General features: G+C 63.7%; 54 protein-coding genes and 1 tRNA gene (2 of these 55 only partly in view). 36 read left to right on the plus strand and 19 right to left on the minus strand.

Annotated features, from left to right (window positions below; genetic code table 11):
• From RP6297_RS04835 to ftsB, 10 genes are all read left to right on the plus strand, one after another.
• Nucleotides 1-1,257: the 3' portion of a circularly permuted type 2 ATP-grasp protein gene (locus RP6297_RS04835; RefSeq protein ID WP_009238491.1), read on the plus strand. 228 nt of this gene lie to the left of the window's left edge; 1,257 of the gene's 1,485 nt are visible here — the last part of the coding sequence; its start codon lies off the left edge, out of view; its stop codon occupies nt 1,255-1,257.
• A 74-nt stretch (nt 1,258-1,331) separates the two neighbouring features.
• Nucleotides 1,332-2,282 carry an alpha-E domain-containing protein gene (locus RP6297_RS04840; RefSeq protein WP_009238490.1) on the plus strand — a complete coding sequence of 317 codons (951 nt, stop codon included), beginning with the start codon at nt 1,332-1,334 and terminating at the stop codon, nt 2,280-2,282.
• A 58-nt stretch (nt 2,283-2,340) separates the two neighbouring features.
• Nucleotides 2,341-3,186, plus strand: coding sequence for a transglutaminase family protein (locus RP6297_RS04845; RefSeq protein ID WP_009238489.1), 846 nt, complete (start codon nt 2,341-2,343; stop codon nt 3,184-3,186).
• A gap of 82 nt (nt 3,187-3,268) precedes the next feature.
• A complete protein-coding gene (locus RP6297_RS04850) occupies nt 3,269-4,171 on the plus strand; it encodes a hypothetical protein (RefSeq protein WP_009238488.1) in 903 nt (300 codons plus the stop codon).
• Between the two features lie 17 nt (nt 4,172-4,188).
• Nucleotides 4,189-5,010 carry an alpha/beta fold hydrolase gene (locus RP6297_RS04855; RefSeq protein WP_009238487.1) on the plus strand — a complete coding sequence of 274 codons (822 nt, stop codon included), beginning with the start codon at nt 4,189-4,191 and terminating at the stop codon, nt 5,008-5,010.
• A gap of 90 nt (nt 5,011-5,100) precedes the next feature.
• On the plus strand, nt 5,101-6,762 hold the full coding sequence (locus tag RP6297_RS04860; RefSeq protein ID WP_009238486.1) for a CTP synthase: 1,662 nt from the start codon (nt 5,101-5,103) through the stop codon (nt 6,760-6,762).
• 21 nt (nt 6,763-6,783) lie between these two features.
• On the plus strand, nt 6,784-7,638 hold the full coding sequence (gene kdsA, locus RP6297_RS04865; RefSeq protein ID WP_009238485.1) for a 3-deoxy-8-phosphooctulonate synthase: 855 nt from the start codon (nt 6,784-6,786) through the stop codon (nt 7,636-7,638).
• Nucleotides 7,639-7,728: 90 nt separating this feature from the next.
• The gene (locus RP6297_RS04870; RefSeq protein ID WP_009238484.1) at nt 7,729-8,019 is read left to right on the plus strand and encodes a DUF1330 domain-containing protein; all 291 of its coding nucleotides are present in this window, start codon (nt 7,729-7,731) and stop codon (nt 8,017-8,019) included.
• A gap of 54 nt (nt 8,020-8,073) precedes the next feature.
• Nucleotides 8,074-9,357 carry a phosphopyruvate hydratase gene (eno, locus tag RP6297_RS04875; RefSeq protein ID WP_009238483.1) on the plus strand — a complete coding sequence of 428 codons (1,284 nt, stop codon included), beginning with the start codon at nt 8,074-8,076 and terminating at the stop codon, nt 9,355-9,357.
• 91 nt (nt 9,358-9,448) lie between these two features.
• Complete coding sequence (gene ftsB, locus RP6297_RS04880) at nt 9,449-9,784, plus strand: cell division protein FtsB (protein ID WP_009238482.1); 336 nt, start codon at nt 9,449-9,451, stop codon at nt 9,782-9,784.
• A gap of 57 nt (nt 9,785-9,841) precedes the next feature.
• Here the strand turns inward: ftsB and RP6297_RS04885 are convergent, their stop codons facing one another.
• The 3 genes from RP6297_RS04885 to RP6297_RS04895 all read right to left on the minus strand — a co-directional run bounded on the left by RP6297_RS04885 (nt 9,842) and on the right by RP6297_RS04895 (nt 11,898).
• A complete protein-coding gene (locus tag RP6297_RS04885; RefSeq protein WP_009238481.1) occupies nt 9,842-10,255 on the minus strand; it encodes a hypothetical protein in 414 nt (137 codons plus the stop codon).
• 105 nt (nt 10,256-10,360) lie between these two features.
• A complete protein-coding gene (gene hslO / locus RP6297_RS04890; RefSeq protein WP_009238480.1) occupies nt 10,361-11,374 on the minus strand; it encodes an Hsp33 family molecular chaperone HslO in 1,014 nt (337 codons plus the stop codon).
• A complete protein-coding gene (locus tag RP6297_RS04895; protein ID WP_009238479.1) occupies nt 11,371-11,898 on the minus strand; it encodes a gamma carbonic anhydrase family protein in 528 nt (175 codons plus the stop codon). Before RP6297_RS04895 ends, hslO begins: the two co-directional genes overlap by 4 nt.
• A gap of 88 nt (nt 11,899-11,986) precedes the next feature.
• On the opposite strand from RP6297_RS04895, the gene RP6297_RS04900 reads away from it, so the two are divergent.
• Nucleotides 11,987-12,856, plus strand: a complete 870-nt coding sequence (locus RP6297_RS04900) for a ferritin-like domain-containing protein (protein WP_009277367.1) — start codon at nt 11,987-11,989, stop codon at nt 12,854-12,856.
• Between the two features lie 79 nt (nt 12,857-12,935).
• Nucleotides 12,936-13,853 carry an alpha/beta fold hydrolase gene (locus tag RP6297_RS04905; protein ID WP_009238477.1) on the plus strand — a complete coding sequence of 306 codons (918 nt, stop codon included), beginning with the start codon at nt 12,936-12,938 and terminating at the stop codon, nt 13,851-13,853.
• An 8-nt stretch (nt 13,854-13,861) separates the two neighbouring features.
• Here RP6297_RS04905 and RP6297_RS04910 read toward each other — a convergent pair whose 3' ends face one another.
• Genes RP6297_RS04910 through RP6297_RS04920 form a run of 3 tightly spaced genes read right to left on the minus strand, consistent with a single transcriptional unit; the run spans nt 13,862 to nt 15,880 of the window.
• Nucleotides 13,862-14,251 (minus strand): thiol-disulfide oxidoreductase DCC family protein, encoded by a 390-nt coding sequence (locus RP6297_RS04910; RefSeq protein WP_009238476.1) that lies wholly within the window; start codon nt 14,249-14,251, stop codon nt 13,862-13,864.
• Entirely contained in the window at nt 14,248-14,793 is a 546-nt protein-coding gene (locus RP6297_RS04915; protein ID WP_009238475.1) for a DUF4166 domain-containing protein, read from the minus strand. The genes RP6297_RS04910 and RP6297_RS04915 overlap by 4 nt, the downstream gene beginning before the upstream one ends.
• A gap of 7 nt (nt 14,794-14,800) precedes the next feature.
• Nucleotides 14,801-15,880: an NAD(P)/FAD-dependent oxidoreductase gene (locus RP6297_RS04920; RefSeq protein WP_009277369.1), complete on the minus strand. Its 1,080-nt coding sequence runs from the start codon at nt 15,878-15,880 to the stop codon at nt 14,801-14,803.
• A 151-nt stretch (nt 15,881-16,031) separates the two neighbouring features.
• Between RP6297_RS04920 and RP6297_RS04925 the strand changes: the two genes are divergently transcribed.
• From RP6297_RS04925 to RP6297_RS04960, 8 genes are all read left to right on the plus strand, one after another.
• Nucleotides 16,032-16,892 carry a 3',5'-nucleoside bisphosphate phosphatase gene (locus RP6297_RS04925; protein ID WP_009238473.1) on the plus strand — a complete coding sequence of 287 codons (861 nt, stop codon included), beginning with the start codon at nt 16,032-16,034 and terminating at the stop codon, nt 16,890-16,892.
• Nucleotides 16,893-16,905: 13 nt separating this feature from the next.
• Entirely contained in the window at nt 16,906-17,529 is a 624-nt protein-coding gene (locus RP6297_RS04930) for an L-threonylcarbamoyladenylate synthase (protein WP_009238472.1), read from the plus strand.
• 66 nt (nt 17,530-17,595) lie between these two features.
• Nucleotides 17,596-18,261: a site-2 protease family protein gene (locus RP6297_RS04935; RefSeq protein WP_009238471.1), complete on the plus strand. Its 666-nt coding sequence runs from the start codon at nt 17,596-17,598 to the stop codon at nt 18,259-18,261.
• Nucleotides 18,262-18,282: 21 nt separating this feature from the next.
• The gene (locus RP6297_RS04940) at nt 18,283-19,485 is read left to right on the plus strand and encodes a tryptophan--tRNA ligase (protein ID WP_004626154.1); all 1,203 of its coding nucleotides are present in this window, start codon (nt 18,283-18,285) and stop codon (nt 19,483-19,485) included.
• Nucleotides 19,486-19,495: 10 nt separating this feature from the next.
• On the plus strand, nt 19,496-20,062 hold the full coding sequence (locus RP6297_RS04945; RefSeq protein ID WP_009277370.1) for a class I SAM-dependent methyltransferase: 567 nt from the start codon (nt 19,496-19,498) through the stop codon (nt 20,060-20,062).
• A gap of 118 nt (nt 20,063-20,180) precedes the next feature.
• The gene (gene dapA, locus RP6297_RS04950; protein ID WP_009238469.1) at nt 20,181-21,065 is read left to right on the plus strand and encodes a 4-hydroxy-tetrahydrodipicolinate synthase; all 885 of its coding nucleotides are present in this window, start codon (nt 20,181-20,183) and stop codon (nt 21,063-21,065) included.
• A 61-nt stretch (nt 21,066-21,126) separates the two neighbouring features.
• Nucleotides 21,127-22,323, plus strand: coding sequence for an outer membrane protein assembly factor BamC (gene bamC, locus RP6297_RS04955; RefSeq protein ID WP_009238468.1), 1,197 nt, complete (start codon nt 21,127-21,129; stop codon nt 22,321-22,323).
• 34 nt (nt 22,324-22,357) lie between these two features.
• Nucleotides 22,358-23,143 carry an MBL fold metallo-hydrolase gene (locus RP6297_RS04960; protein WP_009238467.1) on the plus strand — a complete coding sequence of 262 codons (786 nt, stop codon included), beginning with the start codon at nt 22,358-22,360 and terminating at the stop codon, nt 23,141-23,143.
• Between the two features lie 156 nt (nt 23,144-23,299).
• Here RP6297_RS04960 and RP6297_RS04965 read toward each other — a convergent pair whose 3' ends face one another.
• Nucleotides 23,300-23,506: a hypothetical protein gene (locus RP6297_RS04965; RefSeq protein ID WP_199517404.1), complete on the minus strand. Its 207-nt coding sequence runs from the start codon at nt 23,504-23,506 to the stop codon at nt 23,300-23,302.
• Between the two features lie 240 nt (nt 23,507-23,746).
• Nucleotides 23,747-24,976, minus strand: coding sequence for a ribosomal protein uL16 3-hydroxylase (locus RP6297_RS04970; RefSeq protein ID WP_009238466.1), 1,230 nt, complete (start codon nt 24,974-24,976; stop codon nt 23,747-23,749).
• 11 nt (nt 24,977-24,987) lie between these two features.
• Here RP6297_RS04970 and RP6297_RS04975 point away from each other — a divergent pair, with 11 nt between their 5' ends.
• Nucleotides 24,988-25,515, plus strand: coding sequence for an FKBP-type peptidyl-prolyl cis-trans isomerase (locus tag RP6297_RS04975; protein WP_009238465.1), 528 nt, complete (start codon nt 24,988-24,990; stop codon nt 25,513-25,515).
• Nucleotides 25,516-25,562: 47 nt separating this feature from the next.
• Here RP6297_RS04975 and RP6297_RS04980 read toward each other — a convergent pair whose 3' ends face one another.
• The 3 genes from RP6297_RS04980 to RP6297_RS04990 all read right to left on the minus strand — a co-directional run bounded on the left by RP6297_RS04980 (nt 25,563) and on the right by RP6297_RS04990 (nt 30,284).
• Nucleotides 25,563-26,639 (minus strand): metallophosphoesterase, encoded by a 1,077-nt coding sequence (locus RP6297_RS04980; protein ID WP_009277374.1) that lies wholly within the window; start codon nt 26,637-26,639, stop codon nt 25,563-25,565.
• 5 nt (nt 26,640-26,644) lie between these two features.
• Entirely contained in the window at nt 26,645-29,290 is a 2,646-nt protein-coding gene (gene mutS, locus RP6297_RS04985) for a DNA mismatch repair protein MutS (protein ID WP_009238463.1), read from the minus strand.
• A 97-nt stretch (nt 29,291-29,387) separates the two neighbouring features.
• A complete protein-coding gene (locus RP6297_RS04990; protein ID WP_009238462.1) occupies nt 29,388-30,284 on the minus strand; it encodes a LysR family transcriptional regulator in 897 nt (298 codons plus the stop codon).
• A gap of 244 nt (nt 30,285-30,528) precedes the next feature.
• Here RP6297_RS04990 and RP6297_RS04995 point away from each other — a divergent pair, with 244 nt between their 5' ends.
• Both RP6297_RS04995 and RP6297_RS05000 read left to right on the plus strand, forming a co-directional pair.
• A complete protein-coding gene (locus RP6297_RS04995) occupies nt 30,529-32,385 on the plus strand; it encodes a methyl-accepting chemotaxis protein (RefSeq protein ID WP_009238461.1) in 1,857 nt (618 codons plus the stop codon).
• Between the two features lie 75 nt (nt 32,386-32,460).
• Entirely contained in the window at nt 32,461-34,278 is a 1,818-nt protein-coding gene (locus tag RP6297_RS05000) for a methyl-accepting chemotaxis protein (protein ID WP_009238460.1), read from the plus strand.
• Between the two features lie 12 nt (nt 34,279-34,290).
• On the opposite strand, the gene RP6297_RS05005 is transcribed toward RP6297_RS05000, so the two are convergent.
• The 3 genes from RP6297_RS05005 to RP6297_RS05015 all read right to left on the minus strand — a co-directional run bounded on the left by RP6297_RS05005 (nt 34,291) and on the right by RP6297_RS05015 (nt 36,825).
• A complete protein-coding gene (locus RP6297_RS05005) occupies nt 34,291-34,995 on the minus strand; it encodes an MOSC domain-containing protein (protein WP_009238459.1) in 705 nt (234 codons plus the stop codon).
• Nucleotides 34,992-35,696, minus strand: coding sequence for a glutamine amidotransferase (locus RP6297_RS05010; RefSeq protein ID WP_009238458.1), 705 nt, complete (start codon nt 35,694-35,696; stop codon nt 34,992-34,994). Before RP6297_RS05010 ends, RP6297_RS05005 begins: the two co-directional genes overlap by 4 nt.
• A gap of 316 nt (nt 35,697-36,012) precedes the next feature.
• Nucleotides 36,013-36,825 (minus strand): inositol monophosphatase family protein, encoded by an 813-nt coding sequence (locus RP6297_RS05015; RefSeq protein WP_009238457.1) that lies wholly within the window; start codon nt 36,823-36,825, stop codon nt 36,013-36,015.
• Nucleotides 36,826-36,958: 133 nt separating this feature from the next.
• Between RP6297_RS05015 and RP6297_RS05020 the strand changes: the two genes are divergently transcribed.
• Together RP6297_RS05020 and cysE are read left to right on the plus strand one after the other, a co-directional pair.
• Entirely contained in the window at nt 36,959-37,843 is an 885-nt protein-coding gene (locus tag RP6297_RS05020; RefSeq protein ID WP_009238456.1) for an RNA methyltransferase, read from the plus strand.
• A gap of 147 nt (nt 37,844-37,990) precedes the next feature.
• Nucleotides 37,991-38,737 (plus strand): serine O-acetyltransferase, encoded by a 747-nt coding sequence (cysE, locus tag RP6297_RS05025; RefSeq protein ID WP_009238455.1) that lies wholly within the window; start codon nt 37,991-37,993, stop codon nt 38,735-38,737.
• Nucleotides 38,738-38,759: 22 nt separating this feature from the next.
• On the opposite strand, the gene RP6297_RS05030 is transcribed toward cysE, so the two are convergent.
• The 4 genes from RP6297_RS05030 to RP6297_RS05045 are packed head-to-tail and all read right to left on the minus strand — an operon-like array spanning nt 38,760 to nt 41,396.
• Entirely contained in the window at nt 38,760-39,578 is an 819-nt protein-coding gene (locus RP6297_RS05030; RefSeq protein WP_009238454.1) for a UDP-2,3-diacylglucosamine diphosphatase, read from the minus strand.
• A complete protein-coding gene (locus RP6297_RS05035) occupies nt 39,575-40,081 on the minus strand; it encodes a peptidylprolyl isomerase (RefSeq protein ID WP_009238453.1) in 507 nt (168 codons plus the stop codon). Before RP6297_RS05035 ends, RP6297_RS05030 begins: the two co-directional genes overlap by 4 nt.
• Before the next feature lie 30 nt (nt 40,082-40,111).
• Nucleotides 40,112-40,693 carry a peptidylprolyl isomerase gene (locus tag RP6297_RS05040; protein WP_009238452.1) on the minus strand — a complete coding sequence of 194 codons (582 nt, stop codon included), beginning with the start codon at nt 40,691-40,693 and terminating at the stop codon, nt 40,112-40,114.
• Between the two features lie 52 nt (nt 40,694-40,745).
• On the minus strand, nt 40,746-41,396 hold the full coding sequence (locus RP6297_RS05045; RefSeq protein WP_009238451.1) for a tetratricopeptide repeat protein: 651 nt from the start codon (nt 41,394-41,396) through the stop codon (nt 40,746-40,748).
• Nucleotides 41,397-41,649: 253 nt separating this feature from the next.
• Between RP6297_RS05045 and cysS the strand changes: the two genes are divergently transcribed.
• The 6 genes from cysS to RP6297_RS05075 all read left to right on the plus strand — a co-directional run bounded on the left by cysS (nt 41,650) and on the right by RP6297_RS05075 (nt 47,938).
• Nucleotides 41,650-43,041, plus strand: a complete 1,392-nt coding sequence (gene cysS, locus RP6297_RS05050; RefSeq protein WP_009238450.1) for a cysteine--tRNA ligase — start codon at nt 41,650-41,652, stop codon at nt 43,039-43,041.
• Entirely contained in the window at nt 43,026-43,910 is an 885-nt protein-coding gene (locus RP6297_RS05055; RefSeq protein ID WP_009277377.1) for a DNA-3-methyladenine glycosylase family protein, read from the plus strand. The genes cysS and RP6297_RS05055 overlap by 16 nt, the downstream gene beginning before the upstream one ends.
• Before the next feature lie 86 nt (nt 43,911-43,996).
• Nucleotides 43,997-44,965, plus strand: a complete 969-nt coding sequence (locus RP6297_RS05060; protein ID WP_009238448.1) for an acetyl-CoA carboxylase carboxyltransferase subunit alpha — start codon at nt 43,997-43,999, stop codon at nt 44,963-44,965.
• Nucleotides 44,934-46,352, plus strand: coding sequence for a tRNA lysidine(34) synthetase TilS (gene tilS / locus RP6297_RS05065; protein ID WP_009277378.1), 1,419 nt, complete (start codon nt 44,934-44,936; stop codon nt 46,350-46,352). Before RP6297_RS05060 ends, tilS begins: the two co-directional genes overlap by 32 nt.
• A 96-nt stretch (nt 46,353-46,448) precedes the next feature.
• Nucleotides 46,449-47,699 (plus strand): aspartate kinase, encoded by a 1,251-nt coding sequence (locus RP6297_RS05070; RefSeq protein ID WP_009238446.1) that lies wholly within the window; start codon nt 46,449-46,451, stop codon nt 47,697-47,699.
• Between the two features lie 145 nt (nt 47,700-47,844).
• Nucleotides 47,845-47,938 (plus strand) — tRNA-Ser (locus RP6297_RS05075).
• Nucleotides 47,939-48,133: 195 nt separating this feature from the next.
• Here RP6297_RS05075 and fabI read toward each other — a convergent pair.
• Entirely contained in the window at nt 48,134-48,928 is a 795-nt protein-coding gene (fabI, locus tag RP6297_RS05080; RefSeq protein ID WP_009238445.1) for an enoyl-ACP reductase FabI, read from the minus strand.
• 309 nt (nt 48,929-49,237) lie between these two features.
• On the opposite strand from fabI, the gene RP6297_RS05085 reads away from it, so the two are divergent.
• The 5 genes from RP6297_RS05085 to RP6297_RS05105 form a co-directional block, all read left to right on the plus strand.
• Nucleotides 49,238-51,121 carry an extracellular solute-binding protein gene (locus RP6297_RS05085; protein WP_009238444.1) on the plus strand — a complete coding sequence of 628 codons (1,884 nt, stop codon included), beginning with the start codon at nt 49,238-49,240 and terminating at the stop codon, nt 51,119-51,121.
• Between the two features lie 20 nt (nt 51,122-51,141).
• Nucleotides 51,142-52,194, plus strand: a complete 1,053-nt coding sequence (locus RP6297_RS05090) for a microcin C ABC transporter permease YejB (RefSeq protein WP_009238443.1) — start codon at nt 51,142-51,144, stop codon at nt 52,192-52,194.
• 14 nt (nt 52,195-52,208) lie between these two features.
• The gene (locus RP6297_RS05095; protein WP_009238442.1) at nt 52,209-53,333 is read left to right on the plus strand and encodes an ABC transporter permease; all 1,125 of its coding nucleotides are present in this window, start codon (nt 52,209-52,211) and stop codon (nt 53,331-53,333) included.
• Nucleotides 53,330-54,985 carry an ABC transporter ATP-binding protein gene (locus RP6297_RS05100; protein WP_009238441.1) on the plus strand — a complete coding sequence of 552 codons (1,656 nt, stop codon included), beginning with the start codon at nt 53,330-53,332 and terminating at the stop codon, nt 54,983-54,985. Before RP6297_RS05095 ends, RP6297_RS05100 begins: the two co-directional genes overlap by 4 nt.
• Nucleotides 54,986-55,226: 241 nt before the next feature.
• Nucleotides 55,227-55,579 carry the 5' portion of a C40 family peptidase gene (locus RP6297_RS05105; protein WP_009238440.1) on the plus strand. The gene runs 295 nt beyond the window's last position, so only the first 353 of its 648 coding nucleotides appear in the window; it begins with the start codon at nt 55,227-55,229; its stop codon lies beyond the right edge, outside the window.

Genomic DNA, 55,579 nt, shown 5'->3' on the forward strand with positions numbered 1-55,579 from the left:
GACAAGGACGAATCGAACAGCGGCACCGAACGCACGATCCCGTTCGACATCATTCCGCGCATCTTCCCCGCAAGCGAATGGGCCACGCTCGAGCGCGGCCTGCGGCAGCGCGTTGATGCGCTGAACCGCTTCCTGCACGACATCTACCACGAGCAGAACATCCTGCGCGCGGGCGTCATACCGCCCGATCAGATCTACAACAACGCGCAATACCGCCCGGACATGCTGGGCGTCAACGTGCCGCGCGACATCTACGCGCACGTGGCCGGCATCGACATCGTGCGCGCCGGCGAGGGCGAGTTCTACGTGCTGGAAGACAACCTGCGCGTGCCTTCCGGTGTGTCGTACATGCTGGAAAACCGCAAGATGATGATGCGGTTGTTTCCGGAGTTGTTCGCACGCAATCGTGTGGCGCCGGTCGCGCATTACCCCGACATGCTGCTCGACATGCTGCGCAGCGTCTCGCCCCAGAACATTGCCGACCCGACCGTGGTGGTGCTCACGCCCGGCATGTACAACTCCGCGTATTTCGAACACGCGTTCCTGGCGCAGCAGATGGGCGTTGAACTCGTGGAGGGGCACGACCTGTTCGTGCAGGACGACCATCTCTACATGCGCACGACGCAGGGCCCGCAGCGTATCGATGTGATTTACCGCCGTGTGGACGATGACTTCCTCGATCCGCTCGTCTTCCGGCCGGATTCTTCGCTCGGCGCAGCGGGGCTGCTGTCGGTCTATCGCGCGGGCAACGTGACGATCTGTAATGCCATCGGCACCGGCGTGGCAGACGACAAGTCTATCTACCCGTATGTGCCGGACATGATCCGCTTCTACCTGGGCGAGGAGCCGATCTTGAATAACGTGCCGACGTACATGTGCCGCCGGCCGGATGACCTGCAATACGTCCTGGACCACATGGGCGAACTGGTGGTCAAGGAGACGCACGGGGCAGGCGGCTACGGCATGCTGGTCGGTCCGGCTGCCACGCAGGAAGAGATTGCCGCTTTCCGTGAGGTGGTAAAGGCGCGCCCTGATCAATACATCGCCCAGCCCACCCTGGCGCTGTCGACTTGCCCAACCTATGTGGAGGCTGGTATTGCACCGCGCCACATCGATCTGCGGCCCTTTGTGCTGTCCGGCAAGGACGTGCGCATGGTGCCGGGCGGCCTCACGCGTGTGGCCTTGCGGGCCGGCTCGCTGGTGGTCAACTCGTCGCAGGGCGGGGGCACGAAGGACACGTGGGTGCTGGAGCGCTGAACGCACGCGCAGCGACGCAACCTGGCAATCGATTGATCGATCCACCGCATATCGGATACGTAGAAGGGAACGCCATGCTCAGCCGCACCGCAGACCACCTTTTCTGGATGGCGCGCTACACCGAACGCGCCGAGAACACCGCCCGCATGCTCGACGTGAACTACCAGACCTCGCTGATGCCGCAATCGGCGGAAGTGGCGGAGCAGGGCTGGTGGGCGATGCTCGATATATCCGAACTCACGCAGGTTTTTGCCGACCGCTATGGCTTGCTTTCGCGCGACGACGTGATTGACTTCATGGTGCGCGACATGACCAACCCGTCGTCGATCATGAGCTGCCTGCGCGGCGCGCGTGAGAACGCCCGCGCAGTGCGCGGCTCCCTCACAACGGAAGTGTGGGAAACCATCAACACCACGTGGCTCGACGTGCAGCGCCTGATTGCCGAAGGCATGCTGCGCGAGGATCCGTCGCAGTTCTTTGAGTGGGTGAAGTTCCGCTCGCATCTGTCGCGCGGCGTGCAGGTCGGCACCATGCTGACGGACGACGCATTCCACTTCATGCGGCTCGGGACCTTCCTGGAGCGTGCGGACAACACGGCGCGGCTGCTCGACGTGAAGTTCCAGTCCACGCCCACACGCGATGAATCGGCCGCCGAGCAGGGCGACTTCTATCACTGGGCCGCCACGCTGCGCTCCGTGTCGGGCTTCGAGGTGTATCGCAAGATCTATCGCAACGTCATCACGCCGACGCGCGTGGCGGAACTGCTGATCCTGCGCAGCGACATGCCGCGTTCGCTGCTGGCCAGCATGGACGAGGTGGTTGCGATTCTTTCGACCGTGCGCAACAGTCAATCGGCGGAGACGGAGCGTCGCGCTGGTAAACTGCACGCCGACCTGCGGTACGCCCGCATCGAAGATATCTTTTCGGTCGGCCTGCATGCCTGGCTGACCAACTTCCTGGAGCGGATCGGCGACCTGGGCAACGGCATCAGCCAGGATTTCCTGGTGCCGCTCGAGGTCGCATGACCCTGCAGGGCATTGTGCATAAATCGGGGCGCCGCTTTCGGGCGGCGCCCGTGTCATCGTGAAATACCAAATTCGACATACGACGGTCTACCGTTATGCCGAGCCGCTACGCCACAGCGTGCATGAGCTGCGGCTGACGCCTCGCAGCGGCGAGCTGCAGCAGGTGGAGAGCTGGCAGGTCCACGCGCCTGGCAACCTCACGCGCGCCACCGACGGTTTTGGCAACATCGTCCACCACTTCACTCTCGGCAACCGTACGGAAGACGTCATCATCGACGCGCGCGGTATTGTCGAAGCGTTTCCTGCGGGCTCGCCTGGCAGCCAACGGTTTGTCGACGCCCCCGAGCAGGGGCGCTATCGCGTTTCGCCGCTGTATTTTCTGAGCCCCACGCCGCTGACTTCCGCGCCCGCCGAGATGATCGACTTTGCGCGCGAGCATGCACTGGTGCACGGCGACGCAGAATCTGCCGTGCGCCTGGCGCAAGCCATTGCCACGCGTGTGCGCTACAAGCCGAACACCACGCACGTCGGCACGGCTGCTGCGGAGGCGTTTGGCCTGGGCACGGGCGTATGCCAGGACCAGGCGCAGGTGATGGTCGCGTGCTGCCGGGCACTGGGCGTGCCGGCGCGCTATGTCAGCGGCTATTTCCAGGCCGTGGGCGAAGAAGACCTTGCCAGTCACGCCTGGGCCGACGTCTGCCTCGATGCCGAATCCCACACGTGGTGCAGCATCGACGTCACCCACCAATGCTTTACCGATGCGCGCCATATCCGGTTGGCGGTCGGGCGTGATTACCAGTCGGCTGCGCCGGTTCGCGGCGTGCGGCAGGGCGGGGGTGCTGAGACACTGGATGTCAGCATCTCCATCGAGCCGCTGCCCGCCGAGGCTGCGCAAGTGAATTGAGCATCTCTTCCAAGCGCGCGGATGGGTTCTGATCGCCGCGCTAGAATGCCCTCAACCACCGTTTCCGTTTGTTGTTTCGCCGATGACTTATTGCGTCGCCATGCGCCTGGACGCAGGCCTTGTGTTCCTGTCTGACTCCCGTACCAACGCGGGCGTGGACGCCATTTCCACCTTCCGCAAGATGACCGTCTTCGAGCGCGAAGGCGATCGCGTCATGGTGCTGCTGACGGCCGGCAATCTCGCCATCAGCCAGGCTGTGCGCCAGGTGTTGACCGAAGCGCGCGGCAAGCCGCGCTCGCTGTGGACGGCGCGTGACATGTTCGAGGCGGCCACGATCGTGGGCGAGGCGGTGCGCGACGTTTATGACCGCGACGCCGCGGCGCTGGCCAAGGCCAAGATCGATTTCAACGTCAGCATCATCTTTGGTGGGCAGATTGGCGAAGAGCGGCCGCGCCTGTTCAACGTCTACGCGGCGGGCAACTTCATTGAAGCGACGCCCGAGAACTGCTATTTCCAGATTGGCGAAGCCAAGTACGGCAAGCCGATCATCGATCGCGTGGTCAGCCCCGGGCTGCCGCTGGACGAAGCTGCAAAATGCGCGCTCATCTCGATGGATTCGACGCTGAAGTCCAATATTTCCGTGGGCTTGCCGCTGGATCTGCTGGTCTACGAGGCCGACTCCCTGCAGGTGACGCGCTTTGTCGCCATTGACGAAGACAACCCCTATTTCGCGATGATCCGCGGCACGTGGGGCAAGCGTCTGCGCCAGGTGTTTGCTGAAATCGACGATCCGGATTGGGAAACCGGCACTTCGCCGGCGCACCCGTTGCGCCGCGAGGGGCACCCCTCGGCAGAGGTGGGGCCCGTCCGCATTGCGCCGCCCGCCGCCGAAGCCCCCGCCACACCGGACCGCGCCCCCGGCCCGGCGTTGGAGCAGGTGTCCACGATCCAGCGCGTGGCCGGCGGGTCGCAGAAGTCGCGCTGAACGGCACAGGATCCGAGATGCGCGACGTGATGCTCTTTTCGCATGCCAACGGCTTTCCGGTCGGAACGTATCGCAAGATGCTCGGCGTGCTCGGTGACGAATTCGACATTCGTGCAGTGGAGCGCTTTGGGCACGATCCACGTTTCCCGGTAACGCGGTCATGGCCGGGGCTCGTGAAAGAACTGCTTGCAGAAATCGACGCGCAGGCTGAGCCGGTTTGGCTGGTGGGCCATTCGCTTGGCGGCTTCCTCAGCCTGATGGCGGCGCTGCGCCGGCCCGAGCGGGTGCGGGGCGTCGTGATGCTCGATTCGCCGATCATCGCGGGATGGCGCGCCAAGCTGCTGCGCGTGGCGCAATGGCTCGACATCGACGAGAGCCAATCACCTGCCGCGGCAACAAAGAACCGGCGCCACCTATGGCCCGATCTCGACGCCGTCTGGAGCCACTTCAAGGCCAAACGCAAATTCGATCGGTGGGACGAAGAGGTGCTGCGCGACTATGTTGAGCATGGCACCGAGCCCACCGGCCGTGACCGCGAGCGCACACTGCGCTTCTCCCGCGAAATCGAATACCAGATCTACCGCACGTTGCCGACCAACATGGGGCGCAAGGTCGCGGGCGGGACGGCATTCCCGGTCAGCTTTGTGGCAGGCACCCGCTCGCGCGAGATTCGCCAGGTCGGACTGGGCGCCACTCGGCGCATCGTCGGCGGCAGGCTGCGCTGGATCGAGGGCAGCCATCTTTATCCGATGGAAAAGCCGCTCGAAACGGCCGCGTTGATCCGCGAGTTGATCGATGAAATGCGCGCCAACGCAGGCGCCATGCGGCACGCCGCATAGGCGAGACTGCGCTTGGGCAAATTCCACCGTTCTGTCACGGAACGGAGGGGGACCTTTGCTATAATCCGGCTTTCCCCGGCAAGCTAGGTCATGACCAAGTTCGTATTCGTTACCGGTGGCGTAGTGTCCTCACTCGGCAAGGGCATCGCCGCCGCCTCGCTCGCGGCCATTCTCGAGTCGCGCGGCCTCAAAGTCACCCTCCTCAAACTCGATCCCTACATCAACGTCGACCCGGGCACCATGAGCCCGTTCCAGCACGGCGAAGTGTTTGTGACCGAGGACGGCGCAGAAACCGACCTCGATCTTGGCCATTACGAGCGTTTCGTCTCGGCCAAGATGCGCAAGGCGAACAATTTCACCACCGGCCAGATCTACGAATCCGTGATCCGCAAGGAGCGTCGCGGCGAGTATCTCGGCAAGACGGTGCAAGTCATTCCGCATATCACCAACGAAATCCAGGCGTTCATCGAGCGCGGCGCCGCGGCATCGCACGACGGCAAGGCCGATGTGGCGATCGTGGAAATCGGCGGTACGGTGGGCGATATCGAATCGCTGCCGTTCCTCGAGGCCGCACGCCAGATGAGCCTGCGCCTCGGTCGCAACCAGGTGGCGTTCGCGCACCTGACGCTGGTGCCGTTCATCGCCAGCGCCGGCGAACTGAAGACCAAGCCGACCCAGCACTCGGTGCAGAAGCTGCGCGAAATCGGTGTCCAGCCGACCGCGCTGCTGTGCCGCGCTGACCGCCCGATTCCCGACGATGAACGCGCGAAGATTTCGCTCTTCGCCAACATGCCGCAGGACGCGGTCATCTCGGTGTGGGACGTCGACACCATCTACAAGATCCCGCAGATGCTCAACGAGCAGGGGCTGGATCGCATCATCTGCGAAGAGCTGCGCATCGAAGCTCCGCCGGCGGATCTGTCGGTGTGGGCGCACATGGTGCACACGCTGGAAAACCCGCAGCACGAGATCACCATCGGCATGGTCGGCAAGTACGTTGACCTGACCGAGTCGTACAAGTCCCTGATCGAAGCGCTGCGCCACGCCGGCCTGCACACTTCGACGCGCGTCAATATCGAGTACATCGATTCCGAAGAACTGGAATCGGGCCATACGCAGGTGCTGGATACGCTGGATGCGATTCTGGTGCCGGGCGGCTTCGGCAAGCGTGGTACGGAAGGCAAGATCCGCGCAATCCAATACGCTCGTGAAAAGGGTGTGCCGTACCTGGGCATCTGCCTGGGGATGCAGTTGGCCGTGATCGAGTTTGCACGCCATCTGGCCGGCATGAAGGACGCCAACAGCACCGAATTCAACGACGAGACCGAGCACCCGGTGGTCGCACTCATCACCGAATGGCTGGATCGCGATGGCCGCGTCGAAAAGCGCTCGGCCGACTCCGACCTGGGCGGCACCATGCGCCTGGGCTCGCAGCGCGTACCCGTTCAGCCGGGCACCAAGGCAGCGGCGATCTACGGCGCGGAAGTCAACGAACGCCATCGTCACCGCTACGAGGTGAACAACCACTACGTGCCGCAGCTGGAAAAGGCCGGGATGATCATCTCCGCGCGTACGCCGTCTGAAAACCTGCCGGAAATGATGGAACTGCCGGCGTCGATGCACCCGTGGTTCGTCGGCGTGCAGTTCCACCCGGAATTCACCTCGACGCCGCGTGACGGCCACCCGCTTTTCAAGGCCTACGTGGAAGCCGCGCTGGCACATCAGCAGAACACGCAACGCGCTGTCGCCTGAGTGCCGGCGCACGGGAACATCATGAAACTCTGCGATTTCGAAGTCGGCCTCGACAAACCGTTCTTCCTGATTGCCGGCACCTGCGTGATCGAATCCGAGCAGATGGCGATCGACACCGCCGGCACGCTCAAGGAGATCACGGGTGCGTTGGGCATTCCGTTCATCTACAAGTCGTCGTTCGACAAGGCGAACCGCTCGTCGGACGCTTCGTTCCGCGGTCTGGGCATGGAAGAGGGGCTGCGCATTCTGTCGGAAGTCCGTCGCCAGGTGGGCGTGCCGGTGCTGACCGACATCCATGAGATCGACGAGATCAAGCCGGTGGCCGAAGTCGTGGACGTGCTTCAGACGCCGGCGTTCCTGTGCCGCCAGACCGATTTCATCCGCGCCTGCGCGCAGAGCGGCAAGCCCGTCAACATCAAGAAGGGCCAGTTCCTCGCACCGCACGACATGAAGAATGTCATCGACAAGGCGCGTCACGCTGCCCGCGATGCCGGTCTGCCGGAAGACAACTTCATGGCCTGCGAGCGCGGCGCCTCGTTCGGTTACAACAACCTCGTGTCGGACATGCGCTCGCTGGCGATCATGCGCGAGACGGGGGCGCCGGTGGTGTTCGACGCCACGCATTCGGTGCAACTGCCGGGCGGCCAGGGCACCAGTTCGGGCGGCCAGCGGGAGTTCGTGCCGGTGCTGGCGCGTGCCGCGATCGCTGTGGGGATTGCAGGTGTCTTCATGGAAACGCACCCCGATCCCGCATGCGCAAAATCAGATGGCCCGAATGCTGTGCCGCTGCGGCGCATGAAAGACTTGCTGTCAGTACTGAAAGAACTGGATGCGCTCACCAAGCGCAGCGGTTTCCTGGAAAATCAGTTCGACTGATTTCCCCCGATGACCGGCGGCTCTACCAGCCGCCGCTGTCGTTTTCGGTTCAGCCCAGTTCAGTTTTCGTTTTGGCATCCGGAGAGACACATGGCCGCTGGCTACATCCTCGCGTACGTGGACGTGACAGACCCCGTGCAGTACGAGCAATACAAGACGCTGTCGACCAAGGCCATGCAAGCGCATGGCGCCGAGCCGCTGGTGCGCGGCGGCAAGACCGAGCCACTGGAAGGCGAGTGGAACCCTACCCGCATCGTTGTGCTCAAGTTCCCGAGCTACGATGCCGCCAAGACGTTCTACAACAGCGAGGAATATCGCGCTGCGCGTAATGCGCGCGCCAAGGCTGCCAACATGAACATGATCGTGGTCGAAGGCATTTAACCTGCCTGTCGATCTCGTAGCGTTACCTGCCTTAAGACACCAAGAGGGATTTTCATGAGTGCCATCGTAGATATCATCGGTCGCGAAGTGCTGGACTCGCGCGGCAACCCCACCGTCGAATGCGACGTGCTGTTGGAATCGGGCGTGATGGGCCGTGCCGCGGTGCCGTCGGGCGCATCCACCGGCTCGCGCGAAGCCATCGAACTGCGTGACGGCGACAAGTCGCGCTACCTGGGCAAGGGCGTGCTCAAGGCCGTCGAGCACATCAACACCGAAATCTCCGAGGCCATCATGGGCCTGGACGCGTCGGAACAGGCGTTCCTGGACCGCACCCTGATCGATCTGGACGGTACCGAGAACAAGAGCCGCCTGGGCGCGAACGCCATGCTGGCGGTGTCGATGGCGGTTGCCAAGGCTGCCGCTGAAGAAGCCGGCCTGCCGCTGTACCGCTACTTTGGCGGTTCGGGCGCCATGCAGATGCCGGTGCCGATGATGAACATCGTCAACGGCGGCGCGCACGCCAACAACAGCCTGGACATCCAGGAATTCATGGTGATGCCGGTCGGCCAGTCGAGCTTCCGTGAAGCTCTGCGCTGCGGCGCCGAGATCTTCCACGCGCTGAAGAAGATCCTGGCTGACAAGGGCATGAGCACGGCTGTGGGCGACGAAGGCGGCTTCGCACCGAACTTCGCCAGCAACGAAGAGTGCCTGAACACCATCCTGTCGGCGATTGAGCAGGCTGGCTACAAGGCGGGTGAAGACGTGCTGCTGGCGCTGGATTGCGCCGCGTCCGAGTTCTACAAGGACGGCAAATACCACCTCGAAGGCGAGGGCCTGCAACTGTCGTCAGAAGACTTCGCCAACTATCTGGCGAACCTGGCTGACAAGTTCCCCATCGTGTCGATCGAAGACGGCATGCACGAGAGCGACTGGGCCGGTTGGAAGGCACTGACCGAGAAGCTCGGTAAGAAGGTGCAGCTGGTGGGTGACGATCTGTTCGTCACGAATACCAAGATCCTGAAGGAAGGCATTGAGAAGGGCATCGCCAACTCGATCCTGATCAAGATCAACCAGATCGGTACGCTGACCGAGACGTTCGCAGCCATCGAGATGGCCAAGCGCGCTGGCTACACCGCCGTGATCTCGCACCGCTCGGGCGAAACCGAAGACAGCACGATTGCCGACATCGCCGTTGGCACGAACGCCGGCCAGATCAAGACGGGCTCGCTGTCGCGGTCGGACCGCATGGCCAAGTACAACCAGCTGCTGCGTATCGAAGAAGACCTCGGTGATATCGCCAGCTATCCGGGCAAGTCGGCGTTCTATAACCTGCGATAATCCCTCGCAGTTTTGCTCCGCATGACTGTGCGACCGCCGCTCTGGCGGTCGCATGGTATTTGGAGCCCGAGTACCGCCAACGCTTGTCCCTATGCGCCTGATTACGCTGTTCCTGCTGCTGTTGCTGCTTGCTATCCAGTACCCGCTTTGGCTGGGAAAGGGCGGCTGGCTGCGCGTGTGGGACATGCAAAAGCAGGTGACGGCCCAGAATCAGCGCAACGCTGAACTGAAGCTGCGCAACACCAAGCTAGAAGGCGAAGTGAAGGATTTGAAAGAAGGCACGGGCGCCATTGAAGAGCGCGCGCGCTATGAGCTGGGGATGGTGAAGGACGACGAGGGCTTCGTGCAGTTCGTCGCCCCGGCGCCGAAAACCAGCGAAACTCCGCCGCCTCCGCCGCCTCCGGCGGGGCAGCAGGCGCATCATTAAGTCCGCTACGCGAACGCGTCCTGTCGACGCGCTCGTCCTGAAGCCAAGGGCCGGGATCTACCAGTAATACGGATAGCCCCAAACGGGTGCGCCGTAACTGACGCCCCACCCGCCGCGGTGGCGCCAGCCGCTGCCGTAATACACCGAATAGCCTCCGTAATACGGATACGGCGCGTAGTACGGCGCGGCCGCGTAAGCGCGCGCTTGCGCATCACGCTGGATAGCTTGATCCGATTCGCGCAGCGCCTTGGCATTCAGCGCATCCAGCTTCTTGCGCTCTTCTGCCGACAGCGTTGCCGGCGCCGCAGCCTGCGTATCGCCCGACAGCCGGGCAGTGTAGGGCGTGCCGCCCGGACCACGGGGTACGGCAACGCAGGCCGACGCCAGTAGCGCCACGCCAATCGGCAACGCCAGCGTAGCAGCGCGAGTGAGACTCAACGATCGCAATGACGAGGAAGTGGACTCAGACATGATGCGTTCCGCAGCAGGCGGCAGATGAGGAAACTGCCGACTTAGAGCGTGGGCGGCCCCGATAAGTGCCGCGCGCCACGCGTACTTCATACTATGTCGCCTTGTTCAGTGGCGCTGGTCAGATGCGCCCTGTATGCCCTGCGCGACGGTCTCCTGTGCGAAGAGCTGTGCACAATCCACGGCGTCGAAGCTGTAGTGCTGGCCGCAGAATTCGCAGTCGATTTCCACCTTGCCGCGTTCTTCCAGAATGCTGTCGACCTCGGGTTGGCCGAGCGAACGCAGCATGGATCCTACGCGCAGACGCGAGCACGAGCAGCGGAAACGCGGGCTCTGCGGCTCGAACATGCGGATGCCGGCGGCTTCCATTTCTTCCCAGTACAGGCGCTTGATGAGCGTGTCGATGGGCTGCCCGAGCAGTTCGTCGCGGCGCAGCGTCTTGCCGAGCTGGCAAACGCGTTCCCACGTGTCGAGGTCTTGCTCCTGCACGTCCTTGTGCAGAGGCTGGCCGGTCTCGCCCACCTGTGCGAACGCATGGCCCGTGCGGTCTTCCATCGCACCGCCATACGAAGGCAAGCGTTGCAGCAGCATGCCCGACGCGACCTTGCCGTCGGCAGCCAGCCACAGACGCGTGTCGAGCTGCTCGGAGCTTTGCATGTAGTGCTCAAGCACTTCGGTGATGCTGGCGAGCGGCCCGTTCTCGTCGGACAGCGGCACGATGCCCTGATATGGCTGCTGGCCGGGCAGCTTGTCTTGCGGATCGAGCGTGATGGCGAAGCGCCCGTTGCCGTGCACGTTGACCATGGTGGCCAGCGTGGCGTCGTCCGCAATCTCGGCACCTTCGGCAATCTTGGCAGTGGCCCGCATCGACAGGTCGGAGTTGCACTCCACGACCAGCATGCGCACCGGGCCGTCGCCGTGCAGTTGCATGACCAGTGCGCCGTTGAACTTGAGGTTGGCCGACAGCAGCGCAGCAGCGGCCATCATCTCGCCCAGCAGCGTGCTGACCGGGGCGGGGTAGCGGCGGCGGTTCAGCACTTCTTGCCACGTGCCTTCCAGGCGCACCAGTTCACCGCGCACGGGCGCAGCGTCAAACACAAATTTCTTCAGCTCGTCAGTCATCCATCAATCCGTTTCAGTTGCTGCTTGTACATCGCCTGACGCACTGCATACGTTTCGGTGTTCAGGTGCATCTTGGCAATGTCGTCTTCCGTCAGTTTGCGCACGGCCTTCGCGGGGGCACCCAGAATGAGCGTGCCGTCTTCGAAGACCTTGCCTTCGGTGACGATCGCTCCAGCGCCCACCAGGCAGTTCTTGCCGATCACGGCGCGATTGAGCACCACCGCCTGGATGCCGATCAGCGAGCCCTCGCCGATGGTGCAGCCGTGCAGCATGGCCTGGTGGCCGATCGTCACGCGGTCGCCGATGTTCAGCGGGCAGCCCGGGTCGGTGTGCAGCACCGAGCCTTCCTGCACGTTGCTGGCCTCGCCCACGGTAATCGGCTCGTTGTCGCCGCGGATGACGGCGCCGGGCCACACGCTTGCGCGTGCTTTCAACTCCACGCGGCCGATAACGGTCGCTTCCGGGGCCACATAGGCGTTTGCGTCAATGTTCGGGGCAACGTCGCCGAGTTGGTAGAGGGCCATGCGATCGGTCTCCAGGATCTGCGTAGGTGAGGAAAAAGGGCGCGTCTTCAAGCTTGCCGGGCAAGGCAGGCCGATGCGTCGAATTAAAATGGCGGAAAGTCCAAATTGTACGCTGATGACCGCTTCGCAACCTCGCCACCAAACGCCCGCTGACACACTGCGCCATGCTGCCCTGGCCGCGCTGTGTCTCACCGATCCGGCCAGCAAGGCGGACGCCACGCTGCGTCTGGGCGAGCGCGCCAAGAACGCCGACGACGCGAGCTGGGGCATTGACGAGGCCATTGCGGCACCAGCAAACGGTGTCCCCGGCCGCCCTGACGTACCGGTGCTCGTGCCGCCGTCCGAAGTTCCACGCCGCCGTGCGATCGATACGCCACGCGGCCGCGGCGCGCTGCTGCACGCGCTCGCGCACATTGAATTCAACGCCATCAATCTTGCGCTCGATGCCGTGTGGCGTTTTGCCGGAATGCCCGCGGCGTTCTACCAGGACTGGACGCGCGTGGCGGCGGAGGAAGCGACGCACTTTTCGCTGCTTTCCGCGCATCTGGCCACGCTAGATTGCCGCTACGGTGATCACCCCGCCCACGACGGCTTGTGGCAGATGACGGAGAAAACCGCCGCCGATCCGCTCGCGCGCATGGCGCTGGTGCCGCGCACGCTGGAGGCACGTGGACTCGACGCCTCGCCGCCGATTCGGGCCAAGCTGGCCCAGGCCGGTGATATGGCGGCTGCAGGCATTCTCGACATCATCCTGCGCGACGAGATTGGCCACGTGGCGGTCGGCAACCGCTGGTACCGCTGGCTCTGCGAGCGCGCCGGCCTGGACCCCGTGCCGACCTATCGCAAGCTGGCTGAGCAATACGGTGCGCCGCGATTGCGCGGGCCATTCAACCTGGAAGCGCGCCGCCAGGCCGGTTTCGACGACGACGAAATCGCCGCGCTGGAAGCCTCGTTCTGAGCGCCACGGCGCAGCTCATCCGCCGCTATAATCCCGAGAAAAAGAACGATCGTTCGATTTATATTCGGTGACGGAAACCATGGACTCCACCACGCAGCCGGCCGCCCGCCAGGCCTCCCGCTCGACCTACCTGCCCGTGCGCGGCCTGCGCTACCACATCCGTGAATGGGGCGAGCCCGGTGCGCCCATCCTGTTCCTGTTTCACGGGTGGATGGATGTGTCGGCATCGTTCCAGTTTCTGGTCGATGCACTGCGCGAGCGCTGGCATATCGTGGCGCCGGATTGGCGCGGCTACGGCCAGACCGCCCGGCCTACCGATGCCCCCGGCGTGGAGAGCTACTGGTTTGCCGATTACGTGGCCGACCTCGAAGCGATCATCGATCACTACCAGCCGGAAGGGCAGGTGACGCTGGTCGGTCACAGCCTGGGCGCCAACGTGGTGTGCCTGTACGCAGGCATCCGGCCCGAACGCGTGCGACGCGTGGTGGATCTGGAGGGCTTTGGCATGTCGGCGTCGAAGGCATCGCAGGCGCCGCGCCGCTATGCGCGATGGCTCGACGAGCTGAAGGACAAGCCGCGCCTGAACACCTACGCGACCGTCGAGGACGTCGCCGCGCGCCTGCAGAAGACCAACCCACGCCTGCCCGCCGACAAGGCCGCATTCCTGGCGCAGCACTGGTCGAGCCAGAATGCTGACGGCCGCTGGGAGATCCTCGGTGACCCCGCGCACAAGATCATCAATCCGCAGCTTTATCGGCTGGATGAGGTAATGGAAATCTGGCGCCGTGTTACCGCCCCCGTGCTGCACGTCGAGGCAGTCGATTCGCCCACATTAAAAGCCATTGCAGGCGACGTGCCGCTGGCTGAATTCAAAACCCGCTTTGCGGCGTTTCCTGATTTCCGGGAAGTGCTGATTGCGGATGCGGGCCACATGCTGCATCACGATCAGCCGGAGCAGGTGGCCGCGCTGATCGAAGAGTTCTGTTTGCAGCGCTAGGCGGCAGGTCAATCAAGAAACCGCTGTGCCGCGCCGGGCGGCGGCAGGATGCAGGTGTCTGACCGCCCAAACCATCGATAGCGATTGCGTGCAACGCGGCGATACAACGCGTCGCGCAGCGTTGCAGGGATCAACCAGCCGATCCAGGCCAAGCGCCACGGCCAGCCAAGCGCATGCAGGATGCGCAGGATGGCGGCGCTTTCACGCCACGCACGGCCGTCTCGCACGAAGAGCACGGTATCCACGTCATCCGGATTCACGCCGGCCTGCGCGAGCAGCTGCCGCCCGGTTTGACCCTGCATGGACGCGAAGCGCAGCAAGCCTTGTCGGTCAGGCCGCAGCAGAAACTGGATGGAGCCGCTGCACAGCAGGCAGTGCGCATCGTATACGACGATCATTCGCGCTCCATCGTCGTCAGGTCGAGATAACCTCGATACGCCGCAACCACGCCAAGCAACGGCAGGCTGGCGCGCACGTTGAAGTGGAAGCGGTCACCGTCGCCGGATTCCTCGGCCAACACGGCGGGCCGCAGCCAGGCAGGGCAAGGGATGCCGAGGAAGCGCAAACCTTCCAGACGCATGCGCAATACGGCGTGATTCGCCTCCAGCGAAAAGAACAGGCGCACCGCGCCGAGCCGCTCTGTGAGGTACCCCCGGTGCAGCGACAAGGTCGAGCGCATCGTGTGGCGGGGAAATTGGCGCGTCCAGATTTCTTCCGTGCCGGCGGTGTTGAGCGTGATTCGGATCGGGCCACGCGTCGGTGCCCGCGGCGTGCGAATACACCATGCAAGCACGCGTGCGAGGTGCGTGGCTGGCGGTTCCGTTTCGACTTCGCCGTGCAGCGTCACCGCGCCGGTCAGGCAGTGGAAGGTTTGCACGGCCGGCGCCAGTTCCGCATATCGCGCGCCAAGCACAGTTTCGTAGAGCGACGGTGGGCGCATGCGAGACTTATTCCGCCGTTACATGCAGTTTCGTCTGCAGCCCGGCGTCGTTGCTCGAATGCGTATGCACCAGCGTCTTGTCCGGATTCGCATACCGGTAGGCGCGCCGCAGCGCCATCGCCACTTCATGAAAGCCCGACAGAATCAGCTTCTGCTTGTTTGGATACAGCGCGATATCGCCCGCCGCGAACACGCCCGGGCGCGAGGTCTCGTACGCCGTTGTTTCCACCGTAATACGGCCCGCGCGCATCTCCACGCCCCAGTTGACAATCGGGCCCGGCTCGGAAATCAGACCATACAGGGCGATCAGTTCATCGCAGGGCAGAACGGTTTCGCCGTCGCGCCCGCGGATGGCTGCGCCGGTGAGCGTGCCGTCGGGCGTGCTGTCCAGGCGCGAAAGCATGCCGAGCACGAAATCCATTTCGCCGGCGGCGACGGCGGCGCGCATTTCAGCAACGCTCGCATCGGCCGCTCGGAAGCCCTCTCGCCGATGGACCAGTGTCACGCGTGCGGCGACTTTGCACAGCGCGAGCGCCCAGTCGAGCGCGGAATCCCCGCCGCCGGCGATGACGACGCGCTTGCCCGCAAAGCGCGCGGTGTCGCGCACGGCATAGTGCAGATGGCGACCTTCCAGAGCGGCCGCTTCAGGCAAAGCCACACGTTGTGGGGTGAACGCACCGTTGCCTGCCGTAATGAGTACGGCGGCGCAGTCGAACACGTCGCCGGCGCTGGTGGTGACCCGAAAGCGCCGGCCCTGCTCGCTTTCCAGTGTCTCCACGGTTTCGGCCCTGCGACCACACAGGATGGGGTAGTTGAACGGCGCGCATTGGGCCATCAGCCGGTCGACGAGTTCCTGCGCCGTGCACGAGACCAGCGCCGGGATGTCATAGATCGGCTTTTCCGGGTACAGCTCCGTGCATTGGCCGCCCGGGCGGTCCAAGGCATCCACCAGCACGCAAGACAAGCCGAGCACGCCTGCCTGGAACGCCGCAAACAGCCCGACTGGCCCGGCGCCCACGACGAGCACGTCGATAGTTTGCTCCACGGGCTGGGGGGAATTGGCGACGAGTGTGGTTGCGGAAGTCATGGCAAAGCGAATGGGACAAAACAATGCGGCCACTATAGCCTGCAGCAAGCGGCCCGCCGCGAACACCGCCACGGGCAGTCGGGTCTTCCGGATGCCGATCCGTGGGGGGCAGGGCTCCCCCGGTTGCGCGCCGCAGCAGTAAAATGGCGAAATGCCAAATCTCTCCGCCGCCTCCGCCCGAAATGCCGATCTGCACTGCCACTCCACGGTGTCGGACGGCATGCTCGCGCCGCACGAAGTGGCCGCGCGTGCTGCCGCCCACGGTGTGACGCTCTGGGCGTTGACTGACCACGACGAAGTGGGTGGACAGGCCGCCGCGCGCGAAGCCGCAACGGTCCTGGGCATGGATTACCTCTCGGGTGTGGAGATTTCCGTGACGTGGGCGGGGCGCACGCTGCACATCGTCGGCCTGGGCATCGATCCGGATAACGCCGATCTGGCGCAGGGCCTGGAACGCACGCGCTCCGGCCGCTGCGCGCGCGCCGAAGACATCAGCGCCGCGCTTGCCAAGCTCGGCATCGAAGGCGCCTACGAAGGTGCTTTGCGGTACGCCGGCAACCCGGACATGGTCTCGCGCACCCATTTCGCACGCTTCCTCGTCGAGCACGGTCACTGCCGCGACATCCACGAGGTGTTCGACCGCTATCTGGGCGACGGCAAGCCGGGCTACGTGCCGCATCGCTGGGCGCGCCTGGCCGATGCGATCAACTGGATCAAGGGCGCGGGCGGCGTCGCGGTGATGGCGCATCCGGGGCGCTACACGCTGTCGCTGGTCGAGCACGGCGCGTTGTTTGACGAATTCAAGGCGCTGGGCGGCGAGGGCGTCGAAGTCGTCACTGGCAGTCATACGCCCGACCAATATGCGCTGTATGCCGACGTAGCCCGCCGCTACGGCCTGCTGGCGTCGCGCGGTTCAGACTTCCATGGCCCGGGCGAGGGCCGCGTCGAACTCGGCACGCTGCCGCCGCTGCCCGATAACCTGACGCCGGTGTGGAGCCGGTGGATGTCCTGACCGCGCGGCTGCCATGTCCCAGTTCTTCCAGATCCACCCGACTACGCCGCAAGGGCGCTTGATCCGCCAGGCCGTGGAGATCATCCGCGGCGGGGGCCTGGTCGCGCTGCCCACCGATTCCTGCTACGCGCTCGCCTGCCATCTGGACGACAAATCGGCCGTCGAGCGCCTGCGCCGCGTGCGCAGCATCGACGAAAAGCATCACCTGACATTGATGTGCCGGGACCTTTCCGAGCTGGCCACGTTCGCGCGTGTCGACAACAAGCAATATCGCGTGCTGAAGGCGGCCACACCGGGGCCGTTCGTCTTCCTGCTGGAGGCGACCAAGGAGGTGCCGCGCCGGCTTTCGCACCCGTCGCGCAAGACGATCGGCCTGCGCGTACCGGAACACGCGATTCCCCTGGCGCTGATGGCCGAGCTGGGTGAGCCGCTGCTCTCCGCCACGCTGCAACTGCCCGGCGATGACGAACCGCTCAACGAGGCCGAGACCATTCGGGATCGGCTTGAAAAGCAGCTTGAACTCGTCATCGACGGTGGCCCGGCCCCGGCCGAACCCACCACCGTCATCGACCTGACAGGCGGCGAGCCCGAGCTTGTGCGCCAAGGCCGGGGTGATCCGGCTCGCGTGGGCCTGTAGGCCAGCCCTTGGCGCTTGCTTCGGTGGCGTCGTGCTGCGGCGCGCGCTTGCTACAATAGCGCGCCTATGGACCCCACACTGATCCAGAACATCGCGGTTTACGCGATTCCCGTCCTGTTTGCCATCACGCTGCATGAGGCGGCGCACGGTTACGTCGCCAAGCATTTCGGCGACGATACAGCCTATGTCATGGGCCGCATCAGCATCAATCCCCTGCGCCACATCGATCCCATCGGCACGATTGCGATGCCGTTGCTGCTGTATTTTGCGACCCATGGTGCCTTCGTGTTTGGCTATGCCAAGCCGGTGCCGGTGCGCTTCGACCGTCTGCGGGACCCGCGCTGGCATGGCATGTGGGTGGCGCTGGCGGGGCCCGTTACCAACTTTGGCCAGGCGATCTTCTGGGGCGTGCTGGCGGTGGTGTTCGCGGTGGGCGGCGTGAACGAGCCGTTCCTGATCGGCATGGCGCGCGCGGGCATTCTGGTCAATATGGTGATGGCGGCGTTCAACATGTTTCCGCTGCCGCCGCTCGATGGCGGGCGCGTGCTGGCAGCACTCCTGCCACCCCGGATGGCGCTCGGTCTATCGCGCATCGAACCGTTCGGCTTCTTTATCGTGATGGCGTTGATTATTTCCAACGTCATCACCAACGTCTGGATGCGCCCGATCATGGCGCTGCTGTTTCAACTGCTGCAGTGGATTCTGAGTCCGCTGCAGATGCTGTTTTCCTGAGTCTTCAACTCCATTTCCCACATGTTTCCTGACCGCGTTCTCTCTGGCATGCGTCCGACCGGTGCGCTGCACCTGGGGCATTACCACGGCGTCCTGAAAAACTGGGTCCGGCTGCAAGCCGAGTATCCGTGCTTCTTCTTCGTCGCCGACTGGCATGCGCTGACCACGCACTACGAGTCGCCCGAGGTGATCGAGGAATCGGTGTGGGAAATGCTGATCGACTGGCTCGCTGCGGGTGTCGATCCGACGCAGTCCACACTGTTCATCCAGAGCCGTGTGCCCGAGCACGCGGAGCTGTTCCTGCTGCTCTCGATGGGCACGCCGCTCGGCTGGCTCGAACGTGTGCCGACCTACAAGGACCAGATCGAAAAGCTGAAGGAGAAGGACCTCTCCACCTACGGCTTCCTCGGCTATCCGCTGTTGCAAGCCGCTGACATCCTGATCTACCGCGCTGGCTTCGTGCCGGTGGGCGAAGACCAGGTGCCGCACGTCGAGATGACACGCGAAGTCGCCCGCCGGTTCAATTACCTCTATGGCCGTGAACCGGGCTTCGAAGAGAAGGCGCTGGAGGCGGCAAAGAAACTGGGCGGCAAGCGCGCCAAGCTGTATTTGGAACTGCGCACAGCCTACCAGGAGCGCGGTGAAGACGAGGCCCTGGAGCAGGCCCGCGCACTGCTGGCCGAATCGCAGAGCCTGTCCATGGGCGACCGCGAACGCCTGTTCGGCTATCTGGAAGGCGCCCGCAAGATCATCCTGCCCGAGCCGCAGGTGCTGCTGACCGAGGCTTCGCGCATGCCGGGTCTCGACGGCCAGAAGATGTCCAAGTCGTACGGCAACACGATCCGCATGCGCGAGGACAAGGAAACCGTCGAGAAAAAGGTTCGCACCATGCCGACCGATCCGGCTCGCGTGCGCCGCACCGATCCGGGCGACCCGGACAAGTGTCCGGTCTGGCAGTTGCATCAGGTCTACTCTGATGCCGACACGAAAGAGTGGGTGCAAAAGGGTTGCCGCAGCGCCGGCATTGGCTGCCTGGAGTGCAAGCAGCCCGTGATCGAGGGCATCCTGCGGGAGCAGCAGCCGATGCTTGAGCGCGCCCAGAAATACATCGACGATCCGTCACTGCTGCGCGCCATCATTGCCGATGGCTGCGACAACGCCCGCAAGGTTACGCAGGAGACCATGCGCGAGGTGCGCGAGGCGATGGGTCTGTCGTACAGCTGATGGGCTGTTGATGTCTGCTGTCGCGTCTGATTCACACACGTTCGCTGCGCCCTCGCCGTGGGTGGTGCGTTGGGCTGCTGGACTGCCGGCTGGCGCCTCCGTGCTGGACGTGGCTTGCGGCAGTGGACGCCACGTGCGCTGGCTGGCCGCACGCGGTCTACGCCTGACTGGCATCGACCGCGATGCGGCCGCGCTGTCGGGCCTCGCCGGCATCGCCGAAACCATCGTCGCTGACATCGAAGGCGGCCCCTGGCCGTTGCCTGCCGGCGCCACTTTCGATGCCGTTGTCGTCACGAACTATCTGCACCGACCGCTTTGGCCGCACTTGCTGGCGGCCGTCGCGCCGGGCGGCCGGCTGATCTACGAAACTTTCGCCGACGGAAACGAAACCGTAGGGAAGCCGTCGAACTCGGCATTCCTGCTGACACCAGGCGAACTGCTCGATGCCGTGCGAGGCCCGATGCGGGTGATCGGCTACGAAGACGGTTTTCTCGCATCGCCCCGAGACGCTTACTTGCAGCGGATTTGCGCGGTTCGCGAGCCCTCAGGGGCGGTTGCGCCGCGCTACGCACTTTGAAGTTGCTGAGGACGGCGGCTTACCCGTCTCTTGGCGGGTCTCAGATGTGGCGAATCCGTTCTGACGATCCGGTACAATCCGACTGTTTACGTTCACGCTTTTGTCTGCTTTCGAAACCATGATCCAGATTTCCGGCAGTCTCGTCGCCATCGTCACGCCCATGCACGAGGACGGCAGCCTTGATTTCCCGTCCCTGCGCAAGCTCATCGACTGGCACATCGCCGAAGGCACCGACGGCATCGTGATCGTCGGAACGAGTGGCGAATCGCCCACCGTGTCGGTGGAAGAGCACCGTGAACTGATCAGGGTGGCGGTCGAGCAAGCTAACAAGCGCGTTCCCATCATCGCCGGCACGGGCGGCAACTCCACCACCGAGGCGATCGAGCTCACGGCGTATGCCAAGCAAGTGGGCGCTGACGCTTCGCTTCAGGTCGTGCCGTACTACAACAAGCCGGCGCAGGAAGGCATGTATCTGCACTTCCGCAAGGTGGCCGAGTCGGTGGATCTGCCGGTTATTCTGTACAACGTGCCGGGCCGCACCGTGGCCGATATGACGGTCGAAACCATGCTGCGTCTGGCTGAAGTGCCGGGCATCATCGGCGTGAAGGAAGCCACGGGCAACATTGACCGCGCTGCGCAACTCATCAAGGGCGCGCCGGGCTCGTTCAAGATTTACAGCGGGGATGACCCGACCGCCATCGCGCTGATGCTGCTGGGTGGGCACGGCAATATCTCCGTGACGGCCAACGTTGCGCCGCGCGCCATGCACGAACTGTGCGCAGCAGCCATGCGCGGCGACGTGGAAACGGCTCGCCGCATCCACATGCAACTGCTGTCGGTGCACAAGAATCTGTTCGTCGAGTCGAATCCGATTCCCGTCAAGTGGGCTCTCCAGGCCATGGGCAAGATGGAAGGCGGCATCCGCCTGCCGTTGACGCCGCTGGCCCCCCAGTATCACGAGGTCGTGCGCGCATCCCTGAAGGATGCCGGGCTGCTCTCCTGATTGTTTCAAGGCGCTTCTCAGGCCCTTAAGCCATCGTTCTCATCTGAAGGATCGCAAGTCAATGAAACTGCACCAAACCCGTCGCGGGGCTATGGCGACGTCCGCTCAACTGTTGCTGGCCGCGTTGTCGGTTGCCCTGATTTCCGGTTGCGATACCGTCAATGAGGTGATGCAGCCGGACCGCATCGATTACAAATCGCAGGCCAAGAAGGGCCCGACGCTTGAGGTCCCGCCCGACCTGACCGGCATCCAGGCGGATCGCCGCTATGCCGCACCGGACACGGGCACGACCACGCTGTCGGCCTACACGTCGACGGCGCCCAAGGTCACGACGCCGGGCTCGGGCACCGAGAACGTGCTGCCCGCCGTGTCCGACATGCGCATCGAGCGCGATGGCAATCAGCGCTGGCTGGTTGTGAAGACCACGCCGGATGCCCTGTGGCCACAATTGCGCACGTTCTGGCAAGAGCTGGGCTTCCTGCTGGTGATCGACTCGCCCGAGACCGGCATCATGGAAACCGACTGGGCCGAGAATCGCGCGAAGATTCCGCAGGACATCATCCGCCGCACCGTCGGCAAGGTGTTCGATGGCTTGTACTCGACGTCTGAGCGTGACAAGTTCCGCACCCGCATCGAGAAGGGTCCGAACGGCACGGTCGAAGTCTACATCTCGCACCGCGGCGCGCAGGAACAACTGGTCGGTTCGTCCAAGGACCAGACCGTGTGGACGCCGCGTCCGGCCGATCCGGAACTCGAAGCCGAATTCCTGTCGCGCCTGATGCAGCGTCTGGGCGCCAGCAAGGAAGCCGCGCAGCAGAAGCTCGCACAAACGCAGGCTGTGCACCCGGTGCAAGACGGCGCGAAGGCCGAACCGGCTCCGCGTACCGGCCCGTCGTTGCTCACGCAGTCGAATGGCCAACCGATCCTGCAGGTGCCGGAGCCCTTTGATCGTGCATGGCGTACCGTGGGCCTGGCGCTGGATCGCGTGAACTTTACCGTGGATGATCGCGATCGTTCGCAAGGCGTGTATTTCGTTCGCTACGCTGATACGCGTGCCGAAGCGAATGCACCGGGCTTCTTCTCGCGCCTGTTCTCGGGCACGAAGATCGAAGACCTCAAGCGCGCCAAGCGTTACCGCGTGGTGGTGAAGGATGCCGGCACGTCGTCGACGGTGCTGGTGCAGAACGACGACGGCTCCGCGCAGACCGGTGACATCGGCAAGCGCATCCTGTCGCTGCTCGACGAGCAACTGCGGTAATCGACGTTATGCAGTATGGCTGCCTGGGTGGGCGATGACACTGAGATTCGCCAGCCTTGGCAGCGGCAGTGAAGGGAATGCGCTGCTCGTCGAATCCGCGAGCGGCGCGACGTGCACGCGCATCCTGCTGGATTGCGGATTCGGTATCCGCGAGACCGTGCGACGGCTCGAACGCCTGGGCTGTACGCCCGAATCCCTCAACGCCATCCTCGTCACGCACGAGCATAGCGATCACGTTGGCAGCGCCTATGCGGTTGCCGCCAAATTCGATATCCCCGTCTGGACCAGCCACGGTACGTATCGCGCCACGGAAAACCTGCGCGGCGCCGACCGTGCAGCCGTGCGTTTCTGCCGCGCCGACGATATGTTCTGTGTCGGTGATCTGCAGATCCTGCCATACACCGTGCCGCACGACGCGCGCGAGCCACTGCAGTTCGTTTTCAACGACGGTGCGCGGCGCCTGGGTGTGCTGACCGATGCCGGCATGTTGACGGAATACCTGTGCGCCCATCTGGCAGGCATGCACGCCCTCGTGCTCGAATGCAATCATGACCGCGAGATGCTGGCCAATTCAGCCTATCCGTGGTCATTGAAACGGCGTATCGGTGGAGATTTCGGCCATTTGGCCAATGACATTGCAGCCGCGATCCTTACGCGCGTTCGCCACGACGCGTTGCATACGGTCGTTGCTGCGCATCTGTCCAAGCAGAACAACACGCCGCTATTGGCTGCTGAGGCGATTGCCGTGCCGCTGGGGGCTCGCACTGAAGACATGCCGATTGCGGATCAGGAAGAGGGCCTGCTTTGGTGCACCGTTTGAGGGCGGCTGGTCCGATCGACGCGGCTTGTAAGATTCAGAAACAACTTTGAATGGCGGATGGGTCGCGTAGTTGCTGCTCGGAGTTCCAACGCTAGATGGGCGCCCATAAAAAAAGCCGACCTGAAGGTCGGCTTTTTTGTCTCGCGAGAAACGCGATTATTGCTTGGCAGCCGGGGCCGAAGCAGCAGCATCCGAAGCAGCCGGAGCAGCAGCGGCGTCCGAAGCAGCCGGGGCAGCCGGAGCAGCAGCGGCGGGAGCCGAAGCTTCCGGAGCGGCGGTCGGAGCAGCGGCTTCTTCCTTCTTACCGCAAGCAGCCAGAACCACAGCAGCCATCAGCGAGGCGATCAGGAGAGACTTTTTCATTTTTTCGATCCTTAAACTGAATTATGGAAAGCGGACAACAGAAAGCGCGATGAATAATTACCGGTAATTATCGCTCAGGTACTACACCTTCTTCTATGCTGGCAGCCAAGCCGCACGAGGACTGCTCGGCTTGCAAGCTAGCGTCGGATTATAGCGGCCTTTACCTACTGTGTGTAGCTGAGTCGGGGCTGACGCACGTGCGATTCAGACGCTTTTGTAACGATCTGTTTCAATGCGGAATCATCGTTGCGCGGGTCCAGCCAGCCTGAGCCAGCCTTCTTCGTACCAAGCGTGCAGCGTATCCATCAGATCTGGCAAGCCGGCCGCCGCATCCACGGATGCAGCGCTCGCACGACGTGCGTCCGCCAACGCGGAGAGCCACGCAAGCAGCGTTCCCGATGGTTCAAACGTATCGCCGTTGATCCAGAAGCGTTGCGCGTCATACAACGCCTGCGTTCGCGCATCGAGGACGATGCCTTCCTTGCGCGCCCGGGCCGTGAAGCGAGCGAGCGGCAAGCGGGGCTGCGTGACGAAGTCGACGTGATCCTTGGGTTCGGAAAGGTACGCGCCGAGGAATTCACCGACGAGTTCAGGCGTCCAGCGCAACGCGTTGAGCTTCTGGACAAGGGCCTTGACCATGGCGGCCGGCAGTTCGCCGGGGTGGGTGGTGGGCTTCTGTTCGGGATCGGCGTAGCGGCCGTCGAAGTTGGGGTCGTCTTCCAGCGTTTGCGACAGGAAGCCCAGGAAGTGGCCGGCCAGTTCGCGGTACGACGGTGAGCGGAAGCCGATCGAATACGTCATGCAGTCGCCCTCGGCCACGCCGTCATGTGCGTAGTGCGGCGGCAGATACAGCATGTCGCCGGGCTCTAGTACGAATTCCTCTTCGGGCTGGAAGTTGGCGAGGATCTTGAGCGGCAGATCGGGGACGAGCGTGAGATCGTCCTGGGCTGAGATGCGCCAGCGGCGCCTGCCGTGGGCCTGCAGCAGGAACACATCGTACGAATCGAAGTGCGGGCCGACGCCGCCGCCGTCGGTCGCGAAGCTGATCATCACGTCGTCGAGCCTCGCATCCGGAATGAATCGGAAACGCTGCATGAGCGCCTCGACTGCCGGCTCGACGAGATTCGCGCCCTGCACAAGCACCGACCAGTTCCGGGTCTTGCGCGAAGGCAGCGGGCGTTCATCGAAGGGGCCGTGATTGAAGGACCAGCGCCCGCGCGATTGCGCGATCAGTCGCGACTCGACATCTGGGCGCGCAGCCAGGGCAAGTACGCGTTCGGGTGAGAGCGGAAAGTGCAGCGCACGCATCTCTTCGGGGGAGAGTGCCCGCCGGATCAGCAGCGGCTGTTTCTGCCAGTGCGTGCGCATGAATTCGCGCGGTGACAGCCCGCCGAGGAGTTGCGCCGGATGCCCCGCTGGGAGAGCAGGTTGGACGCCGCCATCGGCAGCGTATAATGGGACTTCGTTCATGGAGTGCGCAATTGAAAATCGCGAAGAATACGGTAGTGTCGGTGGCTTACAAACTGTCCGACGCGCAGGGCAACGTCATCGAGGAATCCGATGAGCCGATGGTGTATTTGCACGGCGGCTATGATGGCACGTTCCCCAAGATCGAGGAAGCGCTGGACGGCCAGGAACAAGGCTTCGAGACCAAGCTGCAGCTCGAACCGGACGACGCTTTCGGTGACTACGATCAAGAGCTGATCAAGATCGAGCCGCGTGATCGCTTTCCGGAACCGCTCGAAGTTGGCATGCAGTTCGAGGGCGTGCCCGAAGATGGCGATGAGGAAGACGCCATCGTCTACACCGTCACCGACGTGGCGGAGGATAAGGTTGTGCTGGATGGCAATCACCCGCTGGCAGGCATGGCGCTGCGCTTCGAGTTGAAGGTGACTGAAGTGCGTGAGGCCACGGCTGAAGAAATCGAGCACGGCCACGTGCACGGTGAACACGGCCTTGAAGTAGTGGACGAGGACGAAGACGACGACAAGCCGCACACGCTGCACTGATCGGCGGTTTATCGAGATACGAGAACGGGAGCTTCGGCTCCCGTTTTTTATTGCGCCGGCGCCGGCGCGATTTCCGGCGTGGGGGCGGGCGTGTTGTCGAGGCGGCGGCTGCGTATATGGAACAGTGGCGTGCGGCCGGGCGTGACGGACACCTCAAGCCAGCGATCGAGCACCGGCGAACCATAGGTGCGTGCGCGCATGACGTGCGCGTCCGGGCGGCCGTCTTCGTCCTTGAGCGGGCGGTCGAGCATGAACGTCTGGCTGGCGCCGTGAATGAGCAGAACGGCACCGTCGTAGTCGCGCGTGAGCGATCGCATCTGGCGCTTGAGTGCAAGGTAGCCGTCATGCGAGCGGCGACGTAGCAAGCCGTCGAACAGATTGGGCGCGCGGCGCCGTTCCCAACCATCTTCAAAGAGTGGATCGGCCTGCATCATGACGACTACGCCGGCCATCTTGCGCTGGTGCGCGACAGCGAAGGCGCGTGCGAGCCATTGGCGATTGGCTTCGAGGCGGTCTTCGTATTCGCCGTTGCGCCCGCCCGCGGTCTTGTAGTTGTTGTTGTCGCCGGGCACGTTGAGGGTGACGAACAGCACGTCGTTCATCGTCCAGCGCGTGTTTTCGCGGTAGCTGCGGAACTTGGCCTGATCCGACTGGCGCATGACCGTCATGGTGCGCTGGCCGAGCGTGCTGTCGTCGGGGTAGAACAGCTCGCGCAGGCGCAGCAGGCGCTCCACCGGGTCGAAACTGCCTGCGGCGGGGCGCTGGCAGTCGCTCCAGTCGTGGTCGCCCGGGATGTAGATGACGGGCGCGATCAGGCTGTCGAGCAGGTCATGGCGCGCTTCGAGCAGCGTGTCGGAACACGCTTCATCGCGGCCCTTGAGGTTGCCCAGATGGACGACGAAGGCAGGGTGTTCGGCGTCGATGGCGTCCAGCAGTGCGCGCACGGGGGCGACATCCTCGGCGCGGTCCGGCACGTTGCCGATCACCGTAAAGGTGAAGGCGCCTGGCGCGTCAGTTGCAGAATTCGTGCCCTTGGGTGCAGCTGGTACAGCCACCGGCATCAGCATCGCCAACGCCATGGCGATGCATTGAAACGTGCGGGAAACTGCGCCGAGCCGGGTCATCGGAATCAAGCGGACGGTCTCGCCAGCGCCTTGAGCCGGTACAGCGCATCGAGCGCTTCACGCGGCGTCATGTCATCGGGATCGATGCCGGCGAGTGCCTCCGTCAGTGCGCTGTCGGGGGCTTCGGCGTCGTCGTTTTCGTCGTCGATGGGCGTATCGGCGGCGAGGGCGAAGAGGTCCAACTGAGGCGTGGCGCCGGTGTCGGCGGAATGCTGCTCCAGCCACGCGAGCCGCTTGCGCGCGGCGCGAATGACCGGCTGCGGCACGCCCGCCAGCTGCGCGACCTGCAGGCCGTAGCTCTGGCTCGCCGGCCCTTCCTGCACAGCATGCAGGAAAACAATGCCGTCACCATGTTCGACGGCGGAGAGGTGCACGTTCGCAGCCTGAGCGAACTCCTGCGGCAGTTGCGTCAGTTCGAAATAGTGCGTGGCGAACAGCGTGTGGCTGCGGTTGTGCGACAGCAAGTGACGCGCAATCGCCCAGGCAAGCGCCAGGCCGTCGAATGTGCTCGTTCCGCGGCCGATCTCGTCCATCAGCACCAGGCTGTTGGGTGTGGCGCGGTGCAGGATGGCAGCCGCTTCCGTCATCTCAACCATGAAGGTGGATCGGCCACCCGCCAGATCGTCGGCCGCGCCGATGCGCGTGAAGATACGGTCGATTGGGCCGATGACTGCGGCCTCCGCCGGCACAAATGCGCCCACGTAAGCGAGCAGCACGACGAGCGCGGTTTGCCGCATGAAGGTCGATTTGCCGCCCATGTTTGGGCCCGTGATCAGCAGCAGCTTGCGCGCCTCCTGCAGCATGCAGTCGTTGGCGACGAACTGTTCGACTTGTTGTTCGACCACCGGATGGCGTGCGCGCGTCAGCTCAATACCGGGTGCGTCCGTCAGCATGGGGCGCGACCACGACAGCGCATGCGCACGCTCGGCCAGCGTCGCGAGCACATCGGCCTGTGCCAGCGCGGCGGCGATACGTTTGAATTCGGCCAGGTGCGGCAACAGTTTCTGGAGCAGCTCTTCGTAGAGGAGCTTTTCGCGCGACAGGGCACGGTCCTGCGCCGACAACGCCTTGTCTTCGAACGCTTTCAACTCGGGCGTGATGTAACGCTCGGCGTTCTTCAGCGTCTGGCGGCGGCGGTAATCGTCCGGTACCTTGGCGGCCTGGCCGTTGGTGACTTCGATGTAGAAGCCATGCACGCGGTTGTATTCGACGCGCAGATTGGCGATGCCGGTGCGCTCGCGTTCGCGGGCCTCCAGATCGACGAGGAACTGGCCGCAGTTTTCCGAGATGTCGCGTAGCTCGTCGAGGTCGGCATCGTAACCGCGGGCGATGACGCCGCCGTCGCGCACCATCGCTGCCGGCTCTGCCATCACGGCGCTCTGGAGCAGGGCGTGCGCGTCTTCGGGCAGGGTGAGCGCGGCATACAGCTCGGCTAGCAGCGGTGCCGCATCGCTTTGCGGCAGTTCTTCGCGAATCTCCGGCAGGCGCGCCAGTGTGTCACGCAACGACGACAGATCGCGCGGGCGTGCCGACAGCAGCGCCAGTCGCCCGGTAATGCGCTCCACATCCGACAGCGTGCGCAGGGTCGCACGCAACGTTTGCCAATCGCTGCCGAGCAGCACCTCGATGGCCTGCTGCCGCGCTTGGGGCACCGCGCGATCCCGCAGCGGATGATGCAGCCAGTGGCGCAGCAGGCGGCTGCCCATGCTGGTCGCGCAGGTGTCCAGCAGCGAAAACAGCGTCGGCGATTCCTGCCCACGCAGCGTCTCGGTCAGCTCCAGATTGCGGCGTGTGGCGGTGTCCAGGCCGATGAATTCGCTTTCATGCTCGACGGTGAGGCCGATCACGTGGCGCAGGGATTGGCCTTGCGTGGCCGCTGCGTAATTCAGCAGCGCACCGGCAGCCGCCAATGCGGCCGTCAGCGTTTCCGCGCCAAAGGCGACGAGGCTCGCGACGCCGAGTTGCTCGCGCAGGCGGCGGGTGCCGGCTTCCACGTCGAAGTGCCAATCGGGCAGGCGCGTGCGGGCAACATCCACTTGGAGGGTGTTGAGCGTTGCATCGTCGGCCAGCACCTCGGCGGGGCGGATGCGTTCGAGTTCGCGGTCGAGCTGGTCGGGGCTGCACTCCATCACGCGCAATTCGCCGCCGACGAGGTTGAGCCAGGCCAGACCGATCAGCGGTGCGGCGCCGCGCTTGCCGGGCAGATGTGCGATGGCCAGCAGATGGTTGTTGACCTTGTCGGAGAGCAGCGCGGCGTCCGTCAACGTGCCGGGCGTGACGACGCGCACGACCTTGCGCTCGACCGGTCCCTTGGTCGCCGCCGGGTCTCCGATTTGCTCGCAGATGGCGACGGATTCGCCCAGCTTGACCAGCTTGGCGAGGTATTGCTCCGCAGCGTGGAACGGGATGCCCGCCATACGGATCGGATGCCCGTTGGAACTGCCGCGTGCGGTGAGCGTGATGTCGAGCAGGCGCGAGGCTTTTTCGGCGTCTTCAAAGAAGAGTTCGTAAAAGTCGCCCATGCGGTAGAAGACAAGCGTGTCCGGATGCCCCGATTTCAGCCTCAAATATTGCTGCATCATCGGGGTGTGCTTGTCGAACGGGCCGTATTTCGGGTCGATCTCCAGAACCGGAGCGGAGTGTTCAGCCATGAGTGCTCAAAGCGCAGCGCGCCGCCCGTTGTGATCCGATCAGGCCGCGCGCGGAAGGTGTTGAATCGCGCAATTGTTGCATACCAGCGATGCTGCTTCACTGCTTATCGTCGGCGAGCCGGGCTTCGAGAAAATCGAGAAAGCACGCGATCCGCGAAGCCAACTGCGTGTTGCGGTAGTACACCGCGTGAATCGGTTGCAGCACCTCCACCGTGGCGTCCGACAGCACCTGCACAAGGTCGCCTGTGCGCCGGTCTTCCACGGTTATGAAATCCGCCAGACAGACGATGCCGGCGCCTTGCAGTGCAAGCTGGCGCAGGGTTTCTCCGCTGGAGGCCTTGAGCGTGGGCTCGATGCGCAGGCGATCGCCGTACGGGCCGCGCAGGGGCCATTGGTTTAGCGATTCCGGCTGCACGAAACCGAGCAGGGCGTGCTTCTGCAGGTCATCCACGTGGCGGGGCCGCCCGTGCGTTTTCAGATAGGCAGGGCTCGCCAGCACGCGCAGCCGCCGCGTGCCAAGCAGGCGCGCACGCAGGGTGGAATCGCGCAGCGTGCCGATGCGGATTGCCACGTCGGTGTCTTCTTCCAGCAAATCGATGATCAGGTCGTTGGTGTTCAGCTCCAGCTCGATCTGCGGATACCGTGCGCGGAAGTCCGGCACCAGCGGCGCCACCACATGCAGCATGAACGGCATGGCAGCGTTGACACGCAGGCGGCCGGCAGGCTGCTGGCGGCGCAGGGCGATCTGCTCCTCGGCCTCGTCGACGGCGGCGAGGATCCTGCGCGCCTGCGCCAGAAACGTCGCGCCCTCGTCGGTGAGCGACAGCCGCCGCGTGGTGCGCGAGAGCAGGGTGGTGTCCAGCTTTTCTTCCAGGCGGCGCAACGCGCGGCTCACGCCCGACACCGTCTGGCCCAGCTGCTCAGCCGCCGCCGTGACGGAGCCCGTATCGACGACGGTGCGGAAGGCAAGCAGTTCTTCGAGCGTGGTTTTCATCGTCGATTATCAATTCCAGATCAACAGAATTCTGCCCAATATGGCTTCCTCTGCAAAGATCGCGTGCGGCGCGGGGCGCGGGGCGCGGTGGATGGGCGCAAAGGGAGCGATGCCGGCCATTGCCCGGGTTCGCCCCCTCAAGGTTGGCGGCCGGCCTGCCGATAGACCATTCGGACCCTTAAAACATAGTGGGAGCGCATTTGCGCAAATGGCGCCTTGCGGTTCCGCTTCCGGAGACTCTGGAATGAGCAAGCTCAGCTTTCGCCAAAAGCTTTGGCTGCCGCTGGTCATCAGCCTTGTCGCGCTGACGTTGATCTCGGTATTCAACGCGTATCAGGCGCGCGAGATCCGCGTGGAGGAGCGCAAGAACAACCTCGTCAGCGTGACGACCATGGCCATGAACCTGGTCAAGCAGTACGACGACCTGACCAAGAACGGCACGTTGAGCAAAGACGCCGCGCAAAAGCAGGCGATCGACCGTTTCAAGGCCCTGCGCTACGACAAGGACGGCTACTTCACCATCACCAGTTCCAACAACGTGGTGGTGATGCACCCGATCAAGCCGGAGTTCATCGGCAAAGACCAATCCGGCTTCAAGGATGCACAGGGCAATGCGGTCTATGCGGGCTTGACCACTGCCGCCAAAGATCCGAAGGGCGGATTCACCAGCTATGTCTGGCCGAAAGTCGGCGGCACGGATCCGGTGCCGAAGACGGCATTCGCGATGCGCTATGAGCCGTGGGACTGGGTTTTCTCGACCGGCGTCTACATGGACGACATCAACGCTGCATTCATGACGTCGCTTTACCAGACCGGCGGCCTGCTTCTGCTGGTGGGCGGCTTGCTGGTGCTGCTGGGCAGCGTTGCGAACCGCAGCCTGCAGCGCACGCTGGGCGGCGACCCCGCCTACGCGGCTGACGTTGCCAACCGCATTGCCGGCGGCGACCTGACGGTGGAGATTGCCACCCGTGCTGACGACAACGACAGCCTGCTCTACGCGATGAGCCGCATGCGCGGCGCGCTTGTGGACACCATCGGCCGCATCAAGGGCGCGTCGGAAACCATTGGCACCGCTACGCGCGAGATCGCCAGCGGCAACCTCGACCTCTCGTCGCGCACCGAACAGCAGGCCAGCTCGCTCGAAGAAACGGCTTCGGCCATGGAGCAGCTGATGTCGACCGTGCAGCAGAACGCCGACAACGCCCAGCAGGCCAACCAACTGGCCGCGTCCGCCTCGGATGTGGCCGTGCGCGGCGGCGATGTGGTGACGCGCGTGGTGGAAACCATGGGCTCCATCAACGCGTCGTCCCGCAAGATCGTCGACATCATCGGCGTGATCGACGGCATTGCGTTCCAGACGAACATCCTTGCGCTGAATGCGGCAGTGGAAGCCGCACGTGCTGGGGAACAGGGCCGTGGTTTTGCCGTGGTGGCCGGTGAGGTGCGCAGCCTTGCGCAGCGCAGCGCCGCTGCCGCCAAGGAGATCAAGGCGCTGATCGACGATTCCGTCGTCAACGTGGATGCAGGCAGCGCGCTGGTGGAAGAAGCCGGCACGACCATGCGCGAGATTGTGGCGAGCGTGAAGCGCGTGACCGACATCGTTGGCGAGATCTCGTCCGCCAGCCAGGAACAGCGTTCGGGCATTGAGGAAGTGAGCCACGCCGTCACGCAGCTTGACGACGCCACGCAGCAGAACGCCGCGTTGGTGGAGGAAGCGGCCGCCGCAGCGCAATCCCTGGAAGAGCAGGCGGTGAGCCTGACCCAGGTGGTGGCGCAATTCCGCTTGGATGCGCACGCGCTGCGTGCCCCCGCCATGGTGGCCAGGGTTGAACCGGAGGTTGTGCCGGTCAAGCCCGTCGCAGGTGCTGCTCCGGCGGCGCCCAAGGAAGAAGCGCCGCGACGCGAAGCCGCCAAGCCGAGCACCGAAGCCGCCAGGCCCAAGCTGACGTCGCGCAAGCCGCCTGTGCTGCGAAAGGCTGCTGCCAAGCCGGTCGAGCGAACCGAAAAGAAGCCGGCTGCACCGGCAGCGATCCCCGCGAGCCTGACCAAGGCGAAGCCTCTGGTCGCCGCTGGAGGCGACGCCGACTGGGAAACGTTTTGACCCACGATTGACCTTCACCTCGTTGACCCCGCACACCGCAAGCATGGGCTTGCCTGCGGGGACGCCGGAGACAAGATGGACCGCGTTTTGAAGAACACCAGCGTGCGCGCTGGCCTGCTGGCGATTCTGATCACCTTTGCACTGATGATTGTGGTCGGAGCTGCGGTGGGTGTGCTGGCGCTGCGTATCACCAACGCCGCGACCGAGCGCGTGCACGCGATTTCCGATCGCAGCATGCTGCTGAACGACGCGTACAAGGACATGCAGCGCGCACGTACCGGCATGTCACGCTTATACAGCGTCCTGCGTGAAAACATGGACGAGGCTGCCAAGACGGCAGCGCTTGCCAGTTCGGAGAAAGGCCTGAAGAAGGCTATCGAACAGGTGGAAGCCTTCAAGAATGCGCCACGCATCGAAGGTGTCGACGAGTCGCTGCGCCAGGCAATCGTCCAGGCCGCGCAGACGCACATCGAAGCCGTGCAGCGCGCCCTGGCGGCGTTGCGCACCGGCGACGCCGCTGCGTATGCGCAGCTCAACTACAAGGACGTGACGGATACCGGCGCCGCGTGGTCGGTGCAGATCGAGAGCTTCCAGCAGCTCGTCAAGAAGCTGGCCAAGGACGAGGCAGACGATGGCCGTGCGCGTTACGAAACGATCCTGAAGTTCGTGGCGCTCGGCATTGCCATGGCACTCGCGTTGATCGTGGCGGTGTTCTACGGTCTCAAGGCCTTTGTGATCACCCCGCTTAACGAAGCCGTAGCCGTGCTCAGCCGCGTGGCCGAGGGCGATTTGGCCGTGCACGTCAAAACGGGTGGCCGCAATGAACTCGGTCGCCTGCTGGCTGCCGTGGGCCGCATGCGTGAGAGCCTGGTGAAGACCGTGCGCCAGGTGCGCAACAGCTCGGACTCGGTCAACACCGGCGCGCACGAAATCGCCAGCGGCAACCTCGATCTGTCTTCGCGTACCGAGCAGCAATCGGCCTCGCTCGAGAAGACGGCTGCCAGCATGGAGCAGATGACCTCAACCGTCACCAACAACTCCGAGAACGCCCGCCAGGCCAGCGCGCTGGCGTCGAATGCCGCAGACCTGGCTTCGCGTGGCGGCGAGGTGGTGCGCGGCGTGGTGGCGACGATGGACGACATCAGCGCCGGCTCGCGCAAGATGGCCGACATCATTGGCGTGATTGACGGCATTGCCTTCCAGACCAACATCCTCGCACTGAATGCGGCAGTGGAAGCCGCCCGCGCCGGCGAGCAGGGCCGCGGTTTTGCCGTGGTGGCGGGCGAGGTTCGCGCGCTGGCTCAACGCAGTGCTGCTGCCGCCAAGGAAATCAAGACGCTGATCGACGATTCGGTGTCGCGCGTGCAAGCGGGGCACTCGCAGGTGGCGCAAGCCGGCGAGACCATCACCGAGACGGTGGAAGCCGTGCGTCGCGTGGCCAATATCGTTGAAGACATTGCTTCGGCCTCGGCCGAGCAGACGCAGGGCATCCTGCAGATCGGTCAGGCTGTGACGGAAATGGAGCAGGTGACACAGCAGAACGCCGCGCTGGTCGAACAGGCGGCCGCTGCCGCGCAGTCGCTGGAAGAACAGGCGCAGAACCTCACGCAGGTGGTGTCGCAGTTCCGGCTGGATGGCGCAGAGACCGCCGCACTAGTCGCGCAAAAGCAGGAGAAGATGGCCAAGCCTGCGGCCAAGGCCACTGCCAAGCCAGTCAGCGCAGCCAAGCCCGCACGTGCCGCGCTGCGCAAGCGTGAACCGAAAACGTCAGTTCAGCCGGCGGCGTCGGCGCCCGTCGCCGTGGTCGCGGTCGCTTCGGCTGCCGCTCCCGCACGCAAGCAACCACTGGCTGTAGCTGGCGGTGGTTCCGGCGCCGATTGGGAAACGTTCTGATCGGTTGAGAACTCAAGCGTCGAGCGCTGGGCCATCGATGCGTTTGGCCCAGCTTTCCACCTCGCCACGCGCAAGGCGGCCTTCCACCAGCTTGCGCCACGACGGCGTGAGCGGCAGCCTCAGCATGTCGGTCAGCGCCGCACGGTCGAGCATGTTGCGGTAAAGCACATCGAGCACGCGCGACAGCGGCCATTGCGGCCACGGGCGCTCGAGCCATTCCAGCGTATCGCCGGCGCGCAGCGTGCCGCCTTCCAGAACCCGGTAATACCAGCCCGTGCGGGCCGTGTGTTGCACGCGGCGCGCCATGTCGCGCGTGTTGAAGCGGTCGTTGAGCTTCCAGCACGGCTGGCGCAGTTGCGACACTTCCAGCATCACACTGCCCGCACGCAGACGGTCGCCCACGCAAATGTCCGCTTCGGTGATGCCGGTGGTGCTCACGTTCTCGCCAAACGCACCGGGCTGGGCAAGCAAGGGTTGCGCGCCGATATCCGCTTGCCAGGCCGCGTAGTGGTCGAATGGGTAGTGATGAATCGCCTTGTCAGGGCCGCCGTGCACACGCAGATCGCCTTGCTCATCGCCCACGATGCCGTTGATACCGACCTCCACTGCGTCGCGCACGGGCCGCTTGTCGATGGCGCTGCGTGAGCCTGGGCGCGTGTAGTCGACCACGCGTCCGGCGAGGAGGGTGTCGATGCAGATGGGGCCGGGCAGCCTCATGCGGCCTCCACGCAGTCCAGCCAGGCAGCGAAGACCTCGCGTGCGCGTTGCGTCAGGCGTTGCGCTACCGCAGGCGCCTGTGCACGCAACGTGCGCGGGTCGATACCCGCTGCGCCGAGTTCCGCTGCATGCCCGATCAGCCACGCTTCCAGCTCCTCCAGATTGGCCTCCAGATGAAATTGCAGCGCGAGAGCGTGGTTGCCGATGGCGAAAGCCTGTTCTGCACAAACTTCCGTGAACGCCAGCCGTCGCGCGCCGGGCGGCAAGTCATATCGATCGCCATGCCAGTGCAGCACCGGCGTGCCGTCGGCCAGGGGCGCGAGCGGTGAGTCGGCACCTTCCGTGGTGAGCGTGATGGGTGCAAAGCCGATCTCCTTCACGCCCATCGGCTTGACCGCCGCCCCTAATGCCCGCGCCATCAACTGCGCGCCCAGGCAGATGCCGAGCAACGGCTTGCGTGCGGCCAGTCGCCGCGCAATGGCGGCCGCTTCATCGCGTATGAACGGATACGTTGCATCGTCGTACGCACCGATGGGCCCGCCCAGCACGATCAACAGATCGGCGTCCATCATGTCGTCGGTCGGCACCGGCTGCACGCCCACGTCAACGGTCCGCACCGCGTAGCCGCGCGCTTCCAGCAGCGGCTGCAGGATGCCGAGGTGCTCGAACGGCACGTGGCGCAGGGCGAGGGCGGTTTTCATGGCGTGCGATGAGGTTGATGGCGGGCTTATTGTGAATGAGGGGCGCGGCGCGCAAAACCCGTGCGGTTTGCGGGGGATTGTTGCGGGACGCGGCGCATTCCCAATGCACCTTGCAATCTGCCTTCTATCGACCTCAGTGCGATACCCCTCGCGTTATCGCAGCATGGCGACGTGAGCGCTGCCGGAACCGGTGCCGAGGCCGGGATATGGTGTTTTATTGAGCGAACCGCGTTTCCGGGTAGCTGCGTATTGCTGGATAGCCCAAACAAAAAGCCCTCGCACCGGGCGAGGGCTTTTCAGCACGTGCTTGAAGCAATCAAGCCTCAGCCTTCGACCGCGAGAACGGCGAGGTGAACTTGATCATCTGCACGAATGCCTTCGGGTTGCCGGCCAGGATTTCACCTTGGTCCAGATAGCCCGATTCGCCGGTGTAGTTGCCCACCAGACCGCCCGATTCCGTCACGAGCAGCGAGCCTGCGGCCATGTCCCACTTGCTCAGGCCTTGCTCGAAGAAGCCGTCGAGGCGGCCGCAGGCGACGTAGGCGAGGTCAAGCGCGGCGGCGCCGGGGCGACGCAGGCCGGCGCAGTTTTCCGTCATGGTCGCAAACAGGCGGGTGTAGTCGTACAGGCCTTCCAGGTCGCGGTAGGGGAAGCCGGTGCCGATCAGGCAGTCAGCCAGCTTGTCGCGGCGCGTGACGCGAATGCGGCGGTTGTTCAGGAACGCGCCGGCGCCCTTGGAGGCGGTGAAGAGTTCGTCGCGCGTCGGGTCGTACACCACGGCCTGCGTGACGACGCCACGCTGCATCAGCGCGATCGACACGCCATATTGCGGAAAGCCGTGGATGAAGTTGGTGGTGCCGTCGAGCGGGTCGATTACCCAGACGTTTTCGCTGGCGGTTTCGCCGTCGGCCCAGGATTGGCCGGACTCTTCCGCTAGAATCGCGTGATCGGGGTAGGCAGTCTTGATGACTTCGATGATCGCTGCTTCAGCTGCGCGATCGACTTCGGTGACGAAATCGTTGTGTTGTTTGCGCTCGGTGCGCAGGCTATCGACGTCGAAGGACGCGCGGTTGATGACGGTGCCGGCCTTGCGAGCAGCCCGGACGGCGATATTGAGCATCGGATGCATGTGGGATCTCCGCGCCTGACGCGCCGATTTTCGGAAGCGGCCGCAGGCGAAACAACACAACGAATTGTAGAAGAACGAGCGGCGGGCCAATCTTGCGATCCTGCCCGCCGTCAAAAGAGTGGCCGTATTGTATATGAACCCCGCGTCCGGCGCCCCGCGAATTGCGCCAATCAGCACACCGAACACCACCCCCGCCGACCCGGATACGCTGCGCCAGCGTGCCGTGCGGTGCCGTTTCGTATTGGTCGAGACCAGCCATCCCGGCAATGTCGGCTCCGCAGCACGTGCGCTCAAGACGATGGGGTTTGGCGAGCCCGGCAGCTTCGTGCTCGTGCGCCCGCGCGAGGCTGACGCCCAAAGCCACGCCGATGCCGTTGCCATGGCAAGCGGCGCCGATGATGTGCTGGCTGGCGCCCGCGTGGTCGACGACATTGGCGAGGCGCTTGCCGGTGCCTCGCTCACCATCGCGCTGACAGCCCGTCCGCGCGAATTCGGGCCGCGCCGCATCGGCCCGCGTGATGCAGCGGAAGAAGTGGCCGCGTTGCTGGCCGCGCCGGACACCACCGTCGCCTTCGTCTTCGGCAACGAGCGATTCGGTTTGCCCAACGAGGTGGTGGAGCGCTGCCACGTCGTCACGCACATTCCCGCCAATCCGGCGTATGCCTCGTTGAATCTGTCGCAGGCAGTGCAGTTGATTGCGTACGAAGTGCGCATGGCGCTGCTGGCCGGCACCGGCACGGGCGACACGCGCATGGATGGCGTCGGCTTTGTCGGCGAGCCGGCCACCGCCGAGCAGATCGACGGGATGTTCGAACATCTGGAGCAGGGCCTGGTCGAGATCGGTTTTCTGGACCCCGCTCAGCCGAAAAAGCTGATGCCGCGCCTGCGGCGTCTGTTTGCCCGCACGCAGTTGGAGGCCGAAGAGGTCAACATCCTGCGCGGGATCGCCAAGCGCATGCTCGGCCGCCGCGCCGAAGCTGCCGCGCCGCCCACCGGCGCTGCCGACGACTGTCGCTGATCGCCCTGAAAGCCGCCCGTTGTTGATCAGACAGGGCGGCATCCCTTGCATGTCGGGCTAAAACCCTTGCCGCAGCGCGGTAAGGCAATGCCTTACACTGCCCTTAGCGCATCGCGCATATAGATATAACGATCCACACAGCTCAAGATGTTCACACGCATTCGCGAAGATATCGGCGCCATCATGGAGCGAGACCCGGCCGCGCGCAGCCGCTGGGAAGTGCTGACCTGCTACCCGGGTTTGCACGCCATCATCGTTCATCGGGTTGCGCATGCGTGTTGGCACGGCGGCTTCCGGTGGCTGGGTCGGTGGTTCTCGCACCTCGGCCGTTTCCTTACCGGCATCGAGATCCACCCCGGCGCGACGGTCGGCCGGCGCGTGTTCATCGACCACGGCATGGGCGTCGTGATTGGTGAGACGGCTGAAATCGGTGACGACTGCACGATCTACCAGGGCGTCACGCTGGGCGGCACGTCGCTCTACAAGGGCGCCAAGCGGCATCCGACGCTCGGCAAGGGCGTGGTGGTGAGCGCGGGCGCCAAGGTGCTGGGAGGCTTTGTCATCGGGGATGGGGCGCGTGTTGGGTCCAACGCGGTCGTGCTCAAACCGGTGCCGCCGGGCGCAACGGCGGTTGGCATACCGGCGCGCATCATCGAGCGCGATGCCGCGACCGAGGCCCAGTCTGCGCTCAAGCAGGAGTTTTCCGCGTATGGCATCACGCCCGACGCGGACGATCCGGTATCGCTGGCGCTCAAACGGCTGATCGACCACAGCGAGCTTCAGCAAGAGCGCATCGAGTCGATTCTTTCTGCGCTCGATCGCCTCGGCGCGCACCTGGAAAACTCCCCGAACGATCCGTTCGATGCGAGCGAGCTGAAGCGGATGCTCAAGTAGGAAAAGGGTGGGTGACGACAGCTTATGCCGTCACTTGCTCGACCGTCAGCGCGCCATCCTGCAACTTGAGGAAGCTGCCGCGCGGCTGTGCCTGATCGAAATCCCAGTCGGAAAGAACCCAGCGTTCACCGCTCGCCTCGTGATGCAGTTGCGGGCGATGGGTGTGGCCGTGGATCAGCGTGCTGGTATTTGATGCCTCGAGCAGCGCGTCCACCGCTTCCTGTGCGACGTCGCCCATCATCGCCGCGGCGCGGGGCTCGCCAGCGACATTGGCCGACATGGCGCGGCCGGCTTCGCTTTCTGTGCGCATCTTCTGCGCGATTTTCAGCCGCCACCGCAGCGGCATCGTGAGGAATATCCGCTGCACCCAGCGCTTGCGCGTCCAGTGCCGAAAGCGCATGTAGGCCGTGTCGCGCGTGCAGAGGGCGTCGCCGTGCGTAAGCACGATGCGCTGGCCATCGTCCGCTTCGAGCACGGTGGGATCGGGCAGCAGCGTGGCGTGCGCGGCATCCAAGAAACGCTTGCCGAGCAGGAAATCGCGATTGCCGTGCATAAACAGCACGCGCGTGCCGGCCGCTGCAACCTCAGCGAGCAGGTTGGCGATCTGCCGGTGGAACGGATCAGCCAATTCCTCATCGCCGACCCAGTATTCGAAGAAGTCACCCAGGATGACGAGCGTGCGGGCTTCGCGGGCGCGCGTGCGCAGGAAGCGCTCGAACGCGGCGGCGGTGGCCGGCATGCTGGCCGTCAGGTGCAGATCCGAAATAAAAAACACCGGCCCGGAAACCCGGACCGGTGCTTTCAGCGCGGAGGCCAGTGAGGCGTGCGCTGCGTCGATCATTCGATCACTTCAGCGCTTTCGATGATCACGTCTTCCAACGGCACGTCTTGGTGGAAGCCGCGGTTGCCCGTGCGCACCGAACGGATCTTGTCGACCACATCCATCCCTTCGGTCACCTTGCCGAACACGGCGTAGCCCCAGCCTTGCGGCGTCGGCGACGTATGGTTCAGGAAGTCGTTGTCGACCGTGTTGATGAAGAATTGCGCGGTGGCCGAGTGCGGATCGTTGGTGCGTGCCATGGCAATCGCGCCGCGTTCGTTCTTCAGGCCGTTGTTGGCTTCGTTGTCGATCGGTGCCTTGGTGGGCTTCTGGTTCATCTTCTCCCCTGGCTCGAAGCCGCCGCCCTGAATCATGAAGCCCTTGATGACGCGGTGGAACACCGTGCCGTTGTAGTGGCCATCCTTCACATAGGCGACGAAATTGGCAACCGACTTGGGTGCCTTCTCAGCGTCCAGGGCCAGGGTGATGTCGCCGTGGTTCGTGTGCAGCTTGACTTGGGTCATGGTGAATTCCTTGGGTGGGGCAAAAATGCGTTACTTGGAGACAACGGTGGCCGATTCAATCACGATCGGCTTCACAGGCACATTCTGGTGCGGGAATTTGGTGGTGGTTTCCACCGCCTTGATCTTGTCGATGGTATCGGTGCCCTCGACGACCTTGCCGAAGACGGTATAGCCGTAACCGTCCTGACCAGGGTAGTTCAGCATGTTGTTGTCGACCACGTTCACATAGAACTGCGCCGTCGCCGAGTTCGGGTCCATGGTGCGTGCCATGGCGATCGTGTACTTGTCGTTCTTCAGGCCGTTCTTCGATTCGATCTCGACCGGCGGGCGCGTGTCCTTCTGTTTCATGTCGGGCGTGAAGCCGCCGCCCTGGATCATGAAGCCGTCCATCACGCGGTGGAAAATCGTGCCCTTGTAGAAGCCGTCCTTCACGTACTGCAGGAAGTTGGCGACCGTCTTGGGCGCCTTGTCCGGATACACCTCAACGGTGAAGTTACCCATCGATGTCTTGAACTGGATGCGCGGCGCGGACGCGGTGGCTGCCGTGGCTGCGGTGGCGGTTACGGCCAGTGCACACACGAGCCCGGCAAAGAGGGAGCGAATACGGAGCATGGTCAGGAAGAGAAAGCTTGTGGGTGGGAAAGCAGGATCGGGCCGCGTCTTCTTATTGACGCTTTGCCGGCTTGGCGCTCACGCCGCTGGCTGCGGGCAGCGTGGTCGAGGCGGGTTTGGAAGCCGGGTGCACGCCCGGCAGATCGGGCAGGGCATCCAGACGTGCGCGCGCGGCAGCATTCTTGGGGTTCAGTTTGAGCGCACTTTGGTACGACTGTGCGGCCAGGCGAACGTAGACATCGCCAAGGTTGGATTGCGCCAATGCATTTTCAGGCGCCACCCGGTTCGCCATGAGGAGGCTGTCGCGGGCGCGAAGCAGTTCACCGCGCTCGGCGTACAACGCGGCCAGGTTGATATAGGGTTCGGGCAGTTCCGGGAAGTCCTGCGTCATCTGGCTGAAGGCGACGATGGCATCGTCAGCGCGGCCCAGGCCGGCAAGTGCCACGCCGCGCTGAAAGCGTGCCTGCGCGTTACGCGGTTGAGAAGCGACGTCCTTGTCCAGCTCGGCCAGTGCCTCGGTGTATTGCTTCTTGGCCAACGCATCGTCGATGCGTTTCTGGCGCGCGACCTGCGGCGCCTGCTGCGTGCTGGGCATCAAGTCGGCCGGCAAGGCAAAGCCGGCGGTCTGGGCGAAGGCCGGTGCCGCGGACATCGCAAGCAGGCTAGCCAGGGTTGCAGCGGTCTGACGCAGCAGTCTGTTCATGAGAATCGGTTCCGTTATACTCCGCCGCATTCTAACAAACCGTCTTTGTGCGCAGCAGCGGCCGTGCGCGCCAGGAAAGGTTCTTGACGGGGAGCATGCCGGGCACACAGGCAGGCCGCCCCGTCGGCGCAGTTCCGGTAAGATATGCCGCTAGTTTTTCAGGCGCCTCGCCGGCGCCGATTGCCTCCAATTTGGTCCGCCCGCAACGTTGTACCTCGCATGCGCGGCGCGCTGAGTCTCCCGACACCGCTTCATGGAATCACTCAAGATCTACAACACGCTCGCGCGTGAGAAACAGACGTTCGTCCCCATCGAGCCAGGCCGCGTGCGCATGTACGTGTGCGGGATGACGGTGTACGACTACTGTCACGTCGGGCATGCGCGGGTCATGGTGGTGTTCGACATGGTGCAGCGTTGGCTGCGCGCGGCAGGTTACGACGTCACCTACGTGCGCAACATCACCGACATCGACGACAAGATCATCAAGCGTGCGGTCGAGAACGGCGAGACGATGAGTGCGCTGACGGGCCGCTTCATCGCTGCCATGCACGAAGACGCCGATGCGCTTGGCGTTCAGCGCCCCGATCACGAACCCCGCGCCACCGAATACGTGCCGCAGATGCTGAGCATGATCGGCCGGCTGCAGACGAACGGCCTCGCCTATCAGGCGACCGACGGCGATGTGAACTACGCGGTGCGCAAATTCCCCGGTTACGGCAAGCTGTCCGGCAAGTCGCTCGAAGACCTGCGTGCCGGCGAGCGCGTGGCGGCCAATGATGCCAAGCAGGATCCGCTCGACTTCGTGCTGTGGAAATCCGCCAAGGCCGAGGAACCTGCAGAATCGCGCTGGGCTTCGCCGTGGGGCGAGGGGCGTCCAGGCTGGCATATCGAGTGCTCGGCGATGAGTTGCGAACTGCTGGGCGAGCATTTCGACCTGCACGGCGGTGGCGCTGACTTGCAGTTCCCACACCATGAAAACGAAATCGCCCAGTCCGAAGGCGCGACCGGCAAGACGTTCGTCAACACGTGGATGCACAACGGCTTCGTCCGCGTGAACGACGAGAAGATGTCGAAATCGCTCGGCAACTTCTTCACCATCCGCGATGTGCTGAAGCTGTACGACGCGGAAGTCGTGCGTTTCTTCATCCTTCGCTCGCACTATCGCAGCGACCTGAATTACAGCGACGCGCACCTCGACGACGCGCGCCATGCGCTCACGCGTTTGTACACGGCGCTCAAGGATGTGCCGGCCGCAGCGGGCGCCAAGCCCGACTGGAACGAGTCGCACGGCAAGCGCTTCCTGGAAGCGATGAACGACGACTTCAACACGCCCGTCGCCGTGTCGGTGCTGTTTGAGCTGGCGAGCGAAGTGAACAAGACGCGCTCGCCCGCGCTGGCTAGTCAACTGGCCGCGCTGGCCGGAGTGCTGGGCCTGCTGGGCCGCGATCCGCATGCGTTCCTGCAGGGCGGTGTGTCGCCCGATGGCTTGGACGCCGCCGAAGTGGAAGCGCGTATCGAAGAGCGCCGCGCCGCCAAAGCCGCGCGCGATTTCGCCCGTGCCGATGCGATCCGTGCCGATCTGCTCGCTGCAGGGATCGTTCTGGAAGACAAACCGGGTGGGGTGACCGAATGGAGACGCGCATGAACGCGGTGGCCAAGAAAGCCAACGTAGTGCGCAGCACCGTCGCCAAGAAAGCGCCGGCGGTGAAGGCCCCGGCTGCCAAGAAAGGGGTGGCGAAGAATGTAGACGGCGTAGCGAGCAAGACGGTTGCCGCCAAGGGCGTGCCGGTGAAGGGTGCCAAGGCTCCGGCTAAACGCGTGCCTGCTGGCAAGGTGCCGCTGCCGGAAACGCTCCCCACCAGCGAGGCCCTGCCTGTGCCGGCAGAAGTGGTGCTCTCGGGCCCGCCGGAATACTGGCAAGAGGCTTGCGCAGACTTGATGAAGCGCGACCGCATCCTGCGCAAGATCATCCCGACCTGCGGGCCGGCGCATTTGGCTTCGCGCGGCGATCCGTTCGTCACCCTCGCACGCTCGATTGTGGGTCAGCAGATTTCGGTCAAGGCTGCGCAATCGGTGTGGGAGCGCGTCGTGGCTGTGTGCCCCAAGCTGGTGCCCGCACAGTTCTTGCGCGCCGGTCAGGAGAAGCTGGCGGGTTGCGGTTTGTCCAAGCGCAAGGCCGAGTACATCCTTGACCTAGCCGATCACTTCCGCAACGGCACCGTGCACGTCGCTAAGTGGGCGGAAATGGAAGATCAGGATGTGATTGCCGAGCTGACGCAGATCCGCGGCATCGGCCGATGGACGGCAGAGATGTTCCTCATGTTCAACCTGATGCGCCCGAACGTACTTCCGCTGGACGATATCGGACTCATCAACGCGATCTCACAGAATTATTTCAGTGGCGAACCGGTCACTCGCAGCGAGGCGCGCGAAGTGGCCGCCAACTGGGAACCGTGGCGTACCGTGGCCACTTGGTATATGTGGCGCAGCCTAGACACGGCGACCACCTATTGATCTGTTCATTTCGATGAAACGGAGCGCGTCGCCGGGCGGTCAAAATCCGGTAGAATGCGCGCCTTCAAGAGCCTTTCAGAAGATCCATGAAAACTACCTTCCTGGAGTTCGAGCAGCCGATCGCAGAACTTGAGGCGAAGATCGAAGAACTTCGCTTCGTACAAGACGATTCCGCTGTCGACATTTCTGAAGAAATTTCCCGCCTGGCCTCCAAGAGCCAGCAGCTCACCAAAGATCTGTACGCCAACCTGACACCCTGGCAGGTCGCGCAGATCGCCCGGCACCCGCAGCGTCCATATACGCTCGATTACGTCCGCGAGATCTTTACCGACTTCCACGAACTGCACGGCGATCGCACCTTCGCCGACGACCTGTCGATCGTGGGCGGTCTGGCGCGCTTCAACGGCCAGGCTTGCATGGTGATCGGTCACCAGAAGGGCCGAGACACGAAGGAGCGCGCGCTGCGCAACTTCGGCATGTCCAAGCCCGAGGGCTACCGCAAGGCCAAGCGGCTGATGGAGCTGGCGGACAAGTTCGGCCTGCCGATCTTCACGTTTGTCGATACGCCGGGCGCATTCCCGGGCATCGATGCGGAAGAGCGTGGCCAATCCGAAGCCATCGGGCACAACCTGTTTGTGATGGCCGGCCTGAAGGTGCCCCTGATCGCCACCATCATCGGTGAAGGCGGTTCGGGCGGCGCACTGGCTATCGCCATGGGCGACTCGGTGATCATGCTGCAATTCGCCACCTACGCCGTGATCTCGCCGGAAGGCTGCGCGTCGATCCTGTGGAAGACCGCAGAGAAGGCGCCGGAAGCCGCCGAGGCACTGGGCCTGACCGCGCATCGCCTGAAGGCACTTGGCCTGATCGACAAGATCGTCAACGAGCCGCTGGGCGGCGCACACCGTGATCCGAAGGGCATGGCGACGATGCTCAAGCGCGCGCTGGCCGAATCGCTGCGCCAGTTCCAGGGCATGAAGACGTCGGAACTCCAGGCGCGCCGTCACGAACGCCTGATGGCTTATGGCAAGTTCAAGGAAACCGAAGGTCGCTGATTCGTCGGCTGATCTCGTCAACAAGGTCGCACAACGCGTTGCCGCGTGTGCGGCCTTTGTTGTTTCTGGAGACGCAGAGCCGCCGACTGTGGCAATTGCCCTGTCAGGCGGGCGGGATTCCGCGGCGCTCCTGCACGCGTGTGCCGCGTGGCGCGACGCGGGCGCCCGCGTGCAGCTCGTGGCGCTCCATATTCACCATGGCCTGCATGCTGACGCCGATGTCTGGGAATGCGCGTGTCGGCGCATGGCCCAAGCGGTCGGCGTTACGTTTCATGCGCGCCGCGTCAATGTAGCGGTTGATGCGGGGCGGGGCGTTGAAGAGGCGGCGCGCGAAGCCCGGTACGCAGCGCTCGAAGCGCTCTGCACGGAGACGGGCGCCTCCATTCTGCTGACGGCGCATCATCAGGATGACCAAGCGGAAACGGTGCTGCTGCAACTGATGCGCGGTGCCGGCCTCGATGGCCTGGCCGCCATGCCGATGGCGCGGGCGGGTGCAGTCACGTTGCTGCGTCCATGGGTCGATGCACCGCGCAGCGAGATCGAACTGTACGCACATGCCCACGCGCTCTGCTGGGTCGAAGATCCTTCCAACACCGACGCACGCTATGCACGCAATGCATTGCGTCCACTGCTTGCGGGCATGGCGGATCATTTCCCGGCCTATCGCGAGGCGCTGTCGCGCAGTGCGGCACATCTGGCGGATGCGGCTGCGTTGATCGATGAGATTGCGCAGGCGGACTTGAGCCAGGTCGCGTCGGCCAATGAACTGAACGTGGCGGCGTTGAGCGCGCTGTCCGCGCCACGTCAGCGTGCGGTGCTGCGTGCGTGGTTGGCCAAGGCGGGCATGCGCGCGCTGTCGAGTCGCCGCCTGGAGGATCTGCATACGCAACTGGTTGACGCGCGAGATGACGGTGCACTGCGCATTGAATTGCCGACTGGGCAGGTCAGGCGCTACCGTGGCATTGCATGGATCGACACTGGCACCAACGATCGCCCCGGACAGGCCGCGGTCGCGATCGGGGCCCAGCTGTTCGAGCCGGCGCATCCGGCCGAGCAGCGTGTGGCGGTGGACGCATGGGGCGGGGCGCTGTTGTTTGCGCCCGTGGCGAGCGATGGCGTTGCGACGCAAACTTTGCAAGCGCCGCTGGTCCTGTCGCCCCGGCGCGGTGGCGAGCGCATCGTGCTGCGCCCGGGCGGGCCGTCGCGGGCGCTCAAGCAGGCTTACCAGGAAGCCGGCATTCCTGCGTGGGAGCGCCAGCGTTTGCCGCTGCTCTATGCAGGGGAAATGCTGGTGTTTGCCGCGGGGCTGGGAATGAACCAGGCGGCCACGCATAGCGGTACTGGCTGGCGCATCACGTGGCGTCCTGGCCTTCAGGGTGCGTCGTGATACACATCGTCTCCGGCGAATTGCTTGCCGATCGGCGCAAATTGCTGTATTTTCAAAAGCTTTTGCACCGCTTCGGCTCCTCCTGATCTTTCCAAGATGGCTCTCATCGTTCACAAGTACGGTGGCACCTCGATGGGTTCGGTTGAACGCATCAAGAATGTCGCCAAGCGCGTTGCCAAGTGGCACCGTGCAGGTCACCAGATCGTGGTCGTTCCATCAGCCATGTCCGGTGAAACCAACCGCCTGCTGGGTATGGCCAAAGAGATTTCGGCCCAACCCGACCCGCGTGAACTCGACATGATTGCCTCGACCGGCGAGCAGGTGAGCGTCGGCCTGCTGGCCATTGCTCTGCATGCAGAAGGTATCGATGCCCGCAGCTATACCGGCTGGCAAGTGCCGGTGAAGACCGATTCCGCCTACACCAAGGCGCGCATCCAGTCGATCGATGACGAGCGCGTGCGCGCTGATCTCGATGCCGGACGCGTTGTCGTCATCACGGGCTTCCAGGGCATCGACAGCGAAGGCCATATCACGACGCTGGGCCGTGGTGGTTCGGATACCTCGGCCGTGGCGGTTGCCGCTGCGCTCGAAGCCGAGGAGTGCCTGATCTACACCGACGTCGATGGCGTTTATACGACCGATCCGCGCGTGGTGGACGATGCGCGTCGCCTGGACAAGATCACCTTCGAAGAGATGCTGGAAATGGCCAGCCTCGGCTCGAAGGTGCTGCAGATTCGCTCGGTGGAGTTTGCCGGCAAGTACCGCGTGAAGACCCGCGTGCTGTCGTCGCTGACCGACCCGCTGATGCCGCTCGACGTTGAGATGAACTCGGGCACGCTGATTACTTTTGAGGAAGATTCGAACATGGAAGCCGCCGCCATTTCCGGCATCGCCTTTGCCCGCGACGAAGCCAAGATCACCGTGATCGGTGTGCCGGACAAGCCCGGCATCGCCTATCAGATCCTGGGCCCGGTTGCCGACGCCAACATCGACGTCGACATGATCATCCAGAACCAGTCGGTGGAAGGGAAGACGGACTTCACCTTCACCGTGCCGCGTGGCGAATACCAGCGCGCCCTGGCGATCCTGAACGATAGCGTGAAGGCGCATATCGGCGCGGCCAGCGTGTCGGGCGATCCGAAGGTGTCGAAGGTGTCGGTGGTGGGCGTGGGCATGCGCTCGCACGTAGGCATCGCCAGCAAGATGTTCCGCACGCTGTCGGAAGAGGGCATCAACATCCAGATGATCTCCACCTCGGAAATCAAGATCTCGGTGCTGATCGATGAGAAATACATGGAGCTGGCCGTGCGCGCACTCCACAAGGCGTTCGAGCTGGACCAGGCGTAATCGGTTGATCGGCCGGATGCCGGGGTGGCGACCCCGAGAGCCCCAGGTTCTCGCCGCGTGTCATGCAGTTGTCGTTGACCGGGTGGGGTGAAGTGGCTAGAATACGCGCTTCGTTGCACGGGCTCCTTCGTGCGACGCGAGTTTGGGAGACGTGGCCGAGAGGTCGAAGGCACTCCCCTGCTAAGGGAGCATCCGGGCCAAAACCTGGATCGAGGGTTCGAATCCCTCCGTCTCCGCCAGTTTGGCGCTTCTCGCGGGAAGCGCACACAACAGGCGGATGCGAGTCGAGCTGACGTGACGGCTCGCATTGCAATGCACGTCAAAAAGCCCGCATGGTTTGCGCCATGCGGGCTTTTTCTTTGTCTGCTGCTTTGTGGGTCTCGCAGACTGACATGCGCGCTCCATCTGAATATGGCGCGCGCATCATCAATGCATCAGCCTTGACCGACGCTCTCCGGCACGCCTGCGGTCACGTTGAAGCCGCAGTCGACGTAGGTGATCTCGCCGGTCACGCCGCTGGCAAGGTCCGACAGCAGGAACGCAGCCACATTGCCGACTTCTTCGATCGTGACGTTACGGCGCAGCGGGGCGACGTCTTCCATGTACTTCAGCAGCTTGCCGAAATCCTTGATACCAGAGGCGGCGAGCGTCTTGATCGGGCCAGCCGAGATACCGTTGGCACGAATGCCCTTCGGCCCCAGCGCGCCGGCCAGGTAGCGCACGCCGGCTTCCAGCGACGCCTTGGCCAGGCCCATCGTGTTGTAGTTCGGGACGATACGCTCAGCACCCAGGTACGTCAGGGCGAGCAGCGAAGCAGTGGGCGAGAGCATCGGCAGCGCGGCCTTTGCCAGCGCCGGGAAGCTGTACGCCGAGATGTCGTGCGCGATGCGGAACGACTCGCGCGACAGGCCATCGATGAAGTTGCCGGCGATCGCTTCGCGCGGTGCAAAGCCGATCGAGTGGACTAGGCCGTCGAAGTGGCCCCAGTGCTGGCCGAGGTCTTCGAACACCTTGGCGATCTGCTCATCGCTGCTGACATCGCAGTCGAACACCAGCTTGCTGTCGAACTCGGTGGCGAATTCAGTGATGCGGTCCTTGAAGCGTTCGCCGACGTAGGTGAAGGCCAGTTCCGCGCCTTCGCGCTTGCAGGCATTGGCGATGCCGTAGGCAATCGAGCGGTTGGACAGAAGGCCGGTAATCAGAATGCGCTTGCCAGCGAGGAATCCCATGGTTTCTCCGTACAAATGTGGGGCAACGTCGCGCCCGTATGTTGCTGTGGTCACTCGTCACTGCGGCTGCGCAGCGGCGGCATCCGGGGCACGAGGCAATTAGGTGGGCGCGATCATACCGGAAAGCGCGGGGCGGCTGCCCATTTGCGCGGTGCCGCACAATCCCTGCCGGCCTTGTCAATGCGGGACGATCCCCGGCCCTGAATTGGCGGAATTGCCGCGTGAGGGCGTTAGAATCGTCGAAAACAGTTTTTCAGACAGCGATCAATCGGATCAACGCATGCAAGGACTTTGGGGGCAAGGGGCGCAATGAGCGTGCGCGTTGCGACACACAAGCGATTCATGGCGCTGTTCAGCCTGCTGGGGGCGATCTGCGCGACTCCCGCGTGGGCGGCACACGGCTACGCCGAATATGGCGACCTCAAGTATCCGGCCGGTTTCTCCAACTTCGGCTATCTGAACCCGAAGGCGCCCATCGGCGGCATGCTGCTGCTCGGCAATCCGGACCGCCGCACGAGCTTCGACAAGTTCAATCCGTTCACGATCAAGGGGACGTCGGCGCCGGGGCTGAATCAGTTGGTCTTCGAAAGCCTGCTCATCACAAGCTGGGATGAAACCGCCAGTGGCTATGGCCTGCTTGCGGACGACGTGACGGTCGCCCCCGACGAGCTCTCGGTCACCTTCCACATCAACCCGCGCGCACGATTCTCCAATGGCGATCGCGTGCGCGCGTCCGACGTCAAATACTCCTACGACATGCTGATGGGCAAAGGGGCAAGCCCCGCCTACCGCAGCATGACCGCGGATGTTGCCAAGGTCACGGTGGTCGACGCCAGCACCATCCGTTACGACTTCAAGCGCAAGAACAAGGAGCTGCCGCTCATCGTCGGCGGCCTGCCGGTGTTCTCGCCCAAGTGGGGCAAGGGCAGTGGCAAGCCCGATGATCCGGACGGCGGCAAGGATGTCGCATTCGACAAGCTGACCTTCCAGGACCCGATCGCGAGCGGCCCGTATGTGATCGAGCGCTTTGACCCGTCGCGCGGCATTACCTTTCGGCGCAATCCCGATTATTGGGGGCGCGACTTGAATGTTCGCCGTGGGTCATTCAACTTTGAGCGAATCCAATACAAGCTCTACAAGGACGAAACTGCCCGCCTGGAGGCGTTCAAGGCTGGCGAGTACGACGCCATGGTCGAATACCGCGCCAAGAACTGGGCGAAGAGTTACGTTGGCGTGAAATTCCGCAGCGGCGAGCTGATCAAGAGCGAATTCCCGCATCGCAACGGTGCCGGCATGCAGGGCTTTGTGATGAACCTGCGACGGCCGCTGTTCCAGGACCTTCGCGTGCGCAAGGCGCTGGCGTTGGCGCTCGATTTCGAATGGCTCAATCGGCAGCTTTTCTATGGTGCATATCGCCGGCTCGACAGCTACTTCGCCAATAGCGAGCTGGCCGCGTCGGATTCGCTCACGGGCACGCCCAGCAAGGGTGAGCTGACGTTGCTGGAGCCGCTGCGCAGCAAGCTCGACCCCGAAGTGTTTGGCGTGCTGTCCGCCCCGCCTTCGACGGATCCCCCCAGCTCGCTGCGGGACAACCTGCGGCAGGCGCGTCGCCTGCTGGCGCAAGCCGGCTGGACGTACACGGACGGCGCGCTGCGCAACAGCAAGGGCGAGCCGTTCGTCTTCGAGATGCTCGACGATGGCGGCGCCATGAGCCGCGTCATGGCAGCGTACGCGCGCAACCTCGAGAAGCTCGGCATTCAGGTCAACCAGCGCATGACCGATTTCGCGCTCTACCAGAAGAGGTTGGAAGAGTTCGATTTCGACATGATCTCGCTGCGCTTTCCGGATTCGCAAAGCCCCGGCAACGAGCTGAAGGATCGCTTCGGTTCAGCGGCGGCTGACGAGGCCGGCTCGGACAACGTGATCGGCCTGAAATCGCCAGCCGTGGACGCGCTGATCGACGATGTACTGCGTGCCGACAATCGCGACGAGCTGGTCACGGCTTCGCGCGCGCTCGACCGCGTACTGATGCACGGCTGCTATGTCATTCCGCACTGGTATTCGGCCTCGCACCGCGTGGCCTACAACAAGAACCTGATGTACCCGGATCGTTTGCCGTATTACTACTCGGCCGAGGCCTGGGTGCTGACGGCCTGGTGGCGGATGCCGGAATCCCCCCCAATCGGCTGCTAAATGACCGCATCGGTGACACCATGTTCGCGTACCTGATCAAACGGTTGCTGCTCCTGATCCCGACGCTGATCGGCGTTGTTACGCTCACGTTTGTCGTGATCCAGTTCGTGCCCGGTGGTCCGGTAGAACAGATGATGATGGAGATGAAGGGGCGGGGCGGCGGAGGCGAGGCCAGCGGTGGCGGCGCGTTCGACTATCGCGGGCGTCGCGGCGTGGACGCGGAGAAGATCAAGGAAATCCGCGCGTTGTATGGCTTCGACAAGAGCCCCCTCGAGCGCTACTTCCTGATGCTCGGCCGCTTTGCGCGCTTCGACTTGGGCGAGAGCTATTTCCAGCACCGCAGCGTGTGGGATCTCATCAAGTCGAAATTGCCGGTATCGATTTCGATCGGGTTGTGGACATTCTTTCTCACATATCTCATAGCGGTACCGCTCGGCATTGCGAAGGCGGTGCGCGCAGGCAGCCGGTTCGATCTTGTGACCAGCATCATCGTGCTGGTCGGTTACGCCATCCCGGGCTTTGTGCTGGGCGTGCTGCTGCTGGTGCTCTTTGGCGGCGGCACGTTCTTCCAGTGGTTCCCGATCCGGGGCATCACTTCCGACAACTGGGATCAGCTCAGCCTGCTCGGCAAAATCACGGATTACCTTTGGCACATCACGCTGCCCGTCATGGCGTCGGTGGTGGGCAGCTTTGCCGTCATCACCATGCTGACGAAGAACGCATTCCTGGAGGAAATCCGCAAACAATACGTACTGACCGCGCGTAGCAAGGGCCTGTCGGAGCGGCGCGTGCTGTGGAAGCACATCTTCCGCAACGCGTTACTGCCGCTGGTGACGGGCTTCCCATCGGCATTCATTGGTGCGTTCTTTACGGGTTCGCTGCTGATCGAGCAACTGTTCTCGCTCGACGGCATGGGGCTGCTCTCGTATGAGGCCGTGATGCGGCGCGATTATCCGGTCGTGCTCGGCACGCTTTACCTGTTCACGCTGATTGGGCTGGCTGCGCGGTTGATTTCCGACGTGTGCTACGTGCTGGTCGATCCGCGAATCCATTTCGGCTCGGTCGGGCGATAGGCGGGCCGGCAGCCATGACCCAGTATTCCCGCACTTCCACCCAGGTATCCAACATAGCGGCGGCGCATCCGGTGCGTCATTCGCCGTCGCCGCTCAAGCGCGCGTGGCGTCGCTTCAAACAACATCGGCTGGGCTATTGGAGCCTGATCATCTTCGTGGTGCTGTTCGTTCTGAGTCTGGGCGCCGAATGCATTTCCAATGACCGGCCGCTGGTGGTCAAGTATCATGGCAACTGGTATTTCCCGATCGTGAAGGCATACCCCGAGACGACCTTCGGCGGGGATTTTCCGACACCGACGGATTACCTCGATCCATTCATCCGGGACAAGTTCAAGGAGCCGGGAAGCTTTGCGATTTACCCGCCCAATCCGTATTCGTACGAGACGCTGAACTATTTCTCGAAGGAGCCCAACCCGGCGCCGCCGTCCGCTGAGAACTGGCTCGGTACCGATGACCGTGGCCGCGATGTGTTTGCGCGGCTGCTGTATGGCTTCCGCGTGTCGGTGCTGTTCGGCCTGGCGCTCACGGTGCTCGGCGTGGTGGTCGGCACGCTGACCGGCGCGCTGATGGGCTTCTTCGGCGGGCGCTTCGATATGGTGTCGCAGCGCCTGATTGAAATCTGGAGTTCGATGCCGGAGCTGTACCTGCTGATCATCTTCGCGTCGATCTTCACCCCCAGCCTTGGGCTGCTGATCATCCTGCTGTCGCTGTTCGGCTGGATGAGCCTGTCGGATTACGTGCGCGCCGAGTTCTACCGCAACCGCTCGCTCGACTATGTGAAGGCCGCGCGAGCGATGGGCCTGTCCAGTTGGCAGATCATGTGGCGCCACATCATGCCCAACAGCCTGACACCGGTGATCACCTTCCTGCCGTTCCGCATGAGCGCGGCCATTCTTGCGCTCACTAGCCTCGATTTCCTTGGGCTCGGCGTACCGCCATCCACCCCGAGCCTCGGTGAGCTGCTGGCTCAGGGCAAGGCCAACCTGGATGCGTGGTGGATCTCGCTATCGACGTTCGTGGTGCTCGTGCTGACCCTCGTGCTGCTGACTTTCATGGGCGACGCGCTGCGCGATGCCTTCGACACGCGCCTCTCATTCGCGCAGCTGCGCACGCGTCAGAAGCCGGCGGGGGTGAAATGACCCGCGTCGATCTGCGTTCCTCCACGCCGAAGTACGACGGCCCGCTTCTGCGCCTGGACGGCCTCTGCGTGCATTTCGAATCCGAGCACGGCGAGGTGACGGAAGCCGTCAAGCATGTCTCGCTCGACTTGCACGTCGGCGAGCGGTTCGCGTTGGTGGGCGAATCGGGCTCGGGCAAGTCCGTGACCGCACTATCGATCATGCGATTGCTGGCCGATGCGCAATACAGCGGCCGTATCCTGCTCGAAGGCCGCGATCTGCTGGCCGCCAGCGAGCGCGAGATGCGCGGCCTGCGTGGCGCTGACGTCGCCATGGTGTTCCAGGAACCGATGACAGCGCTCAACCCGCTGTACACGATCGGCAACCAGATCGTCGAAACGCTGGAATTGCACGAGGGACTGGACAAGCGCGCTGCCAAGGCACGTGCGATTGCGCTGTTGGAGCGCACCGGCATTGCGGAGGCGCCGCGCCGGTTTGACGCCTTCCCGCACCAACTGTCGGGCGGTCAGCGCCAGCGCGCGATGATTGCCATGGCGCTGGCATGTTCGCCCAAGCTCCTGTTGGCTGACGAGCCGACCACCGCGCTCGACGTGACGGTGCGCATGCAGATCCTGCAATTGCTGCGCGAGCTGCAGGCTGAATTCGGCATGGCCATCATGCTGATCACGCACGACCTGAACATGGTCCGTGCCTTTGCTGAGCGCGTTGGCGTGATGGAGCGGGGCGTCCTGGTCGAGACCGGCAACACGGCCGACGTATTTGCCGCGCCTCAGCACCCGTACACGGTGCGCTTGCTTGAGAGCCGCCCGCAGCGCGACGTGCTGCCGCTGGTGCCTCTTGCACCGGTGCTGCTCGAAGCCGACAAGCTGACGGTCACCTACGAACGCCATCGCCCTGGATTTGCCGGCTGGTTCAGGACAGACCCGTTCACCGCGGTCGATGCCGTGTCGCTGCAACTGCGCGAAGGCGAGACGCTCGGCATCGTGGGGGAATCCGGCTCTGGCAAGACCACGCTCGCGCAGACGCTGCTGGGTTTGCAAACCGCAAAGAGCGGCGATCTGCGCTTCCTTGGCAACTCGCTGCTGCGCATTTCGCGCGATGAGCGCCGGGCGGTGCGCGCGCGCATGCAGGTCGTGTTTCAAGACCCGTATGGCTCGCTGTCGCCGCGCATGACGATCGAAGAGATCGTTGGCGAGGGCCTTGCGCTGCACCAGCCGCATGTCAACGCCACCGAGCGCCGTCACCGCGTGATCGAGGCGCTGCGCGAGGTCGGGCTGGATCGCACGGCTCTGGGCCGCTATCCGCATGAATTCTCGGGTGGGCAGCGCCAGCGCGTTGCCATTGCGCGGGTGCTGATCCTCAAGCCGCAGTTGCTGGTGCTTGATGAGCCGACATCGGCGCTTGACGTGTCGATCCAGCAGCAGGTGCTTTCGCTGCTCTCAGCCCTTCAGAAAAAGTACAACCTGTCGTATCTATTCATCAGCCACGACCTTGCCGTTATTCGCGCGATGTCACATCGCGTGGTGGTGATGAAGGATGGAAAAGTGGTGGAAGAGGGCGACACTGAAGCGGTGTTGGCGTCGCCTTCGCACCCCTACACCTGCAAGCTGATGGCGGCTGCCTCGCTCATCCCCGCTCGGGATAACCCGTAATTTCCACTGCTCTTGCCCCAGGTCAGTGCAGTTTAGAGGCGCGGTTTTTGTAAGAATGCGCATCTAAAGTCATGTCTAAGTACCTGATTTGCATGTGGATTCCGAGGAATTTGTAACGACCTTTGACAAGTCAAAGTGTCACTTTTATCATCCTGCGAGATTGTTTTAACAAGATTCGGACTGTTCTCATTTGCGACGGCGTATGTCGGCCGCATCATTACAAGTTTCCGAGGGAGAGCCAATGCAGCATTTCGTACTTCATTCCATGGCGCGCCTGGCGGTAGGTGTTGTGATCGGTTGCGGCGTGCTCGTGTCGAATGCGGTGCATGCTGATACGGTCTTCAAGGACACGGAAGTCCGCGCCGACGTCAAGCCCGAAGCCAAGTCCGGCCTCATTTCCAACGTAATGAGCAAGACCGGCGACGTGGTCATGAACGCACTGGGCATGATCGGCCTGCGTTACCGTTTCGGGGGCAATACGCCGGAATCGGGCCTCGATTGCAGCGGTTTCGTCCGCTACGTCTTCAATGACACCTTCGGTTTCCTGCTGCCGCGCCGCGCCGTGGAAATGAGCCGCGTCGGCACCAGCGTCGA

This window comes from Ralstonia pickettii (assembly GCF_016466415.2).
Classification (GTDB): domain Bacteria; phylum Pseudomonadota; class Gammaproteobacteria; order Burkholderiales; family Burkholderiaceae; genus Ralstonia; species Ralstonia pickettii.

What these genes read in the sequence shown, in the direction of transcription:
- RP6297_RS04840 (WP_009238490.1), top strand. Translation starts at nt 1,332, where the DNA reads ATGCTCAGCCGCACCGCAGACCACCTTTTCTGGATGGCGCGCTACACC.
- RP6297_RS04850 (WP_009238488.1), top strand. Translation starts at nt 3,269, where the DNA reads ATGACTTATTGCGTCGCCATGCGCCTGGACGCAGGCCTTGTGTTCCTG.
- RP6297_RS04855 (WP_009238487.1), top strand. Translation starts at nt 4,189, where the DNA reads ATGCGCGACGTGATGCTCTTTTCGCATGCCAACGGCTTTCCGGTCGGA.
- RP6297_RS04860 (WP_009238486.1), top strand. Translation starts at nt 5,101, where the DNA reads ATGACCAAGTTCGTATTCGTTACCGGTGGCGTAGTGTCCTCACTCGGC.
- kdsA (WP_009238485.1), top strand. Translation starts at nt 6,784, where the DNA reads ATGAAACTCTGCGATTTCGAAGTCGGCCTCGACAAACCGTTCTTCCTG.
- RP6297_RS04870 (WP_009238484.1), top strand. Translation starts at nt 7,729, where the DNA reads ATGGCCGCTGGCTACATCCTCGCGTACGTGGACGTGACAGACCCCGTG.
- eno (WP_009238483.1), top strand. Translation starts at nt 8,074, where the DNA reads ATGAGTGCCATCGTAGATATCATCGGTCGCGAAGTGCTGGACTCGCGC.
- ftsB (WP_009238482.1), top strand. Translation starts at nt 9,449, where the DNA reads ATGCGCCTGATTACGCTGTTCCTGCTGCTGTTGCTGCTTGCTATCCAG.
- RP6297_RS04885 (WP_009238481.1), bottom strand. Translation starts at nt 10,255, where the DNA reads ATGTCTGAGTCCACTTCCTCGTCATTGCGATCGTTGAGTCTCACTCGC.
- hslO (WP_009238480.1), bottom strand. Translation starts at nt 11,374, where the DNA reads ATGACTGACGAGCTGAAGAAATTTGTGTTTGACGCTGCGCCCGTGCGC.
- RP6297_RS04895 (WP_009238479.1), bottom strand. Translation starts at nt 11,898, where the DNA reads ATGGCCCTCTACCAACTCGGCGACGTTGCCCCGAACATTGACGCAAAC.
- RP6297_RS04900 (WP_009277367.1), top strand. Translation starts at nt 11,987, where the DNA reads ATGGCGGAAAGTCCAAATTGTACGCTGATGACCGCTTCGCAACCTCGC.
- RP6297_RS04905 (WP_009238477.1), top strand. Translation starts at nt 12,936, where the DNA reads ATGGACTCCACCACGCAGCCGGCCGCCCGCCAGGCCTCCCGCTCGACC.
- RP6297_RS04910 (WP_009238476.1), bottom strand. Translation starts at nt 14,251, where the DNA reads ATGATCGTCGTATACGATGCGCACTGCCTGCTGTGCAGCGGCTCCATC.
- RP6297_RS04915 (WP_009238475.1), bottom strand. Translation starts at nt 14,793, where the DNA reads ATGCGCCCACCGTCGCTCTACGAAACTGTGCTTGGCGCGCGATATGCG.
- RP6297_RS04920 (WP_009277369.1), bottom strand. Translation starts at nt 15,880, where the DNA reads ATGACTTCCGCAACCACACTCGTCGCCAATTCCCCCCAGCCCGTGGAG.
- RP6297_RS04925 (WP_009238473.1), top strand. Translation starts at nt 16,032, where the DNA reads ATGCCAAATCTCTCCGCCGCCTCCGCCCGAAATGCCGATCTGCACTGC.
- RP6297_RS04930 (WP_009238472.1), top strand. Translation starts at nt 16,906, where the DNA reads ATGTCCCAGTTCTTCCAGATCCACCCGACTACGCCGCAAGGGCGCTTG.
- RP6297_RS04935 (WP_009238471.1), top strand. Translation starts at nt 17,596, where the DNA reads ATGGACCCCACACTGATCCAGAACATCGCGGTTTACGCGATTCCCGTC.
- RP6297_RS04940 (WP_004626154.1), top strand. Translation starts at nt 18,283, where the DNA reads ATGTTTCCTGACCGCGTTCTCTCTGGCATGCGTCCGACCGGTGCGCTG.
- RP6297_RS04945 (WP_009277370.1), top strand. Translation starts at nt 19,496, where the DNA reads ATGTCTGCTGTCGCGTCTGATTCACACACGTTCGCTGCGCCCTCGCCG.
- dapA (WP_009238469.1), top strand. Translation starts at nt 20,181, where the DNA reads ATGATCCAGATTTCCGGCAGTCTCGTCGCCATCGTCACGCCCATGCAC.
- bamC (WP_009238468.1), top strand. Translation starts at nt 21,127, where the DNA reads ATGAAACTGCACCAAACCCGTCGCGGGGCTATGGCGACGTCCGCTCAA.
- RP6297_RS04960 (WP_009238467.1), top strand. Translation starts at nt 22,358, where the DNA reads ATGACACTGAGATTCGCCAGCCTTGGCAGCGGCAGTGAAGGGAATGCG.
- RP6297_RS04965 (WP_199517404.1), bottom strand. Translation starts at nt 23,506, where the DNA reads ATGAAAAAGTCTCTCCTGATCGCCTCGCTGATGGCTGCTGTGGTTCTG.
- RP6297_RS04970 (WP_009238466.1), bottom strand. Translation starts at nt 24,976, where the DNA reads ATGAACGAAGTCCCATTATACGCTGCCGATGGCGGCGTCCAACCTGCT.
- RP6297_RS04980 (WP_009277374.1), bottom strand. Translation starts at nt 26,639, where the DNA reads ATGACCCGGCTCGGCGCAGTTTCCCGCACGTTTCAATGCATCGCCATG.
- mutS (WP_009238463.1), bottom strand. Translation starts at nt 29,290, where the DNA reads ATGGCTGAACACTCCGCTCCGGTTCTGGAGATCGACCCGAAATACGGC.
- RP6297_RS04990 (WP_009238462.1), bottom strand. Translation starts at nt 30,284, where the DNA reads ATGAAAACCACGCTCGAAGAACTGCTTGCCTTCCGCACCGTCGTCGAT.
- RP6297_RS04995 (WP_009238461.1), top strand. Translation starts at nt 30,529, where the DNA reads ATGAGCAAGCTCAGCTTTCGCCAAAAGCTTTGGCTGCCGCTGGTCATC.
- RP6297_RS05000 (WP_009238460.1), top strand. Translation starts at nt 32,461, where the DNA reads ATGGACCGCGTTTTGAAGAACACCAGCGTGCGCGCTGGCCTGCTGGCG.
- RP6297_RS05005 (WP_009238459.1), bottom strand. Translation starts at nt 34,995, where the DNA reads ATGAGGCTGCCCGGCCCCATCTGCATCGACACCCTCCTCGCCGGACGC.
- RP6297_RS05010 (WP_009238458.1), bottom strand. Translation starts at nt 35,696, where the DNA reads ATGAAAACCGCCCTCGCCCTGCGCCACGTGCCGTTCGAGCACCTCGGC.
- RP6297_RS05015 (WP_009238457.1), bottom strand. Translation starts at nt 36,825, where the DNA reads ATGCATCCGATGCTCAATATCGCCGTCCGGGCTGCTCGCAAGGCCGGC.
- RP6297_RS05020 (WP_009238456.1), top strand. Translation starts at nt 36,959, where the DNA reads ATGAACCCCGCGTCCGGCGCCCCGCGAATTGCGCCAATCAGCACACCG.
- cysE (WP_009238455.1), top strand. Translation starts at nt 37,991, where the DNA reads ATGTTCACACGCATTCGCGAAGATATCGGCGCCATCATGGAGCGAGAC.
- RP6297_RS05030 (WP_009238454.1), bottom strand. Translation starts at nt 39,578, where the DNA reads ATGATCGACGCAGCGCACGCCTCACTGGCCTCCGCGCTGAAAGCACCG.
- RP6297_RS05035 (WP_009238453.1), bottom strand. Translation starts at nt 40,081, where the DNA reads ATGACCCAAGTCAAGCTGCACACGAACCACGGCGACATCACCCTGGCC.
- RP6297_RS05040 (WP_009238452.1), bottom strand. Translation starts at nt 40,693, where the DNA reads ATGCTCCGTATTCGCTCCCTCTTTGCCGGGCTCGTGTGTGCACTGGCC.
- RP6297_RS05045 (WP_009238451.1), bottom strand. Translation starts at nt 41,396, where the DNA reads ATGAACAGACTGCTGCGTCAGACCGCTGCAACCCTGGCTAGCCTGCTT.
- cysS (WP_009238450.1), top strand. Translation starts at nt 41,650, where the DNA reads ATGGAATCACTCAAGATCTACAACACGCTCGCGCGTGAGAAACAGACG.
- RP6297_RS05055 (WP_009277377.1), top strand. Translation starts at nt 43,026, where the DNA reads ATGGAGACGCGCATGAACGCGGTGGCCAAGAAAGCCAACGTAGTGCGC.
- RP6297_RS05060 (WP_009238448.1), top strand. Translation starts at nt 43,997, where the DNA reads ATGAAAACTACCTTCCTGGAGTTCGAGCAGCCGATCGCAGAACTTGAG.
- tilS (WP_009277378.1), top strand. Translation starts at nt 44,934, where the DNA reads ATGGCAAGTTCAAGGAAACCGAAGGTCGCTGATTCGTCGGCTGATCTC.
- RP6297_RS05070 (WP_009238446.1), top strand. Translation starts at nt 46,449, where the DNA reads ATGGCTCTCATCGTTCACAAGTACGGTGGCACCTCGATGGGTTCGGTT.
- fabI (WP_009238445.1), bottom strand. Translation starts at nt 48,928, where the DNA reads ATGGGATTCCTCGCTGGCAAGCGCATTCTGATTACCGGCCTTCTGTCC.
- RP6297_RS05085 (WP_009238444.1), top strand. Translation starts at nt 49,238, where the DNA reads ATGAGCGTGCGCGTTGCGACACACAAGCGATTCATGGCGCTGTTCAGC.
- RP6297_RS05090 (WP_009238443.1), top strand. Translation starts at nt 51,142, where the DNA reads ATGTTCGCGTACCTGATCAAACGGTTGCTGCTCCTGATCCCGACGCTG.
- RP6297_RS05095 (WP_009238442.1), top strand. Translation starts at nt 52,209, where the DNA reads ATGACCCAGTATTCCCGCACTTCCACCCAGGTATCCAACATAGCGGCG.
- RP6297_RS05100 (WP_009238441.1), top strand. Translation starts at nt 53,330, where the DNA reads ATGACCCGCGTCGATCTGCGTTCCTCCACGCCGAAGTACGACGGCCCG.